Source organism: Micromonospora sp. NPDC005979, assembly GCF_040614415.1.
In the GTDB taxonomy this organism is placed as follows: domain Bacteria; phylum Actinomycetota; class Actinomycetes; order Mycobacteriales; family Micromonosporaceae; genus Micromonospora.
In genome coordinates this window covers 113,660-170,769 of the sequence record NZ_JBEXUR010000003.1, presented here as the reverse complement: position 1 = coordinate 170,769, position 57,110 = coordinate 113,660, and the positions used below count along the sequence as shown (strand labels likewise).

Genomic DNA, 57,110 nt, shown 5'->3' with positions numbered 1-57,110 from the left:
CGCAGCACCTCCCGGGCCCGGGCCGCCTCGGCGCCCAACCCCGTCTGGCGGCGCAGCACCTCGGGTTCGGCCCGCAGCAGGGCCACGCCGCGCCGGACCAGCACCCGGGGCGCCTTGCGCTGCTCGGACAGGTCCCGGGCCAGCCGGCGCAGGAACGTAGCTCCGCGCGGGCGGCGCAGCGCGTACGCCCCGGCGAGCAGCCCGCGACGCCGGCACTCCTCGACGATCTCGGCGGCGAAAATCCCTTCGGCCACGAAAAGTGGCGATCCGTCGACATCAAATGGCCGGGTGGCTACCCGTCGATCCGCGCCGATCGCATAAACCGGCACATCGGCACGTCCCTCGCGGGCCAGTCGCGCAATCGTTTCGACGGCCGTCGAGGCGTCCCAGGACTGCGGCGATTCCCAATCGACCTGGCCGTTTCGTCGCGGCAACGTAGGGTCATCGCCGTCTTTGTAGAAGTCGTCAAGGCACAGCACAGGTAAGCCGGTTTGCTGCGCTATGTACGACTTTCCGGAGCCTGAGGGGCCGGCGAGCAGGACAACGCGGTGGGGAAGATCCATTACCTTCAGTTACTCCGGCCAGACGGACTGCTATCAAATCGCATCAACATCTCATCACACTCTCGGCCGGTGACAACCTGGGCTTTCTTCTTGTCGAGCGGCGTGATGGAATCTCGGGGGTCCGACCCGCCGGGTCGGTCGCTGGGCGTTGCCCGGGGCAACGCGTTTCAAGCTGTAATCGCGAGGGCGGTGACGTGAGCAAACGGCCAAAGACGGCGGGCTCCTTCCTGTCGCGACTGCGCCGGCCGGCCAGTCGACTCCGGGACATGCCGATCTGGTCCAAGCTCGGTCTCATCATGATCGTGCCGACCATCGCCACGGTCGTTGTGGGCACCAGTGGTCTCGTCGACCACCTGGAGACGCTCAACAATGCCAACCGGGCCGGCGACCTGGCCAATCTGTCGAGCTACTCGGGTGACCTGGTCGACAAGCTCCAGGACGAGCGGACCTCCGCCGTCCTGCTGCTTCAGGCGACCGGGACGCAGCCGAAGGCGCAGTACCAGGAGGCCTACAACCGGGCGAACAGCCGGGTCGACCAGGCCATGTCCCCCTACCGGCAGCAGCGGGGTGACGTCGAGGACCTGCCGGGCAGCCTCGAGGGCGTGCTGGGCGGCATCGACCAGAGCCTCAAGGACCTGCCGGGCGTCCGCAGCCAGGTGTTCAACGGCAAGCTCAAGCTCGCCGAGGCCGTCCAGGCGTACGAGGGTCTGATCAACGACCTGCTCGCCATCCGGGACTCGGCCACCCAGCTCGCCGGCAACAACGAGCTGAGCGACCGGATGCGGGCCGCGGCGGCGGTCGCCCGGGAGAAGGAGTTCCTCTCGCTCCGGCGGGTCGTCGTGCACCGCGCGCTCGGCGTGCAGGGTGGTCAGCGACTGACCCCGGCGCTGCGCACCGACTACATCGCCAGCGGCACCGGTCAGCAGCAGGCGTTGCAGAGCTTCAAGGCGGTGGCCAGCCCCGACGAGGCGAAGTTCCACGACCAGACCGTCGCCGGCGGTGACCGGCGCGAGGCGCAGAACTACATCGGCTGGATCGACGGCAACACGACCGGCGACATGCGCGGCGCTCCGTTCGGCCCGGACCAGTGGGAATCGGCCATGACGGCCAACGCCAAGCTGATCCGCGCCGTCGAGACGAAGCTCGACGGTGACGTGGTCGCCGAGGCCGACAACATCCGGTCGGACGTCCAGCGCCAGGTGTTCCTGGAGACCGGCCTGCTGCTCAGCATGCTGCTGCTGGCCATCCTCTTCGCGTACCTGGTCGCCCGCTCGATGGCCCGGTCCCTGCGCGAGCTGCGCCAGGGTGCCCTCTCGGTCGCCCAGTACGGCCTGCCGCAGGCGGTGGCCCGACTGCGCGACCCGCAGGTCGTCGGGCAGCTCTCCCCGGTGCAGCTGGCCAACCAGATCGCCGAGCCGCTGCCGGTCCGGAGCAAGGACGAGTTCGGTCAGGTGACCGAGGCGTTCAACGCCGTCCACCTCGAAGCCGTCCGCACGGCCGCCGAGCAGGCGGCGCTGCGCGCCTCCGTCGCGACCATGTTCGTCAACCTGGCCCGCCGTTCGCAGATCCTGGTCGACCGCCTCATCGGGCACCTCGACCGGCTGGAGCGCGGCGAGGAGGACCCGGACCGGCTGGCCGAGCTGTTCCAGCTCGACCACCTGGCCACCCGGATGCGGCGCAACGACGAGAACCTGCTCGTACTCGCCGGCGCCGACTCCACCCGCGTGCAGCGCGAGCCGGCGGCGCTCATCGACGTGCTGCGCGCCGCGCAGTCCGAGGTCGAGCACTACACCCGCATCGAGTTCGGCGTCATCGACCGGGACATCGAGGTCGCGGCGCACGCGGTCAACGACCTCGTGCACCTCGTCGCCGAGCTGTTCGACAACGCCACCGCGTTCTCTCCTCCGGACTCGCAGGTCATGGTCGAGGCCCGCCGGGTCGGTGACCGCGCCTCGCTCTACGTGGAGGACCGCGGCATCGGCATCAGCCGCGAGCAGCTGCACGAGCTCAACGACAAGCTCGCGACGCCGCCCCAGGTGGACGTGGCCGTCTCCCGCATGATGGGCCTGGTCGTGGTCGCCCGCCTGGCGTCGCGGCACGCCGTGCGCGTCGAGCTGCGTCCCGGGTCCGACCGTGGCACGGTCGCCGACGTGACCATGCCCACCTCGGTGCTGGTGCCCCGGGCGCTCTCCGGCCGGGTCCAGCAGCCGCCGGCCCTGCCCGCCGCCGGCCCGCAGTCCACCCCGCCGTCGCCGGTCCTCGGCGCGCTGCCCGCGCTGGGCAACGGGTCGCGCCCCGGCGAGTCCGGCAACCAGGTCACCCTCGGCGGTCGGCCATTCGACCCGGCAACGCGCAACGGTGCCGGTACGCCCGCCAACACCGGCGCGTACCGCTCGATGCCCGCCTGGTCGGACCTGACCGGCGCGAGCGCGACGAACGGCGTCAACGGCGGCGACGGGTTCACCCCGCGCTCGGCCAACGGGCAGTCCATCGACCCACTGCCGCAGCGTCGGGCCGGCGACGAGCCGAACGGCGGCCAGCAGCCGACCATCCCCCGGCAGCTGCCCAGCAGCCCGGAGGCCCGGCCGTACTCCGCGCCGCCGGTCTCCGCCCAGCCCTACTCCGGCGCGCCGGTCTCCGCCTCGCCCGCGTCCGGCCAGCCGTACTCCGGCCAGCCCTACTCGGGTGCGCCGTACGGCGGTCCGCCGGTGTCCGCCGCGCCCGTCTCGGCCTCTCCGGCCTCCGGTCAGCCGTACTCGGCGCCCCCGGTCTCCGGCCAGTCGTTCAGCGGCTTCACCCCCCGGTCCGCCCCGCCCGCACCGGCGCCCAGCACCCCGGCGCCGCCGGCCTGGCCGCCGGTTCCCGGCGGCGAGCGGGACACGCAGACTCCGCCGGTGCCCGAGCGGCTCGCCGCCGCCCTGGACATGACGACGGAGCTGCCCCGGGTGCCGCGCCCCGGCGAGCAGCCGACCACCGCGGCCCAGCCGCCGGCTCCCGCGCCGCAGGCGTCGCCGCGCGCTCCGCAGGCGCCGTCGATGCCGGCCGCGCCGGCCCAGACGTCGTCGGCCCGCCCGGCACCGCAGCAGCCGCAGGCCCAGAACCGCCAGCGGTACGCGGACGAGACCATGGAGCTGCCGATCTTCCGGGAGCTCGAGTCCGCCTGGTTCCGTACCCGCCGGCCGGGTTCGGAGGAGACCGGCCCCACGCCGTCGACCAACGGCGGCGACGCGACCCAGCAGTTCGCCACGGTCGATGCCACCGGTCGGGCAGTCAAGACACCACCCGGAACGACAGGTAACACACCGATGGCAGACACTCCGACGGCCGGAGGAGCGCCGCGGGACAACGGGTCGACAGCGAACGGTGGCGCACGCCCCGACCTCGCCGAGGGCCTACCGAACCGCCGGCCCCAATCGCCGAGCAACGGCTGGCAGACCGCCGCCGACGACGGCTGGCGTGCCGCCTCGGCAGCGGCCAGCGCGGCGCCGGTGAACGAGACCACCACGACCGGCCTGCCCAAGCGCAAGCCGATGGCGCAGCTGGTGCCGGGCGCGGTGGAGAAGCCCGTCACCTCGGTCCAGCGGCGCTCCCCGGAGGCGGTCCGTGGCCTGCTCTCCGCCTACCATCGGGGCGTGCAGCGAGGGCGTAGCACCTCGGACAACCCGACCAGCCCGGAGGAGACTCCGGGAGGGCAGCAATCCTCGCAGTCTGGCTCAGGCTCAGCGGCCGGGAGCGGGCAGAAGGAGCAAGAAGGATGACAACTACGCAGGATCTTGGTTGGCTGCTGGCCAACTTCGCCGATCGGGTGCCGGGTGTCGCGCACGCGGTCGCCGTCTCGGCGGACGGCCTGCTCCTCGCGTCGTCACGGGACCTGCCGCGGGACCGGGCAGACCAGCTCGCCGCGATCGCGTCCGGTCTGGTCAGCCTGACCCAGGGAGCGGCCCGCTGCTTCGAGGGAGGCGCGGTGCTGCAGACCGTCGTGGAGATGGACAATGGCTTCCTGTTCCTGATGTCCATCTCGGATGGTTCGTCCTTCGCCGTGCTGGCGGCCCGCAGCTCCGACGTCGGGCAGGTCGGCTACGAGATGGCGCTACTGGTCGACCGGGTGGGCGACGCCCTGACCCCGCAGCCGCGCGCGGCCGCGGGCATGCTGGGCTGACGTCTCGCCGATCGTGCGGTCGGCGCAACTGATACGAGAAGAACGACGAGTTCCACCGGTGGGAGCCGGTACGGGGTGCGAAGGAGGTGAGCGGCGACATGTCCGATCGTGACGAACCGACCGGAGCGTTGGTCCGTCCATACGCCGTGACCCGTGGTCGAACCCGTCCCCGGCTCGACATCGCGCTGGAGGCGCTCGTCGAGACGACGGTGCGCGGCCGGGCCACTGCCAATGGCAGCGGCGGCCAGGGCCGCGAACACCAGTACATCGCCGCGCTGTGTGACGGACGCGTGCAATCGCTCGCGGAGATCGCGGCGCGGATGCAGCTGCCGCTCGGTGTGGCCCGGGTGCTCATCGCCGACATGGCGACGGACGGCCTGGTCGCGGTCCACGAGCCGACCATCCTGGACGACTCCGACGACGCGGTGGGCACTGAACTGCTGGAGAGGGTGCTGAGTGGACTTCGCAGGCTCTGACATGTCGCACCGCCCACCGACCCCGAGTGGGCGCGTGACGTCGGCGAAGATCGTTATCGCCGGTGGATTCGGCGTCGGTAAGACGACGCTGGTCGGCTCGGTCTCGGAGATCACGCCGCTGACCACCGAGGCCATCATGACCTCGGCCGGCGTGGGCGTCGACGACACCCGGCAGGTGCCGGGCAAGACGACGACCACGGTGGCCATGGACTTCGGCCGGATCTCGATCGACCGTGACCTGATCCTGTACCTGTTCGGTACGCCGGGTCAGACCCGATTCTGGTTCATGTGGGACGAACTGGTGCGGGGTGCGATCGGTGCGGTCGTGCTGGTGGATACCCGCCGGTTGGCCGACTGCTTCGCGGCGATCGACTTCTTCGAGCACCGGCGGCTGCCGTACCTGGTGGCCATCAACTGCTTCGACGGGATGCAGTACCACGACCCGCAGGACGTCCGGGACGCCTTGGCGATCTCGAGCGACGTGCCGGTGGTGGCCTGCGACGCCCGTAACCGGGAGTCGACCAAGCACGTGCTGATCTCGCTCGTCGAGTACGTGCTCACCATGCGTCGTACCCGCGCCGTCGCCCCGGCCTGACCGGGAGGCTTCCGCGCCCGGTGGTGGCCCTGGCCGCCACCGGGCGTCGAGTGCGCCCTGAGGCGGGGGCCACCTGCTACCTCGCGCCCTTTGCTCTGCTTCAGCGGAGGAAACACCGAGTGTCCGACTACCGGACGTCAGGTGTTTCCTGGGTTGAAGCAGAGCAAAGGGCTATTCGCATACCCCCGTCCGCCCGCTGAGGTGGCCCATGAGCGGTTGCGTCGCTACCGACCTACCGCTTGCGCCAGCCCTCGCGGTTCCAGCCCGCACAGCGGCGTTGAGCACTGGGCCGCCCCGGGTGACGCGTGGGGCGTGCTGGCAGACGTCTTCCGCCCTCCGTCTGACGGCGGAGGGCGGAGGGCGGAACGCGACTCAGATGTCAGTGACGCTCAGGACTGGTAGCCGGCCGAACGGTACTCGTACTCGCGGTCGTCGTCGCGGTCCCCGTGGTCGCGGCTGAAGTCCCAGCCACCGGCGGCCTCGCGGCCGGGACGACCGCCCACCGCGAACCCGCCGATCTCCTGACCGCGACGCCAGCCACGGAAGTAGCCGGTGGTGTTCTCCGCGAGGCTCGCCGCGTCCCGCACGATCCGGAGTGGACGCTCCTCGCGCAGCGGGGAACCCGGGACCAGGTTGGCCTGCGGAACGCGCTTCGGCAGGCCGGCGTTGGTCTCGGCGCCGACCGCGGGGCGGGCGGCCTGCTCGGCGGCCTGCCATCCGGTGTCGGCGGTGGTCGACCAGTCCAGGTCGGACTCGTCCTCGCCGTGGCCCACGAACCAGGCGGACTTGGCCTGCGCGAAGATCAGCAGGTCGCCGTCACCCTCGTCGGCGACCGGCGGCGGCCGGTGCTCGACCGGGGGCGGCGGGCGGTGCTCGGTGGCCCGCTCGACGAGCGGTGCCGGACGGCTGTTGCGGTTGGCCTGCTCACGGTCGACCAGCCGCAACGGCGGAGTGTCCAGGCGAGGCTCGCCCGAGGGCGGGTTGAGCCCCTCGCGCAGCGCCCGGTCGGCCAGCGGCGGCGGCTCGACCAGCCGCAGCATGGGAGGCTCCTGGGGCAGGTCGTCGGCCAGCCAGGGCGGAGTGACCCGCCCGTCGGCCCGACCCGGGTCCGTCGGGGCTTCGACGCCACGGCTGTTGCCGTACGGGTAGGCGACCGGGTTGTTCGGCGAGCTGTCGGCCGGGTCCTCCGGGTTGTTGACCAGAGGCCAGTTCGCCCGGGAGCCCGGCGGCGCGGACAACTCCTGCTCCGGCCGGGGAGCGGGCACCGGGATGCTGAGGTCGGTGACGCTGAACCCACCGGTGGGTGGGTCCTGGACCGACGGCCGCTGCGGGTGGCTCTGCCGTTCGCCGTTGGTCTTCGGGCGGGGCGGGATGACCGTGCGCTGCCGCTCGGCCCGAGCGCTGTTGATGGCGGCGGTGGTCAGCGTGGGCCGGAACGGCTCGCCCGCCTCAGCCGGTGGCACCGCGCCGCGCTGGGCCGGCGCGATCGGGGTGATTCCCGGTGGCGGGGGCGGGGGCGACGAAACCGGCCGGTTGGTCGGGCCGTCGATCCGGCTCGGGAGTGGTTCGGCACGACCGGGTGGCGCGGACACCGGCGGGCCGGCCACGGCGGCCGGTGCGACCGGGGCGGGCGCGACCGGTGGCGGGGTGACCGGAGCGGGTGCGACCGGCGGCGGCCCGAGGGGTCGAGGCGAGGCCAGGGGGGAGTTCCCCGGGGCGGGCTCCGGCCGGCTGCGTCGGCCACCGACGGGCGTGGGCTCGGCGGGGGTGGGGGTCGGTCGGACGGGACGCAGGCCGGTGCCCGCGCCCGTGCCGGCGAGACCGGTCAGCTCGCCGACGGTCTCGCCGCGTCGGGCGGCGGCCCGGCGGCCGGGCGCCGGCGCGGGGGTGCTGACGCGGGCGCTGAGCGCGCTCACCAGCGCCTCGCAGCCCGCGTCGCAGGCCCGTACGGAGGCGACGGCCTGCCGGACCGTCTCGGCCACGGCGGAGGTGAGCGCCCGGTTGACGGCGGCGCGACGTGGCGTCTCCGAGATGGCGACCCGCAGCGCGGTGACCGCTTCGTTGATCTCCTCGGCGTCGGCGACCCCGTCCGCCGCGAGGTGAGCGGCGATGGCGTCCGCGGCGACGGAGACCTCGCGGCCACGGGCGATGGTGCCGCCGAGCATGCCGGGCTCGGGCAGTGCGTCCAGCACGGCCAGCGACACCGGTTCGGCCGGGTCCGGGTACGCGCGCAGCGCCGCCGGATAAAGCTCCCGCAGCACCTCGCGCAGCGCTACGGCGGCGGAGTGCCGCCCACTGGCCAGGGCGGCGTGGGCGGCGAGTACCTGCTTGTAGCCGGCGAGGTCCCGGGGAGCCGGCAGTGTGACGGCGGAGAGAGCGCCGGCCTGCAACGCGCGGGCCAGGCCGACGGCCCGGCGCTCGGCCGGGGGTGACTGCATCTCCTCCAGGGAGTCGTCGTCGGCGAAGCGCTCGGCGAAGTCGTCCACCGAGTCGTCGTCGGCGATCGCCAGGGGCCGACCCGCCGCGCTCAACAGCGAGGTGACCGTGTGGTCGTCGCTGTCGGCGGCGATGGCCGCACCGCTCGGCCCGCCCGACCGCTCCACGAGCAGCGCGACGAGCTGGGCGTAGCCAGCCGCGTCGTCGCCGATCTCGCAGACATGCAGCAGACGGCCTGCGTCGTCGACCACAGCGGACGTCAGCGTCGAGCCGGCCGAGGCCGGTCGGTCAGCCGGATCCGCCGAGGCCAGACCGCAGTACACGCGCACGAGCGCCACGGCGTCGTCCTCCCTCCGGGACAGGTCTTCCTACTGCCAGCAACTGATGCTCCCCGGTACGGGTCAGTCGCGCCAGTCCACCACCGCAGAGATCTTGCCGACAATGGTGCGCCAACCCAAACTCGCGGTTTGTGCCCCGATCTTCTTCAGCCGTCGCCGGCCCATGAAGGCGCCGATGCCGCCGTTGGCCGTGGCGCGGAGCGCCTCGTCCAGGTCGTCGAGGCTGGAGCCGGCGGAGAGCATGTCCAGGACCGCAGGCAGGCGCAACGCGTACGACAGGTCGCGGGCGACCTCGCCGGCCTCGATCAGCAGGGTCGAGTCCCAGGTGTCGTGGCCGCCCCGCAGGTTCTCCACGACGAGGTCGAGTTCGTAGGTGTCCTCGTCGAGCGGCACGATGTCGGCCGGCTCCACCCGTTCGGCCAATTCATTCCAGCTGTCCAGTTGGGACAGATCGTTGGGCGCGCCGGATCGGACGAAACTGACCAGCGACTCGGGGGTCTTGAACAGCAGCAGCTTGCCCCGGTGACTGAGGAAGACGGGCACCTCCTCGTCGTCCGCCTCGTCGGTGGCGTCCTCGTCCTCGTCGACGGTCGCGTCGGTGTCCGCGTCGGCGTCGCCGTCGCGGCGACGACGCGAGGACTTCTCTTCCTCGTCGGCGTCGGCGAACTCCTCGGCCAGCTCCTCGTCGAGGATGACGACCGTCTCGTCGTCCTCGTCCTCGATGACCTGGCGGCGGGCGAGGAACGGGTCGTCCTGGTCGCGCTCGGTCACGTCGGTCGGGGTCAGCGAGCCGGCCGTCCGGTAGGCGCGCAGCGTGAAGCCGGTACCCGCCGGTAGCGCGATCTCCACCGGGTCGATCCGCAGCTCTTCCCAGAGCGACCTGTCGACCGCCGCGCGGGGGGTGTCGTCGGCCTCGTCGGCCTCGTCTGGCTCGGCCGGGCCGGTGGTGTCGTCGAGCTCGGGCTCGTCGGCGTCGGGCCGTTGGGGCGACTGGCGGGCCACGCTGACCTCCGTGTGCTTCGGGTTGCCCACCCACCGGGGTCTCCGACCGGCGAGTGACTCTGGGCACATACCCTAGTCGGCGACTCGGGAAGCCCGGAGCCCGCACCCCGGTGCCCGGCCGAGGAACGTCTCGTACCTGCGGGTGCGCGATGGTGGCGGACCGGCCGCCGGACAAGTAGCGTAGCTACGCATGAAGGCCCAGTCGCTGCACGGTCACCTCGACGCCCTTCTGCTCGCCGTCCTCGAACAGGGGGCGCTGCACGGCTACGCCATCATCGAGTCCCTGCGGGCGCGCAGCGACGGCAGCCTCGACCTGCCCACCGGCACGATCTATCCGGCGCTGCGCAGGCTGGAGCGGGCCGGGCACGTGGCGAGCACCTGGAGCACCGTCAACGGTCGGGAGCGGCGGACGTACCAGCTCACCGACTCCGGCCGCCGCGCACTGGCCGGGGAGCGGGCCGGATGGCAGGAGTTCCGGGTGACGGTCGGCCGGTTCCTCGACCCCGGCGGCCCGCCCGTCACCCCCGCCTGAACGGCGACCGGGTCAGCGGGCGGTGGCCCGCACCCAGCCGCGCGCCGCGCGGCTCAGCGAGAAGTTCGCCGCACCCACCACCACCATGCCGACGATCATCGGCGGCCAGGTCAGCGCCGCGTCCCACAGGTCGATCGACCACACGAAGAGGGCGCCACCGGCCGCCATACCGAGGGCCAGCGTGCCGGTCAGGCCGATGCCCACCGCTCGCTGCGCCACCGCCAGGTGAGGTCGTGACGACCGTGCGCTCGCCCAGATCACCAGCAGGCCGGTCACCGCGAGCAGCAGCCCGCCGACCCAGATCCAGTCGACCGAGGCGGACAGCAGCCGGTAGGCCGCGGGCGGTTGCGGACCGGCGCTCCAGCTCGACCCGCGCCACGTGAGGTCGCCGGCGGCCACCAGGACCCCGGCCACGGCCAGCATCCGCAGGGAGAGGCCGCGCAGGGCGGCCACCGCCAGCTCCGCCTGCCAGGAGGGCAACACCTGCGCCGGCGCGCCGAACTCGGCCACCGCCCGGCGCTGCGCCTCCGTGGGCGGCACGCCCCTTTCGCGGTACGCGTCGACGGCGTCCAGCAGGTCGGAACGCGCCTCGGTCAACAGCTCGGACTTCAACCGCGCCGGGCCCTGCAACCGGGAGCCCAGGTCCCGCAGGTGCTCCTCGACCAGGAAGTCGTCCGCATGCCGCATGCCACCACCCTGCCACGGGGGCGCGAGCGTCCACGTCGGGGAGAACCCTGGTCCGTCCCCGAGACAGCTCAGGGCGCGAACGCCAGGTACCCGCGCTCCGCCGCTGCCTGGAGAAGCCACTGGTCCCGGTACCAGCCGGGGACGGCGACCAACTCGGCGTGCTGGCCCCGCTGGATCACCCGACCGCCGTCGAGGACGACGATCTCGTCGAGGCCGGCCAGCCCGCTGAGCCGGTGACTGATCAGCAGGACCGAGTGCCCGGCGGGCGTGGCGGCGAGGGCGGAGGCGAGCACCGCGTCGGCGGCGGCCGGGTCCAGCCCCTCGGTGGGCTCGTCGAGCACCAGCACCGGCGGCGTGGCGAGCAGGGCCCGGGCGAGCGCGAGCCGCTGCCGCTGACCACCGGAGAGCTGACCGCCCTCCTCGCCGACCAGGGTGTCCCAGCCGGCCGGCTGGGCGTGGACCCAGTCCAGCAGGCCGGCGGCCCTCATCGCCCCGGTCAGCTCGGCCTCGCTCGCGCCGGCCCGGCCGAGCAGCAGGTTCTCCCGGACGGTGGCGTGGAAGACGTACGCCTCGGCGAGCAGCCCGCCCGCGACCCGGGGCAACTCCTCCTCGCCGTACGCGGACAGGTCGCGGTCGGCCAGGGTGACGTGGCCGGCGGTGGGGCGGACCGCACCGGTCAGCACCGCGGCCAGGGTGCTCTTGCCGGCGCCGCTCGGGCCGACGACAGCGATGCGCCGGCCGGCGGGCAGGTCCAGGCTGACCCGGTCCAACGCCGGCGCGGCGCCGGTCCGGTACCGCACGCTCACCTCGGCGAAGCGCAGGTCGTGCGGGCCGGACGGTTCCACCCCGGCGGCGGAGGGCGAGTGGGCGGGCGGGGCGGCGTCGAGGAGGGCGGCGACCCGGGCCAGGCCGGGCCGCAACTGGGTCCACTGCCGGGCCGCCGAGACAAGGGCCAGCGCCACCTCCACGGCGGCGAGGGTGCCGACGGCCAGCACCCCGACGAGGACACCCCGTACGTCGGCGGCCAACGCGACCAGCACCACGGCGGCGGCGGTCAGCCCGGCGACCAGCACCCCGACCGCGTCCACCGCGAAGCCGGTGGCCGCCAACCGGCGTTCCAGGCGAGCCAGGTGGGCGGCCCGCTGCTCGGCGGCGCGCAGCGCGGCGTCGGTCGCTCCGAACGCGGCCAGGTCGGCGGCGCCGTGGGTGAGGTCGACGGCGTCGGTGGCCAACGCGCCACGCAGTGGCGCCACCTCGGCCGCGCTGCGTCGGGTGACCACGGTGGCCAGCGCCGGCAGCGCCACACCGGCGACGACCAAGCCGACGGCGAGCACACCGGCGGCCGGTGGGGAGATCAGTACCGCCCCGAACACCGCCAGCACCCCGACCAGGGCCGCCGCCGCGCCGGGCACCAGGACCCGCAGCAGCAGGTCCTGGACCGCCTCGACGTCGGAGACCAGCCGGCTCAGGACGTCCCCCGAGCGGTGCCCGGTCTGGCGACGGGCCGCGAGGGTGGCGAAGACCCGGGCCCGCACGTCGGTGATCATGCGGAGGACCGCGTCGTGCCCGGCGAGCCGTTCGGCGTACCGGAAGACACCCCGGCTGATGGCGAGGGCCCGGACCGCGACGATCGCCACCGTGAGGCGGTCCAGTGGGGGCCGGCCGGCGGCGCTCATCAGCAGCCACGTGGCGGTGGCCATCAGGGCGAGACCCGCGAACTCGGTGGCGGCGGCGAGCAGCCCGGCGCCGGCCAGGCGACCCAGGTACGGGCGGGCCAGCCGCAGTACGGCACGCTCGGCGGCGACCCGCCCGGTCGGTACGGCGTCGGCCTCCGGCGCGGGGTCCACCGGCTCTGGCACGGTGTTCATCGGGCCACCTTCGGAGTCGGCTCGGGCGTCAACTCGGTGACCCGCCCGTCCTCGACGCGCAGGACGCGGTCGGCGTCGGCCAGCAGCGCCGGTCGGTGCGCGACCAGCAGCGCGGTCCGGCCCGCGACCAGCCGGCGGGTGGCGTCGAGCACCACCGCCTCACTGGCCGTGTCCAGCCGCGCGGTGGGCTCGTCGAGCAGCACCACCGGCGCGTCCCGCAGGAACGCACGGGCCAGCGCCACCCGCTGCCGCTGCCCGCTGGAGAGTCCGTGGCCGCGCTCGCCGAGCAGCGTGTCGAGGCCGTCGGGCAGGCCGGCGACCACGTCGTCCAGGGCCGCGTCCCGCACCGCGGTGGCGACCGCCTCTGCTCGGGTGTCCGGAGCGCCGAGCCGGATGTTGTCGGTCAGCGAGGCGGCGAACAGGTGGGCGCGCTGCGGTACCCAGGCGAGCTGTCGACGCCAGGCGTCCACGTCGGCGGTGGCGAGGTCGATACCGTCCACGGTGACCCGGCCGTCGGTCGGCGTCACGAAGCCGAGCAGCAGACCGAGCAGGGTGCTCTTGCCGGCGCCGCTGGGCCCGATGACGGCGATCCGTTCGCCGGGCCGGATGGTCAGGGTCACGTCGCGCAGCGCGGTGGTCCGTTCGTACGCCACGGTCACGGCCTCGAGGTGGATCTCACCGCGCCCGTCGGGGACGGCCGCGCCCTCGGCGGCGCGGGGGGTGGCCGGCGCGGCGGAGACGGTGAGCGCCTCGTCCAGCGCCGTCAGCCCCTCCATGCTGGCGTGGAAACGGCTGCCGGCCGCCCGCAGGGGCAGGTACGCCTCCGGGGTGAGCAGCAGCACCAGCAGCGCGGTGTGCAGGGCCAGCCCGCCGCCGAGCAGCCGGATGCCGACCGGCACCGCGACCAGCGCCACCGAGAGGGTGGCGACGAGTTCCAGCACCAGCGCGGAGAGGAACGCGATCCGCAGCGTCTTCATGGTGGCGACCCGGTGCCCGTCGGCCATCCGGCGCACCACCTCGGTCTGTGCCCGGGCCCGACCGAACGCCCGCAGGGTCGGCAGCCCGGCGACCATGTCCAGGAAGTGCCCGCCCAGCAGGGCGAGCCGCCGCCACTGCCGCTCGGTGGCGGCCTGCGCCTGCCAGCCCAGCAGCGCGCCGAAGACCGGGATCAGCGGCAGCGTCAACGCGATGATCAGCGCCGAGCTCCAGTCGGCGAGGACGATCCGCGCCAGCACCGCCACCGGCACCGTCACGCTGAGCACCAGCTGCGGCAGGTATCCGGTGAAGTACGCGTCCAGCGCGTCCAACCCGCGCCCGGTGAGGGTGGCCAGCTCGCCGGCCCGCTGCCCCGCCACCCAGCCCGGCCCGTGCCGGCCCACCGCGCCGAGCAGGTCGGCCCGCAGGGTGGCCTTGACCGTGGCGGCGACCCGCGCGGACACCGTGCCCTGCGCCCAGACCAGCGCCGAACGGGCGGCGACGGCGAGCACGAAACCCGCCAGCGCCGGCCGGTTCAGGCGCCCGTCGAAGGCGGTGGCCAGCACCGCCGCCAGGGCGGTGGCCTGCGCGACGATCAACGCGGCGGCGGCCACGCCGAGGAGCGCGAGCACGACGAGATCGCGCCGGGCCGCGGGGACCCGGCGCAGCAGACGCGGGTCGAACGGGCGGCGGTTCACCAGTACACCGGTGCCCTACCGTCGGTCCGTCCCCGGAAAACCCACCAGCACATCGCCTGGAAGCCTAGTAGGGCCGGCAGCAGCGGCAGCGCCACCCAGCCGAGTAGGCGCAACGTCGGCGCGCTCGCGGCGGCGTCGGCCACCGTCAGCGAGGCGCCCGGGTCGGCCGTGGACACCAGCACGTAGGGCCACAGGGCCGCGCCGACCAGCGCCACCGGCAGCGCCAGCGCCGCGCCGGTGGCGACCAGGGCCCACCCCGGCCGCCGCCGCGCCAGCGCCGTCCGGGCCGCCAGCAGCGCCCCCACCAGCAACACCGGCAGGAGTACGGCCACCGCCGGTCGCTGAACGGCGTCGCGTACCCGGTCGGAGAGCAGGGCGACGACGGTGGCGAGGCCGACCGCGGCGAGTGCCACCGGCACCAGCCGGCGGGCCGTGCGTCCGGCCGCGGCGGCGGCGTCGGATGGCAGGCGCAGCGTGAGGAACGTCGCACCGTGCACCGCGACGAGGGCGAGCATGGCCAGCCCGGCGGCGGCGGCGAACGGGGTGGCCAGGTGAGACACACCGGCGACGTGCCCGTCGGCCTGGCGGGGTACGCCCTGCAGCAGCGCGGCCAGCACCACGCCCCAACCCAGCGCGGCGAGGGCGCTCCCGACGACGATCACGCGGTCCCAGCGGGCGCGGATCCGCTCGTCGCCCGGTCGGCTGCGCAGTTGCACCCCGGCGGTGACCAGGACGACCCCGACCAGCGCGCCGGCGACCGCCGGATAGCAGCCGGCGAGCAGTTCGCCCTCCAGCACCGGGAAGGCGCCGAACAGGATGCCCACGGCGGCGACCAGCCAGACCTCGTTGCCGAGGAAGAACGGCCCGAGTGCGGTGAGCGCGGCCCGCCGTCCGGCCGGGGTGCCTCCCCGGGCGAGCAGCAGTCCGACGCCGTAGTCGTAGCCGGCGAGCACGAGGTAGCTGGCGAAGAAGAGGCCGAGCAGGGCGTACCAGGCGAGGTCCACGGGTGATCTCCTCAGGCGAGCACGGGTTCCGGCTGGGCCGGTTCGGTGGGTGGGGCCGGCGGGCGGCCGAGAGCCGGGTCGGCGGCGCCGCGGCCCGCGTGCCGGGCGAGCAGCACCCAGTTGGTGACGGCGAGGGTGCCCAGCAGCAGGCTGAAGCCGATCAGCGAGGTGAGCATCACCGGTGCCCCGACCCCGGAGACGGCCTGTTCGGTGGGGAGCAGCCCGTACGCCACCCAGGGCTGGCGGCCGACCTCCCGGGCGATCCAGCCGAGGATCACCGCGACGAACGGCAGCGGCGCGCCGAGCAGGATCAGCCAGAGCGGGAAGCGCAGCCGGATGATCCAGTCCCGGAAGAGCAGCGGCAGCAGGAACCAGACACAGCCGAGCGTGAAGCCGATCAGGATCATGAAGCCCAGCCCGACGCTGGCCAGGGTCGGCGGGGTGTAGTCGCCGGGGCCGAACCGCGTCGTCCACTCGCCGATCAGCGCCTGCGCCTCAGGACTGTTCCCGCCGAACTTCGTCGGCTGTACGGCGCCGACCGGCCCGAACTGCGCGAACCCGAAGCCCTGCACGAGGCTGATCGCCAGCGCCGCGGTGACCAGGCCGATCCGCAGTGAGGTGCGGAAGAGCGCGAAGTCGGGCGTACGTCGGATCAGGTGCCACGCGCTGACCGCCGCCATCAGCATCCCGCCGACCAGGAGCGCGGCGGACACCACGTGCCCGAACGCCATGCCGAGACTGGGATTGGTGACCAGCGCGCCGAAGTCGGTGAGGTGGGCGATGCCGTCGCGGACCTCGTACCCGACGGGGTGTTGCAGCCAGGAGTTCGCCACCATGATCCAGAAGGCCGAGGCGTACGCGGTGAGCGCCACCCCCCAGAGCAGCGCCAGGTGGACGCCCTTGCCGAGTCGGTGCCAGCCGAAGATCCACATGCCGAGGAACGTGGACTCCAGGAAGAACGCCACGAGTGTCTCGATCGCCAGCGGGGCGCCGAAGACGTTGCCGACGTAGCGCGACAGGCCGCTCCAGTTCAGCCCGAACTGGAACTCCATCACGATGCCGGTGGCGATGCCGAGCACGTAGTTGATCACGTAGAGCTGGCCCCAGAACCGGGTCAGTCGCTCCCACTTCGGATTGCCGGTGAGCACCCAGGCGGTCTGCATCCCGACCAGCAGGGTGACCAGCCCGAGCGTGACGACCACGAACAGGAAGTGGATCGACGTGGTGGTGGCGAACTGCAGGCGAGCGAGGAGCAGCGTGTCCATGGCCGGCTCTTTCGTAGCTGTTGGCTCCCTTGTCGTAGTAACCCTACACGTAGCTTGCCTACACGTCAGATCTACTACGCCGCGTCGTAGGTAATGGTGCGACGCGGCGTAGTAGCTGTGGGGTTCGGGGCGGTGGAACTGTCCGCTGGGCGAGTGCCCGTGCACCGGATGCCCGGCGGGGGCGGAGTGGTCGCATGGCCTCCTTTGCTCTGCTTCAACCGACGCAACACCTGCGGGCCGTGGGTGTTGCCTCGGTTGAAGCAGAGCAAAGGAGGCGAGGCGTAATTGCCCGCCCGCCTCGTCCGACACTCGGATCGGGCCGCCGACTCAGTGATCGGCCTTCAGCCGGCCGTGGGGCGATGCCGGGCCAGGGCGCGGCGTCGGGCGGGTGGGCGCGTCAGCTCAGGAAGAGCGTCACCGGGAGAGCGACCAGGGTGGTGGCAACGGCGAGGGCCGCAGCGCCGAGCACCCGGGGCGGCCGGTCGCTGACCAGCAGGCGCTGCACCCGTACGTCCAGGTCCCGGTCGCCCAGGCCCAGCGCGCCGGCCGGAGTGACCCGGTGCCCGGCGGCCGCGAAGCGACGCAGCGCACCCGCCAGCGGGGCCTCGGCGTGCAGCTCGCGGGCCTTGTCGTCGGCGCGCATCTCGACCAGCAGGGCGACCCGCTCGTGCGCGTCACGCACCCAGCCGAACCACGGCAGCGCCCGGCAGAGCGCGGTGAACGGCAGCAGCACCAGGTCGTGCCGTTCGTGGGCGTGGGCGCGTTCGTGCGAGAGCACGGCGGCCAGCTCGGCCCGGTCCAGCAGGCTCAGCGTGCCCGCGCTGACCACCACCTGCGGCTTCACCCCGGGCAGGCAGTACGCGGCGGCGCTCGGATGGTCCAGGACGAGCGCCCCCGGGGCGGCCGGGTCGTCCCGGGCCACCAGGGTGAGCAGGTCCCGGTGCCGGCGCTGGGCGCGGATCGTGCCGTGGATGCTGCGGACGGTCGTGGTGACCAGCACCGCGCCGATGCCGAAGCCCACCCCGACGCCGGCGAGGTGCAGCGCCGTCACACCGATCGGCAGGGTGCCGTGGGCGAGATCGCTGGTCAGGGCGAGCAGGGCGCTCCCGGTGGGCCGGTCGTACGCGGCCAGCCCGAGCGCCATCGGCAGCCCCATCGCGGAGAGGCCCAACGCCAACCCGACAGCCTGCCAGCAGACGATCGCCACCCGCGGGCTGCGCCACGTCCAGGTGGAACGGGCCAGCACCTGCGCGCTCAGATAGCAGGCCAGCATGGTGGCGGCGAAGTGCACGGCGTAGGCCATGGCGGGCCTACCGCTCCGCTGTCTCGTCGGCCGGCCGTCGGCCCGCCGGCGGATCAACGCGGTCCATCAGCCCGGCCTCGCCGCCCGTCGCACCCGGCCCGGCCAGCCCGGCCTCGCTACCGAGGGCCGCCCGCAGCACCTCGGCCTCGGTGCCGGTCACCGATCGGGCGAAGCGCACCAGCGCCGCGTCCCGGCTGCCGCCCAGATCGAGGGCATCGAGCATGAGCTGGGCGATGTGCGCCTCGCGGCTGGCCGCCGGCCGGTACCGCCAGGCGCGACCCTCCCGCTCACGCTGCACCATGCCTTTGCCGGCGAGCCGGTCGAGGACGGTCATCACCGTCGTGTACGCCAGTTCGCGGCCATCGAGCGCGTCGGCGACCTCGCGCACGGTCACACCGTCTGACGTGCCCGGGACCACGTCCCACAGCACGTCCATCACCGCACGCTCAAGATCGCCCAACCGAGTCACAACCCAATCCTACCCCCGGTAGTAGATCCCCTGGACCCCCGCCCGTCCCAGCCAGCGGAGGCCCCCAAGATCCGCACAAGAACAGGGATGTCGCTGCCTCCAGCGTGTCGGAGGCAGCAACATCCCGGAAGTTGCGCGGATCATGATCGCCCCGACCACGCGGAGCGACACGGGCACACCGCTGACCGGCAACTGAACGTCGGGCGGGACCCGCAAGGTGCCCCACCCGACGGGCCGGGCCCACGTCAGGTTTTCCGGGGGAGTCCGCCCACGCAGGGATCAAGCCTGACCGCCCGGAGTGGGCGGGCTCCCCCGGAAAACCAAGAGGCCGAACCGATCACACCCCCTTGGGGTGCCACACCGTCTTCGTCTCCAGCAGCGTCGTCATCCGGGTCACGCCCGGATCGGCGGTCCAGTCGTGGTCGGCCGGGGCCGGCCGGAGCACCCGCTTCAGGTTCTCGGCCGCCTTGACCTCCAGCTCGGTGGCGAACGACGCGTCGGTCACCCCGGTCAGGTCGATCGCGTTGACGTCCAGGTGCGAGGCCAACGTGGGCGCGGTCTCGGTGATCGCGCCGGTCAGGATGTTGACCACGCCGCCGGGCAGGTCGGACGTCGCCAGCACCTCGGCCAGCGTCACCGCCGCCAGCGGTTCGGACGGCGACGCCGCCACGACCACCGTGTTACCGGTGACGATCGCCGGGGCGATCACGCTGACCAGGCCGAGCAGCGCCGGACGTTCCGGGGCGATTACCGCGACCACGCCGGTCGGCTCGGGCGCGGAGAGGTTGAAGTACGGGCCGGCGACCGGGTTCGCGCCGCCGTACACCTGGGCGAGCTTGTCGGCCCAGCCGGCGTACCAGACCCAGCGGTCCACGGCCGCGTCCACCTCGTCGCCTCCGATGCCCAGCGCGACGAACTGTTCGCGGCGACCCTCCAGCATCTCGGCGGCCCGGTAGAGGATCTGACCCCGGTTGTACGCGGTCGCGCCGGCCCAGCCCTTCACGGCGGCGCGGGCGGCGACCACCGCGTCCCGGGCGTCCTTGCGGGAGGCCAGTGACACATTCGAGGACTGCACGAGATACGACCGTCCCGACTCGCTGCGCGGGAACTTCCCGCCGATGAAGAGCTTGTACGTCTTGCGTACCGCGACCCGCTCAGACATTGAGGTACCCCTCCAGCCCGTGCCGGCCGCCCTCGCGACCGTAGCCCGACTCCTTGTAGCCGCCGAACGGCGAGGTGGGGTCGAACTTGTTGAACGTGTTGGCCCAGACCACGCCGGCGCGCAGCCGGTCGGCCATCCACAGGATGCGGGAGCCCTTGTCGGTCCAGATCCCGGCCGACAGCCCGTACGGCGTGTTGTTGGCCTTCTCCACGGCCTCGGCCGGCGTGCGGAAGGTGAGCACCGACAGCACCGGCCCGAAGATCTCCTCGCGGGCGATGCGGTGTGCCTGGGTGACCCCGGTGAAGATGGTGGGCGCGAACCAGAAGCCCCGGTCGGGCAGCTCGCACGGTGCCGACCAGCGCTCGGCGCCCTCGGCGGAGCCGGCGTCGGACAGCTCGCGGATCCGCTCCAACTGGGCGGCGGAGTTGATGGCCCCGACGTCGGTGTTCTTGTCCAGCGGGTCGCCGACGCGGAGCTGGGCCATCCGCCGCTTGAGCGACTCCAGCACGCGGTCGGCGACGTTCTCCTGGACGAGGAGGCGCGAGCCAGCACAGCAGACGTGCCCCTGGTTGAAGAAGATGCCGTTGACGATGCCCTCGACGGCCTGGTCGATGGGCGCGTCGTCGAAGACGATGTTGGCGGCCTTGCCGCCCAGCTCCAGGGTCAGCTTCTTGCGGGTGCCGGCGACCGACCGGGCGATGGCCCGGCCGACCTCGGTCGAGCCGGTGAAGGCGACCTTGTCCACGCCGGGGTGCTCGACCAGCGCGCGGCCGGTGTCGCCGGCGCCGGTGACGATGTTGACCACGCCGGCCGGCAGGTCGGCCTGCTGGCAGATCTCGGCGAACAGCAGCGCGGTCAGCGGGGTGGTCTCGGCGGGCTTGAGCACCACCGTGTTGCCCGCGGCCAGCGCCGGGGCGATCTTCCACGCCAGCATGAGCAGGGGGAAGTTCCAGGGAATGACCTGCGCGGCCACGCCGATCGGCCGGGGGTCGGGGCCGAAGCCGGCGTGCTCCAGCTTGTCGGCCCAGCCGGCGTAGTAGAAGAAGTGCGCGGCGACCAGCGGCAGGTCGACGTCGCGGGACTCCTTGATCGGCTTGCCGTTGTCCAGCGACTCCAGGACGGCCAGCTCGCGGGAGCGCTCCTGGATGAGCCGGGCGATCCGGAACAGGTACTTCGCCCGGTCGCGGCCGGACATCGGACCCCAGACCTTGTCGTACGCCTTGCGGGCGGCCTTGACCGCACGCTCCACGTCCTCGGCGTCGGCCTCGGCGACCTCGGCCAGCACCTCCTCGGAGGCGGGGTTGATCGACTTGAAGCTGCCGCCGCTGGTCGGGTCGACGAACGTGCCGTCGATGAACAGCCCGTACGCGGGCTTGAGGTCCACCACCGAGCGGGACTCGGGGGCGGGGGCGTATTCGAACATCGGCTATCAGTCCAGGGTGAAGTAGTCGGGACCGGAGTAGGTGCCGGTCGTCAGCTTGGTGCGCTGCATCAGCAGGTCGTTGAGCAGGCTGGACGCGCCAAAGCGGAACCAGTCCGGGTCGAGCCAGTCCGGGCCGACGGTCTCGTTGACCATCACCAGGTACTTGATCGCGTCCTTGGTGGTCTTGATGCCGCCGGCGGGCTTCACGCCCACCTGCCGTCCGGTCGCCTCGCGGAAGTCGCGGACGGCCTCCAGCATGACCAGGGTCACCGGCAGCGTCGCCGCGACCGGGACCTTGCCGGTGGACGTCTTGATGAAGTCGCCGCCGGCCAGCATGGCCAGCCAGGACGCCCGGCGGACGTTGTCGTAGGTGGCCAGCTCGCCGGTCTCCAGGATCACCTTCAGGTGGGCGTCCCCGCACGCCTCCTTGGTGGCCACGATCTCGTCGTAGACCTCCTGGTACCGGCCGGCCAGGAACGCGCCGCGGTTGATCACCATGTCGATCTCGTCGGCGCCGGCCTCGACTGCGGCCCGGACGTCGGCGAGCTTGATCTCCAACGGCGCCTGACCGGACGGGAAGGCCGTCGCCACGCTGGCCAGGTGCACGCCAGAGCCGCGCAGCACCTCCGCGACGTACGGGACCATCGCCGGGTAGACGCAGACCGCGCCGACGTGCGGGCACGTCAGGTCGGCCGGGTCCGGGCGCAGCGCCTTCGCGGCCAGCGCGCGCACCTTGCCGGGGGTGTCCGCGCCCTCCAGGGTGGTCAGGTCGACCATGCGGATCGCCAGGTCGATCGCCTGGGCCTTGGCGGTGGTCTTGATGGAGCGGGTGCCGAGCTGTGCCGCCCGCTGCTCCGCGCCGACCTGGTCCACGCCGGGCAGGCCGTGCAGGAAGGTCCGCAGAGCGGTCTCGGATCGTCCCAGCTCGGAGAGGTCCGACCGGGCCGACGTCGTTGTCGCCGTCATGCCGAGAAGTCTACGCACGGAACCGCTGAGTGATCTTGGTCACGGCGGCTGCGGGCGTGAGCGAGGTCGCCGGTCCGCCCGCACCCCCACCGGCACGCCGACCGGACGGGTAGGTTGAGCGATCGTGGACGTACACGTCATTGACCACCCGCTGGCCCAGTCCCGGCTGACCGCCATGCGGGACGCGCGCACCGACTCCTCGACGTTCCGGGCGGCGCTGCACGAACTGACCACCATGCTGGTGTACGAGGCGGCGCGCACCTTCCCCGTCGAGCGGTACCCGGTGCAGACGCCGGTCACCGGCACCGAGGGCACCCGGCTGGCGAACCCGCCGTTGCTGGTGCCGGTGCTGCGGGCCGGCCTGGGCATGGCGGATGCCGCGCTCGGCCTGCTGCCCGAGTCCTCGATGGGCTTCGTCGGCCTGGCCCGCGACGAGGAGACCTACGAGCCGCGCGCCTACATGGAGTCGCTGCCCCGGGAACTCGCCGGCCTGCCGGTGCTGGTCCTCGACCCGATGCTGGCCACCGGCGGCTCGCTGGAGCACTCCTGCCGGCTGCTGGCCGACCGGGGCTGCACCGACATCACCGTGCTCTGCGTGCTCGCCGCGCCGGTCGGCATCGAGCGGCTGGAGCGGTCCGGCCTGCCGCTGCGCCTGGTCACCGCCTCGATCGACGAGGGCCTCAACGACAAGATGTTCATCGTCCCCGGGCTCGGCGACGCCGGCGACCGCCAGTTCGGTGGCATGCCCCGGTTCTGAGCGTGCCACCCGGTCGGTGCCAGGTCCGGCGGGTCCGCGCGCGGTGGTGCGCGGACCCGCTACCGTCTCCGGCCATGACTGGTGTTGCGCTCGCCGAGGAGCTGCTGCTCCTCGCCTACGACGACTCGACCGGCAAGGCGACCATGCCGCGGATCAGCCTGGACCTGGGCATGGCTGCCGCGGTGCTGGTCGAGCTGGCACTGGCCGGCCGGATCGCGTATGCGGACGGGTCGTTGACCGTGGTCGACCCGACGCCCACCGGCGAGCCGGTGACCGACGAGGTGCTCGCCCGGATCGCCGCCGACACCCCGCACACCCCGGCGTCGTGGGTGCAGCGCCTGCGCCACGGCCTGCGCGACAAGATCCTCGGTGACCTGTGCGCCCAGGGTGTCGTCCGCGATGTCGACGAGACCGAACTGGGTTTCATCCACGTACACCGCTACCCGGTGGTGGACACCTCGGTCGAGGCGGACACCCGCCGGCGGCTCGCCGAGGCGCTGGCCGGCGCGGCGGCCCCGGACGAGCGGACCGCCGCCCTCGCCACCCTGGTCGTCGTGCTGCGGATGGAGTCCGCGCTGGGCGTCAGCGGCGAGGAGGCCGCCACCGCCCGGCGCCGGTTGGAGGAGATCGCCACCGGCGCGGGCTTCTCCGGTCAGGTGAGCACCGACGACTCGGTCGTCCGCCCGTCGGTCGGCCTGGTCGTCGCCGCCCTGGCCATCGCGGTCGACCAGGCACTCGGCAAGCGCGCCTGACCGTCGGGGCCAGCCACCTCCGCTGCTCCCTTTGCTCTGCTTCAACCCACGCAACACAAACGGCTGCCGGCTGTTGCCTCCGCTGAAGCAGAGCAAAGGGAGCGGGACAGGTGGGTGGGGCGGTCGCGGTCAGATGCCGAGCGCGGCGGCGACGTCGGCGCGCAGCCGCGCGACCGCCGCGCCGGCCCGGCTCCGGGCGGCGGCGACATCGCCGTCGGGCACCGGCTCCACAACTTCGAGGTACGCCTTGAGCTTGGGCTCGGTCCCCGAGGGGCGAATCACCACCCGGGCCGTCGCGGTACGCAGGATCACCACGTCCGACTCGGGCAGCAGGTCCCGGACACTGTCGACCGGTTGGTCCAGCAGCGTGCTCGGGGTGGCCGTCCGGATCCGGGCCATCGCGTCGGCGATCTCCCGCAGGTCGTCGACCCGGACGGAGAGCTGGTCGGTCTGGTGTACGCCGAACTCGGCGGCCAGCTCGTCCAGCCGGTCGGTCAGCGTCCGACCCTGCGCCTTGAGGCCGGCGGCCAGCTCGGCCACCGTCAGCGCGGCCGTGATGCCGTCCTTGTCCCGGACGTGCTCCGGGGCGACGCAGTAACCGAGCGCCTCCTCGTAACCGAAGACCAGCGGTGCGCTTCCGCCGCCCGCCCGCACGATCCACTTGAAGCCCGTCAGCGTCTCGTCGTAGGGCAGACCCCGCGCCGCGCACATCGCCCTAAGCAGCGACGACGAGACGATGGTGGTGGCGTAGAGCCCGGTCACGCCGCGCCGCATCAGGTGGTCGGCGAGCAGCACACCCACCTCGTCGCCGCGCAACATCCGCCAGCCCGGTCCGGCCCCGCCCTCGCGGACGACCACGGCGCAGCGGTCGGCGTCCGGGTCGTTGGCGATGGCGAGGTCCGCGCCGGTGGAGTCGGCCAGCGCGATCAGCCGGTCGACGGCCCCCGGTTCCTCCGGGTTCGGGAACGAGACGGTGGGGAACGCCGGGTCCGGCTCCGCCTGGTCGGGCACCACGCCGGGGACCGGGAAACCGGCCCTCGCGAACGCGGCGGTGAGCACCGCCGCGCCCACCCCGTGTAGAGGGGTGTACGCCACGGACAGGTCCCGTGGCCCGCCCGGGTCGATCACGGCGGTGGCCCGCTCGACGTACGCGGCGACGAGGTCGTCACCGAGCACCTCGCCGGCCCGCCCCAGCGGCACCTGGGTCAGCGGGCCGACCGCCCGGATGGCGGCCTCGATGCCGGCGTCGACCGGCGGCACGATCTGCGCACCGGCGCCCAGCTCTCCACCCAGCTCCGCGCCGAGGTAGACCTTGTAGCCGTTGTCCTGAGGTGGATTGTGGCTGGCGGTGACCATCACGCCGGCCACCGCGCCCAGTTGACGCACCGCGTACGCGAGGACCGGGGTGGGTAGCGGGCGGGGGAGCAGCAGCGCCGCCCGGCCGGCGCCGGTCGCCACCTGGGCGGTGCGTTCGGCGAACTGGCGGGAGCCGCGCCGGGCGTCGTACCCGATCACCAGCGGGCCGGTGCCACCCTGGGCCGCGAGCCACGTGACCAGGCCGGCGGCGGCCTGGGTGACCACGGCGAGGTTCATGCCGTTCGGGCCGGCGCGCAGCGGACCGCGCAGGCCGGCCGTGCCGAAGGTCAGCGGGCCGGCGAACCGGTCGGCCAGCTCCGGGGCGCTCGCCGGGAGCCCGTCGAGCACCGCCGTCAGCTCGTCCCGGCTGGCCGGGTCGGGATCGTCGGCCAGCCAGCGCCGAGCCTGCTCGCGAATGTCGTCGATGTCAATTGTGTCCGCCGCCATGCCCCTTGATAGCACGGCGGCGGATCACCGCTGTCGGTTCCCTCCGGCTCAGCCGTTTCCGGTGAGCTGGAACGTCTTCACCATCTCGTCGAAGATCGGCTTGCTCTCGGCGAACGCGTCCTCGGTGGCGGAGAGGTAGAACGAGTACGACTTGCCGTCCTTGACGACCGCGCGCCACACCCCGTGGCGCATCTCGCCACCGGAGCCGCAGGTGTACTCGAATTCGACGCCCGGGCTGCCCGCCAACTGCTGCTCGGCGATGGCCACCTGCTCGTACGGCTTCTTGCAGTTGGTGCTCTTGGTACGGAGGAAGTTCTGCGCGCTCTCCGCCCAGCGGGTGGGCGTCCCGGTCCACTTCTCGGTGAGGATCCGGATCTTGCGACCGTCGTCCTCCGGGTCGATGTAGTCGGTGTACGAGCCGCCGGTGGCCTTCTTCCAACCCTTCGGCACCATCACCTGGACGCCGCGGGCCGTGTGCTCCTGCATCTCGACGGCCGGGCCCGCCGGGGCGGACGGGGTCGGCTGCGCCTGCGGGGTGCTCGGTGGCGGGTCGTCCCCGCTGGACAGCGCCACGATGCTGATCAGCAGCAGCACGGCCAGGCCACCGGCTGCGGCGAGCTGGACCTTGCGCGGCCAGCCCTTCACCGTGGTGACGAGTTGACCACCGGTCGCGCGGACCTTGTCCAGGGCACCGCCGCCGCCGGCGGCCGGGGGTGGCGTCGTCGTCCAGGGCTGGCCGGTGCCCGGAACGGACCACTGGTTGCCGCCGCCGTAGGTGCCGCCGATGCGCTGGGTGGCCTCGGGTGCCCCGTAACCGACCTGCTGGGTGGCCTCGGGCCGGTTGCCGTAGGTGACCCGCTGGGTCGCGTCGGGGTGCGCTCCGGCGTCCACCCGCTGGGTGGCGTCCGCGCTACCGCCGTAGGTGCGCCCGGCGGCGGGGCGACCCGCGCCGGGCATCGCGCCGGTGGGCGTGTGCAGCGGGCCGGCGAGCGCGTCGGCGCTGGTCTCGTCGAGGGCCGCGGCGGCGGCCGCGCCGGCCGGCTGCGGGCGTTCGCCCCGGCGCAGCGCGGCCAACCGGTCGGTCAGCGACTCGTCCGGGGCGAGCATGGCCCGGCCACCGATCTGGTTGTCCGGCTTCGACTCCGGCTGGGCCGGCGCGTGGACGGGCGCCGGACGCTGCTGCACCGGCACCACGGCGTACGGGTCGGTGACCGAGTGCACGGCGGTGGCGGTGCTGCCCAGCGGGCCGGCGAGCAGCTCCCGCAGCATCCCCCGGGAGGTGTGCACGTCCAGCCGGCGGGCCGGGTCCTTCTCCAGCAGGCCCATCAGCACCCGGGTCAGCGGGCCGCTGCGCTGCGGCGGGGCCGGCGGGTCCTCGACGACGGCGTGCATCGTCTCGATCGGGTCGCCCTTGTCGAACGGCGGACGCCCCTCGACGGCCGTGTAGAGCGTCACACCCAGCGAGAAGAGGTCGCTCGGCGGACCGAACTCCTGGCCCATGGCCCGCTCGGGCGAGATGAAGTGCGGGGAGCCGAGCACCATGCCGGGCGTGGTGAGCTGCACGTCGGTGGGCATCCGGGCGACACCGAAGTCGGTCAGCACGCAGCGGCCGTCGGAGCAGATCAGCACGTTGGCCGGCTTGACGTCGCGGTGCAGGACGCCGATGGCGTGCGCGACCTCCAGCGCGCCGAGCAGCGCGATGCCGATCTTGGCGACCGCGCGGGGCGCGACCGGGCCGTCCTCGATGACCATGTCGGCGAGGCTGCGGGCGTCCAGCAGCTCCATCACGATCCACGGCCGACCGGCCTCGGTGACCACGTCGTACACCTGCACCACGGCGGGATGCTGGATGGCGGCGGCGGCGCGGGCCTCGCGCAGCGTCCGCTCGTACATGGCGTCGCGGTCGCTGGGCGCCAGGCCCGGGGGCAGGACAACCTCCTTCACCGCCACGTCGCGGCGCAACAGGGTGTCTGTGGCACGCCAGACCGTGCCCATGCCGCCGTTGCCCACCGCGGACCGCAGCGAGTACCGGTCACCGATGGTGGTGCCGGGCGCTGCTCGTCCGCTGGCGGGACTTACCTGTCCGCCGCTCCACGTCGGGATCTGAGTCACAGAAAAGCCACCGGGGGAAATCGAGGGGGGCTGGGACACAACCCCCCTATCTTGCTGGTTCCGACGCCCGATGCGAAAGCCGACGCGGCGGACGTTTACCGAAGTCGACAGATCGTGCCCGACCGTTCACCTCCCGTCGACCGGTCGGGACGCACTGTGCGGTATCCCTCACCCGACCTCGAGCCGGGGCGACCTACCATCCGAAGGATGAGCGAACGGCGGTCAAGCGAGTCCGGTTATCCGATCAAGGGCGTCTACACGGCGGCCGACCTTCCGGAGGACCTGGACTCCCGGCTGGGCGGCCCGGGCGAGTTCCCGTACACCCGGGGGGTGTACCCCACGATGTACACCTCCCGTCCGTGGACCATGCGCCAGTACGCCGGCTTCGGCACCGCCACCGAGTCCAACGCGCGGTACCACCAACTGTTGCGGGCGGGCACGACCGGTCTCTCCGTCGCCTTCGACCTGCCGACCCAGATGGGGTACGACTCCGACGACCCGATCGCCCACGGCGAGGTCGGCAAGGTCGGTGTGGCCATCGACTCCATCGAGGACATGCGGCTGCTCTTCGCCGACATCCCGTTGGACCGGGTCTCCACCTCGATGACCATCAACGCTCCCGGGTCGGTGCTGCTGCTGCTCTACCAGCTCGTCGCGGAGGAGAACGGGGTCGCCGGCTCGGCGCTCAACGGCACCATCCAGAACGACATCCTCAAGGAGTACATCGCCCGGGGGACGTACATCTTCCCGCCGAAGCCGTCGCTGCGCCTGGTGGCCGACACCTTCGCGTACTGCCGCAAGGAGGTGCCGAAGTGGAACACGATCTCCATCTCCGGCTACCACATGGCCGAGGCCGGCGCGACGCCCGCGCAGGAGATCGCGTTCACCCTGGCCAACGGCGTGGAGTACGTGCGGGCGGCGTTGGCCGCGGGTCTCGCTGTGGACGACTTCGCCCCCCGGCTCTCGTTCTTCTTCGTGGCCCGCACCACGCTGTTGGAGGAGGTGGCGAAGTTCCGCGCCGCCCGGCGGATCTGGGCCCGGCTCATGCGTGACGACTTCGGGGCCCGGGATCCGAAGTCGATGATGCTGCGTTTTCACACCCAGACCGCCGGTGTGCAACTCACCGCCCAGCAGCCGGAGGTGAACCTGGTCCGGGTCGCGGTGCAGGGCCTGGCCGCGGTCCTCGGCGGCACGCAGTCGCTGCACACCAACAGCTTCGACGAGGCGATCGCGCTGCCCACCGAGAAGGCGGCCCGGCTCGCGCTGCGCACCCAGCAGGTGCTGGCGTACGAGACGGACCTGACCGCCACCGTCGACCCGTTCGCCGGCTCGTACGTGGTGGAGGCGATGACCGCCGAGATCGAGGCCGCCGCCGTGGAGTTGATGGAGCGGGTGGCCGACCACGGCTCCGCGGTCGACGCGATCGAGGCCGGGTTCCAGAAGCGGGAGATCGAGCAGTCCGCGTACCGGATCGCCCAGGAGATCGACTCCAGCGAGCGGGTGGTGGTGGGGCTCAACCGGTTCACGGTCGACGAGGAGGAGCCGTACGAGCCGTTGCGGGTCGACCCGGCGATCGAGGCGACGCAGGCTGAGCGGTTGGCCCGGCTGCGCGCCGGGCGGGACGCCGAGGCGGTGACGCGGGCCCTCGCCGACCTACGGGCCGCCGCCGAGGGTTCGGACAACGTGCTGTACCCGATGCGGGAGGCGCTGCGGGCCCGGGCCACGGTGGGCGAGGTCTGCGGCACGCTGCGCGAGGTGTGGGGGCAGTACCGGCCCACCGACCGGTTCTGACGCGACCGGCCCGGTTCTGACGCGACCGCCCTCCGGGTGTGTCCGCCCGGCTCCGGGGGTACGCCGACAGGTGGGCCGGAACGCACACGGTGTGCGGTCGGCGTCGGCGAGATTATGTGAGCGTCCTTGTCCGGCCCGTTGCGGAGCGTGGTCGTCTTATTGTCGGAGTGTCAGTTCATCACCCCGACTAATGCGACAATTCGCAGCGTAGGTCCGGGGGTGGTATCGCGACTCCTGGCCGCCCGGGTCGGTTACGCGTTGTAGGAGGTGAGGGGGCGGATGGCAGCGTTCGAACGCGATCTACCTGCGGTCCCGCACCTCGACGAGCGCGCTCAGCAGGGCATACGTGACGCTACGCGGTCTGATCATCACCGTAACGAGGTTGCGCAGCGTCACCGTCGGAGGTCTAGGCTGTCTGCTGTCCCCGATGATCCATCCATCTCTAGTGATCGAGAATTCGACGTGACGAGTGCGTTGACGCTGCCCACCGGCGGCCAGCTGGCGTCGTCCTGGCTGGAGACTCCGCCCGGGTCCCAGCCCCTGCCCCGCGACCTGGACCACCTGCTCGCTCTTCGGGTACCCGGGCTCATCGCCACGCGCCGTCACCTCCACTCGCACCCCGAGTTGTCCGGTACGGAGTTCGAGACGGCGGCCCTGATCGCCCGGGAACTCTCCCTGGCGGGCCTGAACCCCCGGCTGCTGCCCAAGGGCAACGGCGTGATCTGTGACGTCAACGGTCGTCCGGACGGCCCGGTCATCGCGCTGCGCGCCGACATCGACGCCCTGCCGCTCGACGACCCGAAGGACGTGCCGTACCGCTCCACCGTCGAGGGCGTCTGCCACGCCTGCGGCCACGACGTGCACACCTCGATCCTGCTCGGCGTCGGCATGCTGCTGGCCCAGCTCGCCGACCTCGGCGAGCTGGACGGCCGGGTCCGGCTCATCTTCCAGCCCGCCGAGGAGATCCTGCCCTGCGGGTCGTTGGAGGTCATCGAGGCCGGCGGCCTGGACGACGTGGTGCAGATCTTCGCGCTGCACTGCGACCCGAACCTGCCGGTGGGCCAGGTGGGCCTGCGCGTCGGCCCGATCACGGCGGCCGCCGACAACGTCACCGTCCGGCTCTCCGGGCCGGGCGGGCACACCGCCCGTCCGCACCTGACCGTCGACCTGGTCGACGCGCTCGGCCGGCTGGTCACCGAGGTTCCGGCCCTGGTCAGCCGTCGGGTGCCGGCCAACAGCGGGCTGCTGCTGGTGTTCGGCCACGCCTCGGCCGGCACCCGTTACAACGTCATTCCCTCCGAGGCGTGCGCCTCGGGCACCCTGCGGGTGATGGACCGGGACACCTGGGAGCAGGCTCCCAAGATCGTGGCTCAGGTGGTGCGGGACGTGATCGCCCCCACCGGCGCGACGGTCGACCTGGAGTACCTGCGCGGCCGGCCGCCGGTCAGCAACGACTCGCGGGCCATCCAGGTGCTGACCGCCGCCACCAGCGCCGCGCTGGGACCGGACGGCGTCGCCGAGACGCCGCAGAGCATGGGCGGCGAGGACTTCTCCTGGTACCTGGAGTACGTCCCCGGCGCCCTCGCCCGACTCGGCGTGGGCCGGATCGGCCCCAACGTCGACCTGCACCGCGCGTCCTTCGACGTGGACGAGCGGGCCATCCCGGCCGGCGTACGCGTCATGGTGCAGACCGCGCTGCGGGCACTTGCGGCGGCGCGCTGACCTCGGCGACCTGCGCCGGCGACCGGCGTCGCCGGCGCAGCGCCAGCAGCAGGACCGCCAGGGGTACGCCGACCGCCACCAGCCATGGCAGCAGCGCGCCCAGGACGGTGAGCAGGATGGCCATCGAGGTGACGAACGCCCCCCAGCCGCCCCTGAGCCCGACCAGGAAGCCGGTCTCGGCCTTCTCCTCGCTGGCCTCCGCCGCCGGCCCGGCCAGCGACACCGTGATCGTGGACAGCGCGGTCAGGTCGGCCAGCCGACGCTTCTTGGCCTCCAGCGAGGCCAGGTCCGCCTCCCGGCGACCCAGCTCGTTCTCCAGGGACACCAGGTCGGAGATCGAGTTGGCGCGGGCGAGCAACCGTCGCGCGCTCTCCACGCGCGCCCGCTGCGTGACGATCCGGGCCTCCAGGTCGACGGTCTCCTCCGTGACGTCCTGGGTGTTGATCTCGCGGCTCTGCTGTCGACCGAGCTTCGCGACCTCCTCCACCACCGCGCCGAACTTGGCCGCCGGCACCCGCAACTCCAGCTCGGCCACCGCGTCGGCCTCGGCGCTGCGCCGCTGGTCCCCGCCGACGAAACCACCCGCCCGGGTGACCATCGCGCTGACCTCGCGGGCCGCCGCGTCCACATCGGTCACCTGCACCCGCATCGTTCCGGTGTAGATGATCGCCCGCTGGTCGACCCGCAGATCGGGAGCGCCGGCCCCGGCGGTCCCCGCCGCTTCCGCGCCGCTGCCCTTGTCGAGCGCGCCCTGGGGGGCCTGGGCCGCCGGAGCCGCCGAATCCGCTGATCCGCTGTCGCCGGCGCTGCACCCCGCGAGGGCCAGCGCCGCCGCAAGTGTTCCCGCCGCCAGGAGTGCCCACCGGCGTCGTCCTCTCCGTCCGTCCATCCCCGCTCCCATCGTCGTCAGCTTCAGTGGCGATAGTTCGGACGCGACGCGCCCACCGCCTGGTTCCGGCAGACTGCGCTGAGGACATCACGATTCGATAAGCCGAGGAGTCACGATGCGACTCACCAAGTACGCCCACTCCTGTGTGCGGGTGGAACACGACGGCGGAGTGCTCGTGGTCGATCCCGGAGTGTTCAGCGATCCCGCGACGGCGCTCGACGGCGCGGACGCGGTGCTCGTCACCCACGAGCACCCCGACCACCTCGACCCGGCCGCGGTGCGCCTCCAGCTCGACCGGAGGCCGTTCCCGATCTACGGGCCCGCCGCGCTCGCCGATGCCCTGGGCGACGCGGCCGAGGCGCTGTGCCCCGTCGAGCCCGGTGAGTCGTTCACCGCAGCCGGGGTCGCGGTCGGCGCGTACGGGGGACGCCACGCGGTCATCCACCCCGACATCCCGGTGATCGACAACATCGGTTACCTCATCAACGACGTGGTCTACCACCCCGGCGACTCGCTCGTCGTACCGCAGGAGACGCCTGTCGACACGCTCCTCGCGCCGATCCACGCCCCCTGGTCGAAGTTCTCCGAGGTGCTCGACTTCATCCGGGCGGTCGCCCCCCGCCGCGCGTACGCCGTGCACGACGCCCTGCTCAACCACAACGGGCTGGGCGTGCTCAACCGGCAGTTCGCGGCGATGTCCGGCACCGAGTACCAGCGTCTGGAGCCCGGCACCCGGGTGGACGTCTGACGCGATGCCCGGCCCCTCCACGGAGCTGGTGCGGCAGCTCTACCGCACCCCACCGGACCGGTTCGTGGCCGCCCGGGACGCCGCGGTGGCCGAGGCCCGGCGAGCTGGGGACCCGACCACCGCCCGGCAACTGGCCCGGCTGCGCCGCCCCACCGTCGCCGCCTGGCTGGTCAACCTGCTCGCCATCGAACGACCCGACCTGGTGGCCGACCTGGTCGGTCTCGCCGACGCGCTACGGGCAGCCCAGCGGGAGCTGCGCGGCCCCCGACTGCGGGAGTTGTCGGCCCAGCGCCGTGCGGTGGTCGCGGCCCTGGTCGCCGAGGTCCGCACGCTCGCCGCGGCGGAGCCCGAGGCGCCACCGGCCGGCCGGCTGCCGCTGGCCGAGGTGGAGGCGACCCTGAACGCCGCGCTCTCCGACGCCGATGTCGCCGAGCAGGTACGCGCGGGGCGTCTGCTCCGCTCGGCCACCTACGCCGGTTTCGGCGAGGTGCCCCGACCGCAGTTGCGACTGGTCACCGGCGACGAAGAGGAGCCACCGGCTCGACAGCCGGGTGCCCAGCGCGAGAGCCCGGAGCCGCATCGCCGTACCGACCGGGCCGGGGAACGTGCGGCGCAGGCCGAGCGGGCGGCGCAGCGAGTGGCCCGGGCCGAGCGGGCCCGCCGCCGTCGGGCACTCGACCGCGAGTTGGACCGTTCCCGCGCCGACCAGCAGCGGGCCGAGGACGAGCTGGCCGAGGCGGTCGGGCAGGAGCGCGACGGGGTCGCCGTACTCGATGGGATCGAGACGGAGCTGGCCGAGTTGGAACGTCGGCGCGCGGTGGCGGAACAGGACCTGAGCCGGGCCAAGCTGGCCCGGCGGGCGGCCGAACGGGCGGTGACCGTGGCCCGCCGCCGGGCGGGCGAGGTCGAGGCGGCCGTCGAGGCGTTGGTGGCCGAAGAGGGGGATGCGGACGCGGGCGGTGGGGCGGCAGACTGACATCGATGGACGACGACGAGTGGGTGGGCCGCCTGCGGGCGGCCGTCCCCGAGCCGCGAGCGCGGATGGCGTCCGGATGACGCCGGAGCAGCTCGCCGCCGCCAGCAAACCCGCCGTCCTCGACCTCGGCGACGGGTTCAGCAGGTGTCCGAGCACGCTGCGCCGGGCCCGGCTGCTCGGCATCTCCGGCTGGGCCTTCTACATCAGCGGTCGGGCCGGGGCGCTCGGCGACGTACGCGCGGAGACGGCCGCCGCGGCGATCGGCTTCGTCGCGCCGGACGCCGTCGCGGACGGCTGGGACGCTGCCGCCCGGGTCCTGCCGCCGGTCGAGGTGGCCGCCGCGAGTCTCGCCGAGTGCTGCCGGTGGGGGACGGAGATGCTGGGCGTGCTACCCGGGATCGAGCGCCTGGCCGACCTCGTCGAGCGGGCGGTCGCCGCCGCCGACACCAGCGGCATGCCGCTCTTCGCCGCGTGGCGGGCCATGCCGCTGCCGGACCACTCTCCGGGCGCCCGGAGCGCGGCCGGGCTGCGACTGCTGCGGGAACACTTCACGGGCGCCTACCTGCTGGCGGTACGGGCCGCCGGTATGACCCCGCTGGAGGCGGTGTTGGCCGGGCCCGAGGGCGAGGCCGGCGCGGTGGCGTGCGGCTGGCCGCCGCCGTACCCCGCGGTCGGGCCGTTGGTGCGTCGGCGGCTGTGGGCGGAGGCGGTGACCGACCGGTTGGCCGCGCCCGCGTTCGCGGCGCTCGGCCCCGCCGACGGCACCGAGCTGGTGGAGCTGCTGCACCACACCCGTGCCGGCCTCACCTGAACGGCCCGAGTAGCGGATGCGAAGAGGTGGAAGTGTAGAACATCTCGTTCTACACTTTGTTCATGGAACGCATCGGAGTCCGGGAGCTCAACCAGAACACCAGTCAGGTACTGGCGCGGGTGAGCGGTGGCGAGACGGTCGAGATCACCGACCGTGGTCACCCGATCGCCCGACTCGTCCCGGTGAGCGACGACAGGTCGATGCTCGCCAAACTGGTGGCGTCCGGCCGTGCCGTCGCCCCCACCGGCGGAGGGCCGGTACCCCTTCCACCAAAGCTGGGCGACGGGGAAGTCGACGTGGCGGCCACGCTCACCGCGATGCGGGACGAGGAACGCTGGTGATCTATCTCGATTCGGCCGCCGTCGTGAAGTTGGTCAGGCAGGAGGCGTGCAGTGCCGACCTCGTCTCCTGGCTCAACACCCACCCCGACGTGCCGCTGGTCTCCTCCGCCCTTGTCGAGGTGGAGGTGCCCCGAGCCCTGCGCCGATCCGCTCCGCAGGCGTTGGTCGGGGTGCCCGCAGCCGTCGGACGGCTCTTTCGACTGGAGATCGACGGCACGATCCGCGCCACCGCGGCCGCGTTCGCCGAACCGATGCTCCGCAGTCTCGATGCCATCCACCTGGCCACCGCCCAGGTCCTGACCAACGAGTCCGGCACCGCACTCGTCGCCTTCGTCACCTACGATCGCCGGCTGCTCGAATGCGCCAAGGAAGCAGGATTGCCCGTGGCGAGCCCCGGCCAGAACTGATTCACGGTTCCGTACACCGGCCCGGCGGAAAATGGGCGGCGCGCTCGGTCGTCGGCTGCCAGGATCTCCTGCCGTGACCCTTCCCGCCGGCTGGACCACGCGCCGGCCCACCCTCGACGACGTCCCGGCGATCCTCGCGGTAGTGCACGCCGCCGACACCTTCGCCGTCGGCCATCCCGACTTCGACGCCGAGGATGTCGAGCAGGCGCTGACCGCGCCCTACTTCGACCCGAGCCGGGACTCCTGGCTCGCGCTCGACCCGGACGACACCGTCGTCGCCTGGGCGACGGTGGACAACCCGACCGGGGTCGGCCGGGAGTTCGTGGAGGTCTACGTCGACCCCGAGCGGGCCGCCACCCTTCGTGCGCCGCTGCTTGCCCGGCAGCTCGACCGGGTCGCCGAGCGCGCCGCGGAGCGGGGGTTGTCGACGCTCACCGTCCGCTGCGCGGTGTTCGCCCCGGAGCGCGACTGGGACCGGGACCTGCGGGCCGCGGGCTTCACCCTGGCCAAGCGGTACGTGCGGATGCGCCGCCCGCTGGCCGACCTGCCCGCCGAGCCGGCGATGCCGCCGGGCGTGACGGTACGGCCGGTCCACTCCGACGACGAGGCCGAGCTGCGGGAGTTCCACCGGATCCACGACGCCGCCTTCGGCGACACCCCGGACCACGAGCCGCTGTCGTACGAGCGGTGGCGGGCCCGCATCGGTGACGTGACCGCCTGGGACGAGTGGTTCGTCGCCGAGGTCGACGGGGTGCTCGCCGGCGCGTTGCAGTCCTCGGACCAGGCGCTCGACCGGCAGGAGGGCTGGGTGAAGAGTCTGTCGGTGCTGCCCGCGTACCGCCGCAGGGGTGTCGGTGCGGCGCTGCTGCGCCGCGCGTTCGCCCGCTACGCCGACAAGGGCCGGCAGTTCGCCGGCCTCGGCGTGGACCTCACCAACCCGATGGCCCCGGTGTCGCTCTACCGATCGGTGGGCCTGCGGGAGACCGGGTGGACCGACATGTACGAGCGGGTCGTCCCGGCCGCCGGTGTGTGATTGACGACCCCGGCCGGGCCCGACGGGCGTCCGGATCGGCGCCGGTTGCAGACTGGGGGCGTGGGATACGCGCTACGGGGACGCGGTGCCGGTGGGGCGGGACCGCAGCTCGGTGACGTAGTCGTCCGGCGCGCCCGCCTTCTCGGCGGCGTTCGCGATCTCGGACAGGTACCACGACGTCGGCAGGCCGCCCTCGTACCCGTCGAACACGTAGATCCACGCCGTGACGTCGCCGTCGAGGGTGGAGATCCGTACGTGCAGCTTGCGGTAGGTGCCGGCGGTCACGCCCTCGATCTCGTCGAGCTGCGCCGCGTCGTACGGGTGGATGTCGTAGATCGCCACGAACACCCGGTCGCCGGGGGACTCGACGACGGTGCTGACCGCACCCTCCCAGCCGATCACGTCCTCCCCGGCGAAGGTCAGCCGCCACCCCTCCAGCCAGCCGGTGCCGACCATCGGGGAGTGCGGGCAGTAGGCCCGCATCCGGGACGGATCGAGGTTTGAGCCGTAGGCGGCGTGATGACCCACGGCGATGACGATAGCCCGGCGGATGGGTGGGGGAGAATACGACTGTGCGTGTCGGATGCGCTCGGGAGAAGAAAGTCACTGTGAGCACAAGCGAAGGGCGAACGTGGTGAGCGCGAGGAGTGCAGCGCAGCGGAGCCCCGCAGTCGCGAGCGAGAGGATGGCGCTGTGAGCCGGATCGTGATCATCGGCGGGGGGCCGGCCGGGTACGAGGCGGCACTGGTCGCCGCCCAACTGGATGCCGATGTCACCGTGGTCGAGGCCGACGGCGCGGGCGGGGCCTGCGTGCTCTCCGACTGCGTGCCGTCGAAGACCTTCATCGCCAGCTCCCAGGTGGTCACCGGCTACCGGGACACCGAGGAGTTCGGGGTGCACTCGGACGGCCTGGAGGCAGTGACCGTCGACGCGCAGGCCGTGCACGCGAGGGTGAAGCGGCTGGCGTTGGCGCAGTCCGCCGACATCCACGCCAAGCTGCTCAAGGCGGGTGTCACCTTCGTGGCCGGCACCGCCCGCCTCGGCGAGGACGCGCTCGGGCACACCCACCGCGTCATCGTCACGCCCGCCGACGGCGGCGAGGAGTACCCGATCGACGCGTCCACCGTGCTGGTCGCCACCGGCTCGACGCCCCGGCAGTTGCCCACCGCCGTACCGGACGGCGAGCGCATCCTGACCTGGCGTCAGGTGTACGACCTGGCGGAGCTGCCGGAGCACCTGATCGTGGTCGGCTCGGGCGTGACCGGCGCCGAGTTCGCCAGCGCGTACCTCGCGATGGGGGTGGAGGTCACCCTGGTCTCCAGCCGCGACCGGGTGATGCCGCACGAGGACGCCGACGCGGCGTCGGCCATCGAGCGGGTCTTCCGTAACCGGGGCATGAACATCCTCAACAACTCCCGGGCCGACGCGGTGCGGCGAACCGCCGACGGGGTCGAGGTGGAGCTGTCCGACGGGCGCCGGGTCACGGGTTCGCACGCTCTCATCGCGGTCGGCTCGATCCCGAACACCGCCGACCTCGGCCTGGCCGAGTACGGCGTGGAGCTGGGCCGGGGCGGTTACGTCACGGTCGACCGGGTCTCCCGGACGAACGTGCCCGGCATCTACGCCGCCGGTGATTGCACCGGCGTGCTGCTGCTGGCGAGTGTGGCCGCCATGCAGGGTCGGATCGCCATGTGGCACGCCCTCGGCGAGGCCGTCCGCCCGCTGCGGCTGCGGACCGTGGCCGCGAACGTCTTCACCGACCCGGAGCTGGCCACGGTCGGCGTCTCACAGGACGAGGTCGACGCGGGCCGGGTGCCGGCCCGGCAGGTGATGCTGCCGCTGTCCGGCAACGCCCGGGCCAAGATGGACGACCTGTCCGACGGCTTCGTGAAGTTGTTCTGCCGCCCGGCGAGCGGTCAGGTGATCGGCGGCGTGGTGGTCGCCCCGAAGGCCAGCGAGCTGATCTTGCCCATCACGATGGCCGTGGAGAACAATCTGACGGTCAACGAGCTGGCCCAGACGATCACCATCTACCCGAGCCTCTCCGGCTCCATCACCGAGTCCGCCCGCCAGCTCATGCTCCACGAGCTGGAGTAACCCCCTCCCATCCTCGTCGATCATGGACTTGTGGTGGCCGTCCTGCGGTGTTACACCCCTTTTGTGGGGCACCACAACTCCATGATCGACAGGTGTACGCCGGACCTGGGTCACCGCGACCGTCGCCAGGACGGCTACCTCGGTGAGGATCAGGAGGCGTTCGGCCAGGCCGATGAGGAGGCGGTCGCCGGGGTAGGCGGACCAGACCATCGCCGCCGACAGGGCCAGGCTCAGCACGACCAGCGCGCGTAGCGTCCTGGCGGTGGGCGTCAAATCGGGGCGACGCGCGAGCAGCCAACCGCCGATCGGCAGGGCCAGGAAGGCGACCACCGACGCGTACCGGTGCACGTAGGCGGATGCGGTCATGGCGGTGCCCGGCTCGTTAGTCGGCACCACGGCGGCCAGCAGCAGCCCCACCACCCACGCGCCGAGCAGCAACTCCACCGCCCGTCCGGCGCGGCGCAGCCCGTACATCAGTGCCGCGGTGGCGAGCGCCAGCACCACCATGGCGACGTCGATGACACCGCCCCGGTCGGAGACGGCGAAGTCGCTGATGGTCAGCGCCCACGGGTTGAGGTCGTCGTTGACTTCCAGGTGGCCGATCACGGTGAGCAGCGCCGCCACGGCGATCCCGCCGAGCGCCAGCAGGCCGGTACTCCGGGTTAGAGGCATGCCTCAGCCTGTCGCCGCGAACACCCCAGCCAGATCCGGGAAGCCCACCGACCCGGCCCCCAAAACCCACCCCTAGAGGCCGGTTCCCACGAGATCCGGGGGTCAGTCGACGGGGACTTCGGCGGCGGTACGGGCGTGGCGGGCGCTGACCAGGGTCATCGCCCAGCCGGCCGCCGCGAAACCGGCCGCCGCGGCGGCGGCGATGACGGCCAACCGCCAGGCCGACTCGGTGAGCGCGGTGCCGCCCAGGTGCCCGATCAGCGCGCCGTAGCTGGCCCAGCCCAACGCGGCGATCATCTCGTAGAGCGCGAAGAGCCGGTACGGGTAGCGGCTGCGCCCGGCCGAGAAGCAGGCCGCCATCCGTCCGCCCGGCACGAACCGGCAGAGCAGGATGACCATCGGGCCGGGTTGTCGGAGACCCTGGGTGACCCGGCTGGCGACGCGGCGGGCGCGGCTGAGCTCCGCGTGCCGGGGTGCCCGCCGGTCCGGGGCGAGACGGCCGAGCAGGTAGCAGGCCAGGTCGCCGGCGAAGACGCCGAGCGCGCCGACGGCGATGGTGACCGGCAGGCTGAGGCCGCCGTACACGGTCAGCGCGCCACTGGTGATCATGACGATCTGGGTGGGGATGACGGGTACGAAGGCGTCGGCGACGAGGAGCCCGAGCAGCACCAGGTACGCCCACGTCGGCGACGCGACGTCAGTCAGTAGTTCGGGCACGCCTGCCACCTCGCCGGATGCGGCCGATTGGGTGTCTTGAGCCTGACGGCATGGCCGGCGTCACGGTGGACGGGCCCGGGGCGTCGTGACCGCCGACACCACAGGGCCACCCTGTTCCAACGAGGCAGGCGTCCCGCTGGTGACGGTTTCAGCGTGGCCCGAGGTGGTCGCCGGATCGGTGTACGTCGGCGTACCGTGGTCGGCGCGGCCCAGCACGTCGGGTCCCCCGTTCCTGACGATGCGGGCCGCTCAGGGCCGCCGGCGGGTCCCGCGCCGGCGGCCCGCCACTCTTCCCGCCGCCGCAAATCCGGGTGCGTCCACGATCGCCCGACGGGTAGCGTCGCGGCATGCGCAGCGCGGTAGTGATGACGACGACGCCGGGTGTCCCCGGCGTGCCGCGCTGACGTAACCACCGTCGACCAGGCCCGGGGCGATCCGCCCCCGAGGGCCGTTCGGCGTTCGGTGTCCAGGTCGCCTCCGGGTCGTACCCGATCCAGGAGCCCGACATGATCGACCACCGTAGGCTCGGCCGTGAGCTGGACCTGTTCGTCTCCGACCCGCTGGCCGGCGCCGGCCTGCCAATCTGGTTGCCGGCCGGCGCCGCCGCCCGGCACGCCGTCGAGGAGTACGTCCGGGAGTTGGAGCGCCGCTCCGGCCACCAGCACGTCTACTCGCCGCCGCTGGGTAAGCGGGAACTCTTCGAGCTCTCCGGCCATCTCGGCTACTTCGCCGACGACATGTTCCCGCCGCTGCGGCTGAGCGCCGACGACGAGTTCGTGCTCCGGCCGGCGCTCTGCCCGCACCACGCGTTGGTGTTCCGCGCCCGGGGCCGCTCCTACCGGGAGCTGCCGCTGCGCGTCGCGGAGCTGGGCGGGATGTACCGCTCGGAGCGTTCCGGGGTGCTCGGCGGCTTGTCCCGGGTACGCGCCATCTCCCTCAACGACGCGCACATCTTCTGCGCTCCGGAGCAGGTCGGCGCGGAGGTCGTCGAGATCCTCGGGCTGATCCGCGCCGCGCACGCCGCGCTCGGCGTACGCCCGGCGGGGTTCCGGCTGTCGCTGCGCGGACCGGGCGGGAAGTACGTCGGCGACGACGCCCAGTGGATCCGCGCCGAGGACCTGCTGCGGGGCGCGCTGGCCGGGGTGGAGTACGTCGAGGCGCCGGGCGAGGCCGCCTTCTACGGCCCGAAGATCGACATCCAGATCGTCGACGCGGCCGGCCGGGAGTCGACCATCTCCACCATCCAGGTGGACTTCGACAAGCCGGAGCGGTTCGACCTGTCGTACACCGACTCCGACGGCAGCCGGCGTCGGCCGGTGATGCTGCACCGCAGCCTGGTCGGCAGCATGGAACGGCTGTTCGCGTACCTCATCGAGGCGCACGAGGGCGCGTTCCCGGCCTGGTACGCGCCCGTCCAGTTGGTGGTGCTGCCGGTGGACGACGGGCAGGCCGACGCGGCTGCCGACCTGGCCCGGCGGGCCGTCGACGCCGGGCTGCGGGTCGAGGTTGACGCCGCCGGCTCGCTGGGCGCCCGGGTCCGGGACGCGGCCCGCCGCCGCGTCCCGTACCTCGGGGTCCTGGGTGCCCGGGAGGCCGCAGCCGGCGCGCTCGCCCTCCGGCTGCGCGACGGCCGTGCCCTGGCTCCGATGCCGGCCGCCGCCGCGCTCGCCCTGATCGGCGGGCAGGTCGCCGCCCGCTCGGCGGATCTGCTCCCGGACTGACACGCTAGACCGACGCCGGTTGAGCGTTGGCGTCCGACTCCTCGTCGATCACCGCGCCGGTGAACTGCGAGCGGTAGAGCCGGTGGTACGCGCCGTGGGCGGCGAGCAACTGCTCGTGGGTGCCCTGCTCGACGATGCGACCCTCCTCCATCATCAGGATCAGGTCGGCGTCCCGGATGGTGGAGAGCCGGTGCGCGATGACGAAGCTCGTCCGGTCGGAGCGCAGCGCCGCCATCGCCCGTTGGAGCAGCACCTCGGTGCGGGTGTCCACCGAGCTGGTGGCCTCGTCGAGGATGAGCAGGGACGGCTCGGCGAGGAACGCCCGGGCGATGGTGATGAGCTGCTTCTCGCCGGCGCTGACGTTGCTGCCCTCCTCGTCGATGACCGTGTCGTAGCCGTCGGGCAGGCTGCGCACGAACCGGTCCACGAAGGTGGCCTGGGCCGCGGCGAGGATCTCCTCCTCGGTGGCGTCGGGTCGGCCGTAGGCGATGTTGTCGCGGATGGTCCCGCCGAACAGCCAGGTGTCCTGGAGCACCATGCCGATCCGGCCACGCAGGTCGTCGCGGCGCATCGTGGTGATGTCCACCCCGTCGAGCGTGATCCGTCCGGCGTCCAGCTCGTAGAAGCGCATGATCAGGTTGACCAGGGTGGTCTTGCCGGCACCGGTCGGCCCGACGATCGCGACCGTGTGCCCCGGCTCGGCGACCAGCGACAGGTCGTCGATCAGGGGCTTGTCCGGCGTGTACCGGAAGGAGACGTGCTCGAACTCGACCCGGCCGTGCGGGTCGACGACCCGGGCCGGCTGCACCGGGTCGGGGCTCTGCTCGTCGGCGTCGAGCACCGCGAAGACCCGCTCGGCCGACGCCACCCCGGACTGGAGCAGGTTCGCCATCGACGCGAGCTGGGTGAGCGGCTGGGTGAACTGGCGGGAGTACTGGATGAACGCCTGCACGTCACCCAGGCTCATCGCCCCGGAGGCCACCCGCAGCCCGCCGACCACGGCGATGGCCACGTAGCTCAGGTTCCCGATGAACATCATCGACGGCATGATGATCCCGGAGATGAACTGCGCGCCGAAGCTCGCCCGGAACAGTTCCTCGTTCTTGGCGTGGAAGGCGGCCTCCACCTCGCGCTGCCGGCCGAAGACCTTCACCAGCTCGTGCCCGGTGTACGCCTCCTCGATCTGGCCGTTCAACGCGCCGGTGTGCGTCCACTGCGCGATGAACTGCTTCTGCGACCGCTTGGCGATGCGTTGGGTGACCAGCACCGACAGGGGCACCGCGACGAGCGCCACCAGGGCCAGCAACGGCGAGATCCAGAACATCACGGCCAGCACGCCGATCACGGTCAGCAGCGAGGTGAGCAGCTGGCTGAGGGTCTGCTGGAGGCTGGTGGAGATGTTGTCGATGTCGTTCGTGACCCGGCTGAGCAGCTCACCGCGGGGCTGCCGGTCGAAGTAGGGCAGTGGCAGTCGGTTGAGCTTCTCCTCCACCTCGGCGCGCAGCCGCAGAACCGTGCGCTGGACCACCCCGTTGAGCAGCCAGCCCTGCCACCACGACAGCACGCTCGACGCCAGGTAGAGCCCGAGCGCCAACAGCAGCACCCGGCGCAGCGCGTCGAAGTCGATGCCCACCCCGGGCGCCACGTCCATCCGGGCCAGCATGTCGGCGAAGCTCTCGTTGCCGCTGGCCCGCGCCGCGGCGACGGCCTGGTCGGCGGTGGTGCCCGCCGGCAGTTGCCGACCGATCACCCCGCTGAAGATGAGATCGGTGGCGTGGCCCAGGATCTTCGGACCGGCCACGCTGAAACCGACGCTCACCACGGCGAGGGTGATGATCGCGCCCAGGTGCAGTCGGTGCGGGCGCAGCCGGCCGAGCAACCGTCGGGCCGACGGTCCGAAGTTCATCGACTTCTCGGCGGGCATCCCCGCGCTCATCCAGGGCGGGCCGCCGCCCGGTCGGCCCGCCGGCAGGCGCTTCGGCGTCTGCCCGCCGCCGCCGGGCTGCTGCGCGGCTCCGCCGCCGGGCTGCTGCGCGGCTCCGCCGCCGGGCTGCGCGGCCTCGCCGGTCGGCGTCCGCGGGTCGCCGGCCGGCTTCTGACTGGGTACGGCCGCGGCGCGCGGCTCGTTCTGCTCGCTCACGCCGCCACCTCCGCCGTCTGCTGGGAGGCCACGATCTCGGCGTACGTCGGGCAGGTCTCCAACAACTCCGCGTGTCGTCCCACTCCGACGACCCCTCCGTTCTCGAGCACGATGATCTGGTCGGCGTCGACGATCGTGGACACCCGCTGGGCCACGATCACCACTGCGGACTGCGCGGTGACCGGCCGCAGCGCCGCCCGCAGCCGGGCGTCGGTGCCGAGGTCCAGCGCGGAGAACGAGTCGTCGAACAGGTAGATCTCCGGCCGCCGGACCAGTGCCCGGGCGATGGCCAGGCGTTGCCGCTGCCCGCCGGAGACGGTGCTGCCGCCCTGCGCGATCGGCGCGTCCAGCCCGCCGGGCATCTGGGCCACGAAGTCCCGGGCCTGGGCGATCTCCAACGCCGCCCACAGCTCCTCGTCGGTGGCGTCCGGGTTGCCGTAGCGCAGGTTGCTGGCGACCGTGCCGGTAAACAGGTACGGCCGCTGCGGCACCAACCCGATCCGTCGCCACAGCTCGTCGGGTTCCAACTCGCGTACGTCGACCCCGTCGACAAGCACCGCGCCGTCGGTCACGTCAACCAGGCGCGGGACGAGCGACAGCAGAGTCGTCTTGCCGGCGCCGGTGCTGCCGATGATCGCCGTCGTGGTGCCGGCGGCGGCGCGGAAGGAGATGTCCCGCAGCACCGGCTCGACCGCGCCCGGGTACTGGAACCGCACCCCGCGCAGCTCCAGCTCGGCCCGGCTGGTCAGCTCGGTGACCGGCGTGGCGGCGGGGACCACCGAGGAGTCGGTGTCCAGCACCTCGACGATGCGTTCGGCGCACACGGCTGCCCGGGGCACCATCATCAGCATGAAGGTGGCCATCATGACGGCCATCAGGATCTGCATCAGGTACGCCAGGAAGGCGGTGAGCGCGCCGATCTGGATCGCGCCGGAGTCGACCCGCTGCGCGCCGAACCAGAGCACCGCCACGCTGGACACGTTGAGCACCAACATGACCACTGGGAAGATCAACGCCAACAACCGTCCGGTACGCAGGGCGGTGGCGGTCAGGTCGGCGTTGGCGACACCGAAGCGTTCCGTCTCGTACGGCTCGCGGACGAACGCGCGGACCACCCGGATACCGGTGATCTGCTCGCGCAGCACCCGGTTGACCGTGTCGATCCGGGTCTGCATGAGCCGGAAGCCCGGCACCATCCGGCGGATGATCGCGCTCAGCGCGACGGCCAGCACCGGCACGCTGACCAGCATCAGCCAGGAGAGCCCGATGTCCTCGCGCAGTGCCATGACCACCCCACCGACGCTCATGATCGGTGCGGCGACCAGCATGGTGCAGCTCATCAGTACGAGCATCTGCACCTGTTGGACGTCGTTGGTGTTGCGGGTGATGAGCGACGGCGCCCCGAACCGGGCCACCTCGCGGGCGGAGAAGCTGTTGACGTGCGAGAACAGCCGGGCGCGGACGTCCCGGCCGAAGCCCATGGCGACCTGCGCGCCCAGGTAGACGGCCGCGATCGAGCAGACGATCTGAATCAGACTGACCAGCAGCATCCAGCCACCGATGTGCACGATGTAGCCGGTGTCGCCCCGGGCCACACCCTTGTCGATGATGTCCGCGTTGAGGCTGGGCAGGTAGAGCGAGGCCATGGTGCCCACGAACTGGAGCAGCACCACCGCCAACAGCGGTCTGGAGTACGGGCGCAGTTGGCCGCGTAACAGTCGGGTCAGCACGACGTTTCCTCCGCGTCGGTGGGTCGTCCGGTCATCTGCGGGTCGTGGCCGCTGCCGATGACTTCGAGTAGGAACTCCCGGATCACCTGGGCCTTCGCCGGGTCGGCGTCGACAGAGGTGAGCGGGCGTCCGGAGTGCATGAGAGCGCCGAGTGCGGCCACCCGCTCCCGGCCGGCGGGGGTGATGACGAGTCGGATGCTGCGCCGGTCGCTGTCGTCGCGCTGGCGCTCGACCAGGCCGTCGCGTTCGAGGGTGTCGACGATGCCGGTCAGGGTCGCCGGGCGGACGAACCCCTTCTCGGCGACCTGGCGGTGGGGCAGCTCGCCGTGTCGGGCGAGCGTCATCAGGGTGATCATGCCGGCCTGGGTGAGGCCGTGCTCCTCGGCGAGGAAGCGGTTCCAGCGCTGTCCGACGAGGTGCCCGGCCACGACCAGTAGTCGTCCCAGCGGCACATCCTGGAGGGTGATGAGTTCCACGAGAGCAGATTAGCCCCCTGATAGTCAGGGGCCAAACGAAATAGCCGCAGCGGTGGTGACGAACACGAGTTGCAGGATCGTGCGCTGACCCAGCGGGGTGACCGGGCGTCCGGCGAGGGCCAGCCTCCGGCGTGCGGCCGAGACGTTCGCCGGGAACATCGCGAGCATGAGCAGGCCGAGCCCGGCCGCGGCGAGGCGGGCGGTCGTCGGGATCAGCAGCCCGGCCGCCCCGACCAGCTCCAGTGCGCCGGTGAGAGTGACCAGCAGGTCCGAGCGGGGTAGTCGGGGCGGGACCATCGCGATCAGGTCGGCGCGGCGTCGGCCCACGAAGTGCGCCATGCCGGTCAGCACGAACATCAGGGCCAGTCCGACCCGCAGCGCGGGATGCCAGCCGTCGAGCGCGGAGACGCCGGCCAGGCCGGCCAGGCGAGCCAGTGCGCTGCCGACGATCAGGGTGATCAGGGGTGCCATCGGAATCCTCCTCGCGGAAACTTGTCGGTGACAAGATTGCGGTGGTCGGTGGCATCTTGTCAATGACAAGATTAGGATTCGGGCGTGACCGAGACGCGCGCGTACCACCACGGCGACCTTCGCCGCGCCCTGCTCACCGCGGCGCTGGAGGCGATCGAGGAGGTCGGACCAACCGCGCTGAGCCTGCGCGACCTGGCTCGTCGGGCCGGTGTCTCGCACGCCGCGCCCACCCACCACTTCGGTGACAAGGCGGGGCTGCTCACCGTCCTCGCCACGGAGGGCTTCGACCGGCTGGCGCAGGCGCTGGTCGCCGCCGGCGACGACCTACTGACGGCCGGCGTCGCGTACGTGGACTTCGCCGTGGCGCACCGCGCCTACTTCGAGGTGATGTTCCGGCCCGAGCTGCACCGGGTCGACGACCCCGAGCTGACCGCCGCACGCGAGCGCGCCGGCGTGGCACTCCGCTCAGGGGTGGCCGCCCGTGGCGCATCCGACGACACCGACCGGGACTCGCTCGCCGCCTGGTCCATCGCCCACGGCTTCGCCACCCTCTGGCTGGCCGGCGCACTGCCAGAACGGGTAGGCGAAGACCCCCGCAAGGCAGCCCGAGAAGTCCTCGCCCGCCTAACCCCTAACCCCAGCCCCACCCCACCTCGACCCCGTTGATCATGAAGTTATTGCCATGACACGCCGCCGACGTGGGTGGCAATAACTTCATGATCAACGCGGGAAGGCGGGAGGGCGGGAGGGGCGGGGCGGGTCGGTGTTGGTTACCAGCTGGTGGGGAGGGGCATTCCTTCGGTGTAGCCGGCGGCGCTCTGGACACCGACTATCGCCCGCTCGTGGAACTGCGTCAGGTTGCGGGCGCCGGCGTAGGTGAAGGCGCTCCGTACGCCGGCGATGATCTCGTCGATCAGGTCCTCGACGCCGGGGCGGTGCGGGTCCAGGTACATCCGGGCCGAGGAGATGCCCTCCTCGAACACGGCCTTGCGAGCGCGGTCGTACGGGCTGTCGTCGGCCGTACGGGCGCTGACCGCCCGCGCCGAGGCCATCCCGAAGCTCTCCTTGTACCGCCGCCCGTCCGGTTCGGTGTAGAGGTCACCGGGGGACTCGTAGGTGCCGGCGAACCAGGAGCCGATCATCACGTTCGACGCGCCGGCGGCGAGCGCGAGCGCCACGTCGCGGGGGTGGCGCACGCCGCCGTCGGCCCAGACGTGCCGGCCCAGCTGCCGGGCGGCCGTCGAGCAGTCGAGGACGGCGGAGAACTGCGGCCGGCCCACGCCGGTCATCATCCGGGTGGTGCACATCGCGCCCGGGCCGACACCGACCTTGATGATGTCCGCGCCGGCCTCGACCAGGTCGCGTACGCCTTCGGCGGTGACCACGTTGCCGGCCGCCACCGGTACGCCCGGGTCCAGCTTGCGGACCGCCTGCAACGCCGAGATCATCCGTGCCTGGTGGCCGTGCGCGGTGTCCACGACCAGCGTGTCCACCCCGGCTTCGAGCAGCGCGGCGGCCTTGCCGGTGACGTCGCCGTTGATGCCGACCGCCGCCGCGACGCGGAGCCGACCCCGGTCGTCCACGGCCGGCGTGTAGAGGGTGGCCCGCAGTGCGCCCTGCCGGGTGAGCACCCCGACCAGCCGACCGTCGGCGTCCACCACCGGAGCGAGTCGACGTCGGCCGGCGGAGAGCCGGTCGAAGCCGGTACGCGGGTCCGCGTCCGCCGGCACGGTGTGCAGCTCGGTCGACATGACGTGTCGCAGCTGGGCGAACCGGTCCACGCCCACGGTGTCCGCCTCGGTGACCACGCCCATCGGCCGGCCTGCCTCGTCGACCACGATCACCGCGCCGTGTGACCGCTTGGGCAGCAGGTGGATCGCGTCGCCGACGGTCTCGGTCGGGCCCAGGGTGATGGGCGTGTCGTAGACCAGGTGCCGCTGCTTGACCCAGGAGACGACGTTCGCCACGACCTCGATGGGGATGTCCTGCGGGATCACCGTGATCGCGCCCCGCCGGGCCACCGTCTCGGCCATCCGCCGGCCGGCGACCGCCGTCATGTTCGACACCACCAGCGGGATGGTGGTGCCCGTGCCGTCGCCGGTGGACAGGTCCACGTCGAGGCGGGAGCCGAGGTCGGAGCGGGCCGGCGCCATGAAGACGTCGGTGTAGGTCAGGTCGTGCGCGGGAGCCGCGCCGGAAAGGAACCGCACCCGGCCATCATTCCCGCCCACGGCCGCCCGCGCCCACCTCGGTGCGGCAAACCACTCCCACCGAGCCCCGCCCGCCCGGACAAACGAAAGGAAGGGCCCCCTCTTATGCACCAGGCGTTAACAAGGTGCCCTTCCTTTCAGGAGATGGTGCAGATGGGCGCACCTGCCGTGATCACGGCTCCGACCTCGGCGGCGAGTCCGCTGACCGTGCCCGCCTTGTGGGCGTGCAGCGGCTGCTCCATCTTCATCGCCTCGAGCACCACCACCAGGTCGCCCTCGGCCACCGTGTCGCCGTCGGCGACCGCGATCTTGACGATGGTGCCCTGCATCGGGGAGGTGAGCGCGTCGCCGCCGACCGGTACGCCGGCCTTTGCGCCGCCCCCGCGCCGGGTCGGCTTGCGGGAGGCGGTGGAGGCTGTGGTCGTACTCCCGCCGAAGCCGGCGGGGAGGCTGACCTCGATGCGCTTGCCGCCGACCTCGACCACGACGGTGTCGCGTTCGGCCGGCGCGTCGGCGGCGCCGGCGGCGGCGGCGAACGGCGGCACGGTGTTGTGGAACTCGGTCTCGATCCACCGGGTGTGCACGGTGAACGGCTCGGCGGTGAACGCCTCGTCCCGTACGACGAGCCGATGGAACGGCAGCGCGGTGGCCATGCCGTCGACGACCATCTCGTCGAGGGCGCGGCGGGCGCGCTCCAGCGCCTCGGTGCGCGTCTCACCGATGATGATCACCTTGGCGAGCAGCGAGTCGAAGTTGCCGCCGATCACGTCGCCGGCCGAGATGCCGGTGTCGACCCGCACGCCCGGGCCGCTGGGCAGGCGCAGGGCCGTGACGGTGCCGGGCGCGGGGAGGAAGTTGCGGCCCGGGTCCTCGCCGTTGATCCGGAACTCGATGGCGTGCCCGCGCGGTGTCGGGTCCTCGGTGATCCGCAGCTTCTCGCCGTCGGCGATCCGGAACTGCTCGCGGACCAGGTCGATGCCGGCGGTCTCCTCGGTGACCGGGTGCTCGACCTGGAGTCGCGTGTTGACTTCCAGGAAGGAGATCGTGCCGTCCTTGCCAACCAGGTACTCCACCGTGCCGGCGCCGTGGTAGCCGGCCTCGCGGCAGATCGCCTTGGCGCTGTCGTGGATCTGGGCGCGCTGGGCGTCGGTGAGGAACGGCGCGGGAGCCTCCTCCACGAGCTTCTGGTGCCGGCGCTGCAACGAGCAGTCCCGGGTGCCCACCACGATCACGTTGCCGTGCTGGTCGGCGAGGACCTGCGCCTCGACGTGGCGGGGCTGGTCCAGGTAGCGCTCGACGAAGCACTCGCCCCGACCGAACGCCGCGACGGCCTCGCGGGTGGCCGACTCGAAGAGCTGGGGGATCTCCTCCATGGTGCGGGCGACCTTCAGGCCCCGACCGCCGCCGCCGAAGGCCGCCTTGATGGCGACCGGCAGGCCGTGGTCGACGGCGAACGCCATCACCTCGTCCGGGCTGCCCACCGGGTCCGGGGTGCCGGGGACGAGCGGCGCGCCGGCGCGCTGGGCGATGTGCCGGGCGGTCACCTTGTCGCCCAGGTCGCGGATCGCCTGCGGGGTCGGGCCGATCCAGGTCAGCCCGGCGTCGATGACGGCCTGGGCGAAGTCGGCGTTCTCGCTGAGAAACCCATAACCCGGGTGTACGGCGTCCGCGCCGGCCCGGGCGGCCACGTCGAGCAACTTGTCGATGCGCAGGTACGTGTCGGTCGCGCTGTCCCCGCCGAGCGCGTACGCCTCGTCCGCGAGCGTGGCGTGCAGGGCGTCGCGGTCGGAGTCCGCGTACACGGCGACGCTGCCCAGGCCGGCGTCACGACAGGCGCGGATGACCCGGACGGCGATTTCGCCGCGGTTGGCGATCAGTACCTTGCGCACCTTCGTGGCTCCTCCCGGCAGGTTACTGACGGGGAGTGTATCGGCCGGCCCGGGCGGCCCCTAACGATCGCTCAGTGTGGGATGGGGCACTGGTTTAGTCAAACTTGGCTATTACGCTTGTCTGGTGTCTGCGACTCGGATGATGATCCTCGGCCTGGTGCGGTGGATGCAGCCCGTACACGGCTACGACGTGCGCCGCGAGCTGCTGAGCTGGAGCGCCGACAAGTGGGCGAACGTGCAGCCCGGCTCGATCTACCACGCGCTGCGCAAACTCACCGAGGAGGGGCTGCTGCGGGCCGTCGCCACCGAGCAGGTCGGCGCCCGTCCGGCCCGTACGACCTACGAGGTCACGCCGAAGGGGGACGACGAGTTCGAGACCCTGCTGCGCAACTTCTGGTGGAACTTCACCGAGCCCGTCGACCCCTTCACCGCGGCCTTCTCGTTCCTGCCCGCGATGCCCCGCTCCGAGGCGGCGGCGGCGCTGCGCAACCGGGCCAACCTGCTGCGGGCCGGCATGGAGTCGATGCGTGCCTCGCTTCAGTCGGACTGGGTGCGTAACACCAAGCCGGTGCACGTCAGTTGGATGTTCGAGTTGTGGTCGGCGCGGGCGGAGGCGGAGCTGGGCTGGTGTGAGCGGATCGCCGACCGGATCGAGTCCGGAGTGTCGTACCTGCCTGCTGAACTGCGGGACGCCGAGGGTTGGTCGGGCCCGCGGGAGGGCGAGGAGCGGTTCGACCGCGACGCGAAATAATCAACGTTGACTACAAACGCTATATCGCGTTAGCCTGCTGTCGGCACAGCGGGGGAGTGCGCCGTCCGGCGTCGTCCCACTCGACGGCCGGCCCATTGGGCCGACCGCCACACGACGGCCGGCGCGGCCGGCCCGACCGACCAGGAGCAGAAATGATCGAGACCAGGGGGCTGCGGAAGTCGTTCCGCTCCCGCGCGGGTCGAGAGACGAAGACGGTGGACGCCGTGCGCGGCGTCAACCTCGAGGTCGCCGAGGGCGAGATCTTCGGCTTCCTCGGCCCGAACGGCGCCGGCAAGACCACCACGCTGCGGATGCTCGCCACGCTGATCGAGCCTGACGGTGGCGAGGCCACCATCGCGGGGGCCGACCTGCGCAAGGACCCGGCGGAGGTTCGCCGCCGCATCGGGTACGTGCCGCAGGGCGGCAGCACCTGGGACGAGTCGACCGCCCGCGAGGAGCTGGTCCTGCACGCCCGGATGTACGGCATCGGCAAGGCCGACGCGCAGCAGCGCGCCGTCCGCGCCCTGGAGGCTTTCCAGCTCACCGAGTACGCCGACCGCAAGTGCAAGACCTACTCCGGTGGCCAGCGTCGACGGGTCGAGATCGCGCTCGGCATCATCCACGAGCCGAAGATCGTCTTCCTGGACGAGCCGACCACCGGCCTCGACCCGCAGAGCCGCGCCCACATGTGGGACGAGATCCGGCGACTGCGCAGCGACGGGATGACCGTCTTCATCACCACGCACTACCTCGACGAGGCTGACGCCCTCTGCGACCGCATCGCGATCATGGACAACGGCGAGGTCGTCGCCGAGGGCACGCCGGCCGAACTCAAGCGGGAGATCTCCGGCGACGTGGTGCTCGTCGGCCTCGACGTGGCCGCCACCCCGCAGGCCGCGAAGGCGCTCGACGGCGAGGCGTACGTCAACAAGCTGGAGACCGCCGACGAGGGCGGCCTGCGGCTCTACGTCGACGAGGGCGCGACCGCCATTCCCCAGGTGCTACGCCGCCTCGACCACGCCGGGCTCGAGCTGCGCTCGATCGAGCTGCACCGGCCCAGCCTGGACGACGTCTTCCTGACCAAGACCGGCCGCTCGCTGCGCGAGTCCTGACCCCCGGAGAGACGACTCATGAAATTCGCCCGCGACACGTGGCTGATCTTCCAGCGGCAGATCCAACTACTGCTGCGCAACCCGGTCTGGGTCTTCGTCGGCGTGTTCCAGCCGGTGATGTACCTGCTGCTCTTCGCCCCCCTGCTCAAGCCGGCCCTGAACGCGCCCACCCAGGCCGCCGCCTACAAGATCTTCGTACCCGGTCTGCTGGTGCTGCTCGCCATCTTCGGCGGCCTCTTCCAGGGCTTCGGCCTGATCGCCGAACTGCGCGCCGGCGTCATCGAACGCTCCCGGGTCACCCCGATCAGCCGCCTGGCACTGCTGCTCGGCCGCTCCCTGCGCGACGTGGTCTCACTCGTCGTGCAGGCCGTCATCATCACCCTGCTGGCGCTCCTTTTCGACCTGCGGGTGTTCATCGGTGACCTGCTGCTGGCGTACCTGATGCTCGCCCTCATCGCGCTGATGACCTCGGCCGTCTCCTACGGCGTCGCACTCAAGGTCAAGAGCGAGGACGCGCTGGCCCCGCTGATGAACACCGTGGCGCAGCCGGTGCTGCTGCTCTCCGGCATCCTGCTGCCGCTGACCTTCGCGCCCGGCTGGCTGCAGGGCATCGCCGACTGGAACCCGTTCTCCTGGGCGGTCGACGGCACCCGGGCGCTGTTCGCCGGTGACCTGGGCAGCGACAAGGTCTGGCAGGGCCTGACCATCACCGCGGTCCTCGCCGCGCTGGGCGTCTTCTGGGCCGCCCGCCAGTTCGCCCGCAGCGTCCGCTGACGCTCGCCCCGGGGCGCGGGCTTCGGCTCGCCCCGGGGCGCGGGCTTCGGCTTGATCGACTCGGGTTCCTGGAAGTTGGGGTGTCCTACGGCGTGGGATGCCGCGACTTCCAGGAACCCGAGTCGATCACAGCGCCGCTCAGCGCACCCGGGCGAGGGTGAGGCCGTCGGCGATGGGCAGCATCACCGGGTCCACCCGTACGTCGGCCAGCACCTCGTCGTTGAACGCCGCGATCGCCCGGTCGTTGACGTCCTGCGGCGCGACCACCCGCCCGCCGCGCAGCACGTTGTCGACGGCGATCACCCCGCCCGGCCGCATTCGCGGCACCAGCTCGGCCCAGTAGACCGGGTACCCGGTCTTGTCGGCGTCGATGAACGCGAAGTCCAGGTGGCGCTCCTGCGGCAACTCCCGCAACGTGTCGCCGGCCGGGCCGATACGCAGGTCGATACGGTCCTGCACCCCGGCGCGGGACCAGTAGCGCCGGGCGATCCCGGTGTACTCCTCGGAGATGTCGAAGCAGGTCAGCCGCCCTCCCTCGGGCAAGCCCCGGGCGATGGCCAGCGCCGACAGGCCGGTGAACGTGCCGACCTCAACGGCCTGCCGTACGTCGAGCAGCCGGGTCAGGAACGTCAGGAACGCGGCCTGCTCCGGTGCCACCTGCATGCTGGCGTGCTCCGGCAGCACCGACCGGGTCTCCTCGGCCAGATCTCGAATGATCGCGTCCGGCGGCGCGCCGTGCGCGACCAGGTAGGCGTGCAACTCGTCGGTCAGCGGGATCGACTTCGTGGTCATGAATGGACGTTACCGAGCGGCTCGACCGATTGGCCGCCCGGCGCGACCTTTGTCCACAGGTCCGTGATCTGCAGCCCCAGTTCCGCCAGTAGCCGACGCAGCAACGGCATCGACAACCCGACGACGGTCCCCGGGTCACCCTCGATGCGCTCCACGAACGGCCCGCCCAACCCGTCGATGGTGAACGCGCCCGCCACCGCCAACGGCTCGCCGGTGGCGACGTACGCGGCGATCTCGTCGTCACTGATGTCGGCAAAGTGGACGACCGTCGAGGCGACCGCCTCCGCCCGCCGCCCGGCGTCACCGTCGATCAGGCAGTGTCCGCTGTGCAGGACCCCACTGCGCCCCCGCATCCGCAACCAACGACGGGTGGCGTCCGCCGCGTCGGTCGGCTTGCCGAGAATCTCCCCGTCGAACGCGAGCACCGAGTCACACCCGATGACCAGGGTCCGCTGGTCCTTGTCCGTGCTGGTGCTGTGCGGCGTGGTGGCGAGGTTCAGCCGGGCGAGCACCGCTTCTGCCTTGAGCCGTGCCAACTCCAGGCACAGATCCTCGGCCCGATCGGTCACGACCAGAGATTCGTCCACCCCGCTCACCAGCACGTCCGGCTCGATGCCGGCGGCTCGGAGTAACTTCCGACGAGCAGGGCTGGCAGAGGCGAGCACGAGGCGCAGCGGCAGAGTGTCAGACACCAGCCCGACGTTACCGGCCCGCCACGCCCGACACCCATTTCCGCCCCTCGGCACCCTGCCCGCGCCCTTGATCCACTCCACATCGCCGATATCGCGCTATCAACGCACAGGAACACCCCCACATCGCCGACGTGGAGTCGATCGAGGGCCGCTCGCTGCCGTGATCCACTCGGGTTCCTTGAAACTGGGGCATCCCACGCCACCGGACCCCCCGATTTCAAGGAACCCGAGTCGATCGAGGCGCCCGGCCCGCCTAGCGGCTGATTCTGGGCGGCGGATCGTCGCCGCGCCGCCGACGCCGTGCCACCAAGGCCCACCCAGCCCCGACGGCGACGATGACGCCAAGGGTGGCAAAGCCACGAACCGTCGAGCCGGCATTGTCGTCCGGCCGAGCATCGGCCGTGCCGGCTGGCGCGCTCACCGATTCAAACCCCAGCGGAGGTACGTCCGCCGTCAGTGCCGCCACAAGATCAATCACGCCGTACCCGTACTCGTCGTCCCGGCCGGGCGGCCCTTTGTCAACGGCTGTGGCCGTAAGCCGGTGGGCCACTTCCTGCGCCGGCAGGTAGGGATACTTTGACCTGATCAACGCCGCCGCCCCGGCCACAATCGCCGTTGCATCAGAGGTGCCAGTACCCTTGCGGTACTTGCCGTCAATGCTCGTGCTGTAAATGTCAACTGCAGGTGCTACCACATCAATTTCGGGACCGGTTACAGAGATGTCTGCATGATTCCCATCGCGACCTACCCCTCCGACCGCGATGACTGCGTCCTCTGATGCCGGATAACCAACGACAGCATCCTCTGGCTTGTTGCCGGCGGCCGCGACCAGAACGACGTCAGCAGCAAGTGCTGCTTTGATCGATCGCTGCAATGGGATCCCGGCGCCACCGACCGAAGAGATGCAAATCACGTCTGCCCCGTTGCGAACAGCATAATCAACGCCGGCTGCTAGGGCGTCGGGTTCCCCCTGGCCGTCACTGGAGGTGTCGCGTATCGGTAAAATCTTTGCGTCTGGTGCCATGCCTAGGGCGCCCAGAGCGTCTCCTCGTCCGTGGGCGGCGATTAATCCGGCCATGCCAGTGCCGTGGCTGTTCTGGTCATTCTTGCCGTCGCCGTCTCCGGATATTAAATCGATGCCATCCAGCAAATTTCTGTCTAGATCGGGATGAGGTTGAACGCCCGTGTCCGGAACTGCGACAACAATCCCCGCCCCTCGGGTAATCCGTTGGGCGTCGCGGACTTTGAGGTAATTCAGGTGCCACTGATCTGCCCGGACTAGTTCCGCCTCGGTGGGTTCTAAGGTTAGCTGGTTGGCTGCCCGGTGCGCGAACGGGGACGTCGGCGCGATTAGGGTCACAGAGACAGCCAAAACTGCCAATCTCTGCCGAATAAAGTACGTCACCGATCGAGGCCGATGGCAGGTCCTGGGTCAGATGGCCCGGGCTCGTCCGGCGAGCGGACGACTGGGCTTACACCCTTCTCGGTCTCCCAAGGATGGTCGGGGTCCCAAGTTACCCCATTCCTGTCGCCCTCTCTTTCGGTTGTACGGCCGGGGGGAGAGTGGGCGCCGAAATTGCTCCCCAAGCCGGGGGTGCCGCCACCGATGGGCGGCAAGCCTTGTGCTCCGGCAACGCCTCGGCCGCTGCCCGGTCGCGTACCGGCACCGCCGGTCGGCGTGGTCCCGGCGCCGCCGCCGCCGATTACGCCGCCGATTGGATTTACCTTGCGGGCGGAATTGCCTCCAGGCGAAGGTGAGTTAGCCCAGAAGCCAGGCGCGGCGCCAATTATGCCGTTAGTTGGCGTAGGTCTAGGCGGTGGAACGTGTGGAACCCCGCTGTTAGATCCCCTAGTGGGCCGTTCCATGCTGTTCGCTTGCCCTTGCGGCGGCAGGAGTGGGCGGGCGAGCGAGCTGGGCGATATTTGAGCCGGGCCGTAGCCGGTGGTTGGGCTATTCGATGTGACGCCCTGCACTCCTGTGTTTATCGAAGTTGGCGCGGTGCCGGGCCCAGCGCTGCCGAGTACTGGTCCAACTCCACCGGCGGATTGAGTAGTATTCGTCTTGGTCGCAACATTCGGCGAGAGCTGCGGCGCGGTGGTATCCGGCGTAACGGGGAAGGGAACAATCGGCGGAATCGTTGGGACCGGAGCAGAGTCGTAGGCGTCTGTGGTGGACGGATCTCGTCGTAACCGTGGCGGTGGGGGTGGGGGTTTTTGGAGGGTGGCTTGGGCTTGTTGTAGTTCGCCACTCAGGCTGAACATCATTGCCCGCGCCTGCACGTTCAGCCGTTCGAGGTCGCCGTCCGTCACGGGTGACTCGACGACCCGGTTGCCCATGACCGCCTTGGGGTCGGCGGCGGTGGCCTCGTACGCCCGCTTCTGTTGGAGCTTTGTCGCGTACTCCTCGTGGAGCTTGCGGAGCTCGGCACGGGTGGTGCCGATGGCCTGGGTGGCGGCGGACAGCGCGGTGTAGTTGGCGGCGGCGGCGTCGTGGGTGTGTCGCACCTTGGCGATGAGGTCGTCGAGTTGGGCGAGGTACGTGCCGGAGGCGGCGCTGGTTTCCGGGGGCCAGGCTTCGGCGAGGCCCCGCCGGTACTCCTGAAGTCGGCCGAGGTGGATCTGGGCGAGGTCGCAGACCTTGCGCCAGCCGGCGACCTGTTTCCAGTGGTTGGTGGTGTCGTGGTCCTGGAGGCACGCCCACATGCTGTTGAGGTCCATCAGGTGCCAGTCGGTCTGGCTTGAGGTGCGGCCGCCACCACGCTCGATCATGGGAGGACCACCGGCCTTTCGCTGTCGGGGCCGG

The 57,110-nt window shown here is 72.1% G+C and carries 52 protein-coding genes and 1 pseudogene (2 of these 53 running past the window's edge); 23 read left to right on the top strand and 30 right to left on the bottom strand.

Going from position 1 to position 57,110, the window contains the following annotated elements; translation table 11 throughout:
- Positions 1–254, bottom strand: the 5' portion of a protein-coding gene (locus ABZ272_RS06905) for a hypothetical protein (protein WP_355048938.1). It extends 64 nt beyond the left edge of the window; only the first 254 of its 318 coding nucleotides appear in the window; it begins with the start codon at positions 252–254; its stop codon lies beyond the left edge, outside the window.
- 503 nt (positions 255–757) lie between these two features.
- Between ABZ272_RS06905 and ABZ272_RS06900 the strand changes: the two genes are divergently transcribed.
- From ABZ272_RS06900 to ABZ272_RS06885, 4 genes are all read left to right on the top strand, one after another.
- Positions 758–4,321, top strand: a complete 3,564-nt coding sequence (locus tag ABZ272_RS06900; protein ID WP_355048937.1) for a nitrate- and nitrite sensing domain-containing protein — start codon at positions 758–760, stop codon at positions 4,319–4,321.
- On the top strand, positions 4,318–4,722 hold the full coding sequence (locus ABZ272_RS06895; RefSeq protein ID WP_007455462.1) for a roadblock/LC7 domain-containing protein: 405 nt from the start codon (positions 4,318–4,320) through the stop codon (positions 4,720–4,722). The genes ABZ272_RS06900 and ABZ272_RS06895 overlap by 4 nt, the downstream gene beginning before the upstream one ends.
- Before the next feature lie 98 nt (positions 4,723–4,820).
- On the top strand, positions 4,821–5,198 hold the full coding sequence (locus ABZ272_RS06890; RefSeq protein WP_355049313.1) for a DUF742 domain-containing protein: 378 nt from the start codon (positions 4,821–4,823) through the stop codon (positions 5,196–5,198).
- A 1-nt stretch (position 5,199) separates the two neighbouring features.
- Positions 5,200–5,793, top strand: coding sequence for an ATP/GTP-binding protein (locus ABZ272_RS06885; protein ID WP_334628720.1), 594 nt, complete (start codon positions 5,200–5,202; stop codon positions 5,791–5,793).
- A 389-nt stretch (positions 5,794–6,182) separates the two neighbouring features.
- Here the strand turns inward: ABZ272_RS06885 and ABZ272_RS06880 are convergent, their stop codons facing one another.
- The gene (locus ABZ272_RS06880) at positions 6,183–8,591 is read right to left on the bottom strand and encodes a transposase (RefSeq protein ID WP_355049312.1); all 2,409 of its coding nucleotides are present in this window, start codon (positions 8,589–8,591) and stop codon (positions 6,183–6,185) included.
- Between the two features lie 39 nt (positions 8,592–8,630).
- Positions 8,631–9,599 carry a DNA primase gene (locus tag ABZ272_RS06875; RefSeq protein WP_355048936.1) on the bottom strand — a complete coding sequence of 323 codons (969 nt, stop codon included), beginning with the start codon at positions 9,597–9,599 and terminating at the stop codon, positions 8,631–8,633.
- Positions 9,600–9,759: 160 nt separating this feature from the next.
- On the opposite strand from ABZ272_RS06875, the gene ABZ272_RS06870 reads away from it, so the two are divergent.
- A complete protein-coding gene (locus ABZ272_RS06870) occupies positions 9,760–10,101 on the top strand; it encodes a helix-turn-helix transcriptional regulator (protein WP_355048935.1) in 342 nt (113 codons plus the stop codon).
- Between the two features lie 12 nt (positions 10,102–10,113).
- Here the strand turns inward: ABZ272_RS06870 and ABZ272_RS06865 are convergent, their stop codons facing one another.
- The 10 genes from ABZ272_RS06865 to deoC all read right to left on the bottom strand — a co-directional run bounded on the left by ABZ272_RS06865 (position 10,114) and on the right by deoC (position 21,921).
- Positions 10,114–10,788, bottom strand: a complete 675-nt coding sequence (locus ABZ272_RS06865; RefSeq protein ID WP_355048934.1) for a permease prefix domain 1-containing protein — start codon at positions 10,786–10,788, stop codon at positions 10,114–10,116.
- A gap of 68 nt (positions 10,789–10,856) precedes the next feature.
- Entirely contained in the window at positions 10,857–12,656 is a 1,800-nt protein-coding gene (cydC, locus tag ABZ272_RS06860; protein ID WP_355048933.1) for a thiol reductant ABC exporter subunit CydC, read from the bottom strand.
- Positions 12,653–14,329, bottom strand: a complete 1,677-nt coding sequence (cydD, locus tag ABZ272_RS06855; RefSeq protein WP_355048932.1) for a thiol reductant ABC exporter subunit CydD — start codon at positions 14,327–14,329, stop codon at positions 12,653–12,655. The genes cydC and cydD overlap by 4 nt, the downstream gene beginning before the upstream one ends.
- A complete protein-coding gene (locus ABZ272_RS06850) occupies positions 14,326–15,333 on the bottom strand; it encodes a cytochrome d ubiquinol oxidase subunit II (RefSeq protein ID WP_355048931.1) in 1,008 nt (335 codons plus the stop codon). Before ABZ272_RS06850 ends, cydD begins: the two co-directional genes overlap by 4 nt.
- Before the next feature lie 11 nt (positions 15,334–15,344).
- Positions 15,345–16,598, bottom strand: a complete 1,254-nt coding sequence (locus ABZ272_RS06845; protein WP_355048930.1) for a cytochrome ubiquinol oxidase subunit I — start codon at positions 16,596–16,598, stop codon at positions 15,345–15,347.
- A gap of 397 nt (positions 16,599–16,995) precedes the next feature.
- On the bottom strand, positions 16,996–17,901 hold the full coding sequence (locus ABZ272_RS06840) for a M56 family metallopeptidase (protein ID WP_355048929.1): 906 nt from the start codon (positions 17,899–17,901) through the stop codon (positions 16,996–16,998).
- Between the two features lie 7 nt (positions 17,902–17,908).
- Positions 17,909–18,370 (bottom strand): BlaI/MecI/CopY family transcriptional regulator, encoded by a 462-nt coding sequence (locus ABZ272_RS06835; protein WP_355048928.1) that lies wholly within the window; start codon positions 18,368–18,370, stop codon positions 17,909–17,911.
- 337 nt (positions 18,371–18,707) lie between these two features.
- Positions 18,708–19,532, bottom strand: a complete 825-nt coding sequence (locus ABZ272_RS06830) for an aldehyde dehydrogenase family protein (RefSeq protein ID WP_355048927.1) — start codon at positions 19,530–19,532, stop codon at positions 18,708–18,710.
- On the bottom strand, positions 19,525–20,955 hold the full coding sequence (locus ABZ272_RS06825) for an aldehyde dehydrogenase family protein (RefSeq protein WP_355048926.1): 1,431 nt from the start codon (positions 20,953–20,955) through the stop codon (positions 19,525–19,527). Before ABZ272_RS06825 ends, ABZ272_RS06830 begins: the two co-directional genes overlap by 8 nt.
- 6 nt (positions 20,956–20,961) lie before the next feature.
- Positions 20,962–21,921, bottom strand: coding sequence for a deoxyribose-phosphate aldolase (deoC, locus tag ABZ272_RS06820; protein ID WP_355048925.1), 960 nt, complete (start codon positions 21,919–21,921; stop codon positions 20,962–20,964).
- A 124-nt stretch (positions 21,922–22,045) separates the two neighbouring features.
- Here deoC and upp point away from each other — a divergent pair, with 124 nt between their 5' ends.
- From upp to ABZ272_RS06805, 3 genes are all read left to right on the top strand, one after another.
- Positions 22,046–22,678: a uracil phosphoribosyltransferase gene (gene upp / locus ABZ272_RS06815; protein ID WP_355048924.1), complete on the top strand. Its 633-nt coding sequence runs from the start codon at positions 22,046–22,048 to the stop codon at positions 22,676–22,678.
- A 74-nt stretch (positions 22,679–22,752) separates the two neighbouring features.
- Entirely contained in the window at positions 22,753–23,430 is a 678-nt protein-coding gene (locus ABZ272_RS06810; RefSeq protein WP_355048923.1) for a GPP34 family phosphoprotein, read from the top strand.
- Entirely contained in the window at positions 23,427–23,516 is a 90-nt protein-coding gene (locus tag ABZ272_RS06805; protein WP_355049311.1) for a hypothetical protein, read from the top strand. Before ABZ272_RS06810 ends, ABZ272_RS06805 begins: the two co-directional genes overlap by 4 nt.
- A gap of 43 nt (positions 23,517–23,559) precedes the next feature.
- Here the strand turns inward: ABZ272_RS06805 and ABZ272_RS06800 are convergent, their stop codons facing one another.
- The gene (locus ABZ272_RS06800; RefSeq protein ID WP_355048922.1) at positions 23,560–25,233 is read right to left on the bottom strand and encodes a phospho-sugar mutase; all 1,674 of its coding nucleotides are present in this window, start codon (positions 25,231–25,233) and stop codon (positions 23,560–23,562) included.
- Between the two features lie 48 nt (positions 25,234–25,281).
- Positions 25,282–27,345 carry a serine/threonine-protein kinase gene (locus ABZ272_RS06795; RefSeq protein WP_355048921.1) on the bottom strand — a complete coding sequence of 688 codons (2,064 nt, stop codon included), beginning with the start codon at positions 27,343–27,345 and terminating at the stop codon, positions 25,282–25,284.
- A 207-nt stretch (positions 27,346–27,552) separates the two neighbouring features.
- Between ABZ272_RS06795 and ABZ272_RS06790 the strand changes: the two genes are divergently transcribed.
- Together ABZ272_RS06790 and ABZ272_RS06785 are read left to right on the top strand one after the other, a co-directional pair.
- Positions 27,553–29,136: a methylmalonyl-CoA mutase family protein gene (locus tag ABZ272_RS06790; RefSeq protein WP_355048920.1), complete on the top strand. Its 1,584-nt coding sequence runs from the start codon at positions 27,553–27,555 to the stop codon at positions 29,134–29,136.
- A gap of 462 nt (positions 29,137–29,598) precedes the next feature.
- The gene (locus tag ABZ272_RS06785; protein WP_355048919.1) at positions 29,599–30,858 is read left to right on the top strand and encodes an amidohydrolase; all 1,260 of its coding nucleotides are present in this window, start codon (positions 29,599–29,601) and stop codon (positions 30,856–30,858) included.
- On the opposite strand, the gene ABZ272_RS06780 is transcribed toward ABZ272_RS06785, so the two are convergent.
- A complete protein-coding gene (locus ABZ272_RS06780) occupies positions 30,815–31,768 on the bottom strand; it encodes a DUF4349 domain-containing protein (protein ID WP_355049310.1) in 954 nt (317 codons plus the stop codon). The genes ABZ272_RS06785 and ABZ272_RS06780 overlap by 44 nt on opposite strands.
- A gap of 94 nt (positions 31,769–31,862) precedes the next feature.
- Between ABZ272_RS06780 and ABZ272_RS06775 the strand changes: the two genes are divergently transcribed.
- The 6 genes from ABZ272_RS06775 to ABZ272_RS06750 all read left to right on the top strand — a co-directional run bounded on the left by ABZ272_RS06775 (position 31,863) and on the right by ABZ272_RS06750 (position 36,063).
- Positions 31,863–32,495, top strand: coding sequence for an MBL fold metallo-hydrolase (locus tag ABZ272_RS06775; protein ID WP_355048918.1), 633 nt, complete (start codon positions 31,863–31,865; stop codon positions 32,493–32,495).
- A gap of 4 nt (positions 32,496–32,499) precedes the next feature.
- Entirely contained in the window at positions 32,500–33,471 is a 972-nt protein-coding gene (locus tag ABZ272_RS06770) for a hypothetical protein (RefSeq protein WP_355048917.1), read from the top strand.
- Positions 33,472–33,547: 76 nt separating this feature from the next.
- Positions 33,548–34,282: a hypothetical protein gene (locus ABZ272_RS06765; RefSeq protein WP_355048916.1), complete on the top strand. Its 735-nt coding sequence runs from the start codon at positions 33,548–33,550 to the stop codon at positions 34,280–34,282.
- 62 nt (positions 34,283–34,344) lie between these two features.
- A complete protein-coding gene (locus ABZ272_RS06760; RefSeq protein WP_355048915.1) occupies positions 34,345–34,623 on the top strand; it encodes a type II toxin-antitoxin system prevent-host-death family antitoxin in 279 nt (92 codons plus the stop codon).
- A complete protein-coding gene (locus ABZ272_RS06755) occupies positions 34,620–35,030 on the top strand; it encodes a type II toxin-antitoxin system VapC family toxin (RefSeq protein ID WP_355048914.1) in 411 nt (136 codons plus the stop codon). Before ABZ272_RS06760 ends, ABZ272_RS06755 begins: the two co-directional genes overlap by 4 nt.
- 73 nt (positions 35,031–35,103) lie before the next feature.
- The gene (locus ABZ272_RS06750; RefSeq protein ID WP_355048913.1) at positions 35,104–36,063 is read left to right on the top strand and encodes a GNAT family N-acetyltransferase; all 960 of its coding nucleotides are present in this window, start codon (positions 35,104–35,106) and stop codon (positions 36,061–36,063) included.
- 72 nt (positions 36,064–36,135) lie between these two features.
- Here ABZ272_RS06750 and ABZ272_RS06745 read toward each other — a convergent pair whose 3' ends face one another.
- Entirely contained in the window at positions 36,136–36,591 is a 456-nt protein-coding gene (locus tag ABZ272_RS06745; RefSeq protein WP_355048912.1) for a gamma-glutamylcyclotransferase, read from the bottom strand.
- Between the two features lie 165 nt (positions 36,592–36,756).
- Between ABZ272_RS06745 and ABZ272_RS06740 the strand changes: the two genes are divergently transcribed.
- Both ABZ272_RS06740 and ABZ272_RS06735 read left to right on the top strand, forming a co-directional pair.
- A complete protein-coding gene (locus tag ABZ272_RS06740) occupies positions 36,757–38,160 on the top strand; it encodes an NAD(P)H-quinone dehydrogenase (RefSeq protein ID WP_355048911.1) in 1,404 nt (467 codons plus the stop codon).
- An 81-nt stretch (positions 38,161–38,241) separates the two neighbouring features.
- A complete protein-coding gene (locus ABZ272_RS06735; RefSeq protein ID WP_355049335.1) occupies positions 38,242–38,412 on the top strand; it encodes a hypothetical protein in 171 nt (56 codons plus the stop codon).
- Here the strand turns inward: ABZ272_RS06735 and ABZ272_RS06730 are convergent.
- Positions 38,332–38,832 (bottom strand): annotated as a pseudogene (locus ABZ272_RS06730) (DUF998 domain-containing protein); the annotation flags it as partial. The gene ABZ272_RS06735 and the pseudogene ABZ272_RS06730 overlap by 81 nt on opposite strands.
- A 102-nt stretch (positions 38,833–38,934) precedes the next feature.
- Complete coding sequence (locus tag ABZ272_RS06725) at positions 38,935–39,549, bottom strand: DedA family protein (protein WP_355048910.1); 615 nt, start codon at positions 39,547–39,549, stop codon at positions 38,935–38,937.
- A gap of 506 nt (positions 39,550–40,055) precedes the next feature.
- Here ABZ272_RS06725 and thrS point away from each other — a divergent pair.
- Positions 40,056–41,270 (top strand): threonine--tRNA ligase, encoded by a 1,215-nt coding sequence (gene thrS, locus ABZ272_RS06720; RefSeq protein WP_355048909.1) that lies wholly within the window; start codon positions 40,056–40,058, stop codon positions 41,268–41,270.
- Between the two features lie 4 nt (positions 41,271–41,274).
- Here the strand turns inward: thrS and ABZ272_RS06715 are convergent, their stop codons facing one another.
- The 4 genes from ABZ272_RS06715 to ABZ272_RS06700 all read right to left on the bottom strand — a co-directional run bounded on the left by ABZ272_RS06715 (position 41,275) and on the right by ABZ272_RS06700 (position 46,087).
- The gene (locus ABZ272_RS06715; RefSeq protein ID WP_355049309.1) at positions 41,275–43,194 is read right to left on the bottom strand and encodes an ABC transporter ATP-binding protein; all 1,920 of its coding nucleotides are present in this window, start codon (positions 43,192–43,194) and stop codon (positions 41,275–41,277) included.
- 212 nt (positions 43,195–43,406) lie between these two features.
- On the bottom strand, positions 43,407–45,140 hold the full coding sequence (locus ABZ272_RS06710) for an ABC transporter ATP-binding protein (RefSeq protein WP_355048908.1): 1,734 nt from the start codon (positions 45,138–45,140) through the stop codon (positions 43,407–43,409).
- Positions 45,134–45,616: a MarR family transcriptional regulator gene (locus ABZ272_RS06705; protein ID WP_355048907.1), complete on the bottom strand. Its 483-nt coding sequence runs from the start codon at positions 45,614–45,616 to the stop codon at positions 45,134–45,136. The genes ABZ272_RS06710 and ABZ272_RS06705 overlap by 7 nt, the downstream gene beginning before the upstream one ends.
- 24 nt (positions 45,617–45,640) lie before the next feature.
- Positions 45,641–46,087, bottom strand: coding sequence for a DoxX family membrane protein (locus ABZ272_RS06700; protein WP_355048906.1), 447 nt, complete (start codon positions 46,085–46,087; stop codon positions 45,641–45,643).
- A gap of 84 nt (positions 46,088–46,171) precedes the next feature.
- Between ABZ272_RS06700 and ABZ272_RS06695 the strand changes: the two genes are divergently transcribed.
- A complete protein-coding gene (locus ABZ272_RS06695; RefSeq protein WP_355048905.1) occupies positions 46,172–46,753 on the top strand; it encodes a TetR/AcrR family transcriptional regulator in 582 nt (193 codons plus the stop codon).
- A gap of 104 nt (positions 46,754–46,857) precedes the next feature.
- Here the strand turns inward: ABZ272_RS06695 and ABZ272_RS06690 are convergent, their stop codons facing one another.
- Positions 46,858–48,297 carry a GuaB1 family IMP dehydrogenase-related protein gene (locus ABZ272_RS06690; protein ID WP_355048904.1) on the bottom strand — a complete coding sequence of 480 codons (1,440 nt, stop codon included), beginning with the start codon at positions 48,295–48,297 and terminating at the stop codon, positions 46,858–46,860.
- Positions 48,298–48,434: 137 nt separating this feature from the next.
- Positions 48,435–50,186 carry a biotin carboxylase N-terminal domain-containing protein gene (locus tag ABZ272_RS06685; protein WP_355048903.1) on the bottom strand — a complete coding sequence of 584 codons (1,752 nt, stop codon included), beginning with the start codon at positions 50,184–50,186 and terminating at the stop codon, positions 48,435–48,437.
- A 139-nt stretch (positions 50,187–50,325) separates the two neighbouring features.
- Between ABZ272_RS06685 and ABZ272_RS06680 the strand changes: the two genes are divergently transcribed.
- From ABZ272_RS06680 to ABZ272_RS06670, 3 genes are all read left to right on the top strand, one after another.
- Positions 50,326–50,937, top strand: a complete 612-nt coding sequence (locus ABZ272_RS06680; protein WP_355049308.1) for a PadR family transcriptional regulator — start codon at positions 50,326–50,328, stop codon at positions 50,935–50,937.
- A gap of 152 nt (positions 50,938–51,089) precedes the next feature.
- Entirely contained in the window at positions 51,090–52,049 is a 960-nt protein-coding gene (locus ABZ272_RS06675; RefSeq protein ID WP_355048902.1) for an ATP-binding cassette domain-containing protein, read from the top strand.
- An 18-nt stretch (positions 52,050–52,067) separates the two neighbouring features.
- Entirely contained in the window at positions 52,068–52,823 is a 756-nt protein-coding gene (locus ABZ272_RS06670) for an ABC transporter permease (protein WP_355048901.1), read from the top strand.
- Positions 52,824–52,961: 138 nt separating this feature from the next.
- Here the strand turns inward: ABZ272_RS06670 and ABZ272_RS06665 are convergent, their stop codons facing one another.
- The 5 genes from ABZ272_RS06665 to ABZ272_RS06645 form a co-directional block, all read right to left on the bottom strand.
- Complete coding sequence (locus tag ABZ272_RS06665; RefSeq protein ID WP_355048900.1) at positions 52,962–53,615, bottom strand: O-methyltransferase; 654 nt, start codon at positions 53,613–53,615, stop codon at positions 52,962–52,964.
- Positions 53,612–54,307, bottom strand: coding sequence for a Maf family protein (locus ABZ272_RS06660; RefSeq protein ID WP_355048899.1), 696 nt, complete (start codon positions 54,305–54,307; stop codon positions 53,612–53,614). The genes ABZ272_RS06665 and ABZ272_RS06660 overlap by 4 nt, the downstream gene beginning before the upstream one ends.
- A 253-nt stretch (positions 54,308–54,560) precedes the next feature.
- Complete coding sequence (locus tag ABZ272_RS06655) at positions 54,561–55,565, bottom strand: S8 family serine peptidase (protein ID WP_355049307.1); 1,005 nt, start codon at positions 55,563–55,565, stop codon at positions 54,561–54,563.
- A gap of 143 nt (positions 55,566–55,708) precedes the next feature.
- A complete protein-coding gene (locus ABZ272_RS06650; protein ID WP_355048898.1) occupies positions 55,709–57,076 on the bottom strand; it encodes a hypothetical protein in 1,368 nt (455 codons plus the stop codon).
- Positions 57,073–57,110, bottom strand: the final stretch of a protein-coding gene (locus ABZ272_RS06645) for a hypothetical protein (RefSeq protein ID WP_355048897.1). The gene runs 421 nt beyond the window's last position; only the last 38 of its 459 coding nucleotides appear in the window; its start codon lies beyond the right edge, outside the window; its stop codon occupies positions 57,073–57,075. Before ABZ272_RS06645 ends, ABZ272_RS06650 begins: the two co-directional genes overlap by 4 nt.

Excerpts from the sequence above, each read along its gene's own strand:
- ABZ272_RS06650 (WP_355048898.1), bottom strand. The coding sequence starts at position 57,076 with ATGATCGAGCGTGGTGGCGGCCGCACCTCAAGCCAGACCGACTGGCAC.
- cydC (WP_355048933.1), bottom strand. The coding sequence starts at position 12,656 with ATGAACACCGTGCCAGAGCCGGTGGACCCCGCGCCGGAGGCCGACGCC.
- ABZ272_RS06890 (WP_355049313.1), top strand. The coding sequence starts at position 4,821 with ATGTCCGATCGTGACGAACCGACCGGAGCGTTGGTCCGTCCATACGCC.
- ABZ272_RS06680 (WP_355049308.1), top strand. The coding sequence starts at position 50,326 with ATGATGATCCTCGGCCTGGTGCGGTGGATGCAGCCCGTACACGGCTAC.
- deoC (WP_355048925.1), bottom strand. The coding sequence starts at position 21,921 with ATGACGGCGACAACGACGTCGGCCCGGTCGGACCTCTCCGAGCTGGGA.
- ABZ272_RS06895 (WP_007455462.1), top strand. The coding sequence starts at position 4,318 with ATGACAACTACGCAGGATCTTGGTTGGCTGCTGGCCAACTTCGCCGAT.
- ABZ272_RS06700 (WP_355048906.1), bottom strand. The coding sequence starts at position 46,087 with ATGGCACCCCTGATCACCCTGATCGTCGGCAGCGCACTGGCTCGCCTG.
- ABZ272_RS06765 (WP_355048916.1), top strand. The coding sequence starts at position 33,548 with ATGACGCCGGAGCAGCTCGCCGCCGCCAGCAAACCCGCCGTCCTCGAC.
- ABZ272_RS06760 (WP_355048915.1), top strand. The coding sequence starts at position 34,345 with ATGGAACGCATCGGAGTCCGGGAGCTCAACCAGAACACCAGTCAGGTA.
- ABZ272_RS06715 (WP_355049309.1), bottom strand. The coding sequence starts at position 43,194 with ATGCCCGCCGAGAAGTCGATGAACTTCGGACCGTCGGCCCGACGGTTG.
- ABZ272_RS06800 (WP_355048922.1), bottom strand. The coding sequence starts at position 25,233 with ATGGCGGCGGACACAATTGACATCGACGACATTCGCGAGCAGGCTCGG.
- ABZ272_RS06870 (WP_355048935.1), top strand. The coding sequence starts at position 9,760 with ATGAAGGCCCAGTCGCTGCACGGTCACCTCGACGCCCTTCTGCTCGCC.
- ABZ272_RS06735 (WP_355049335.1), top strand. The coding sequence starts at position 38,242 with ATGATCGACAGGTGTACGCCGGACCTGGGTCACCGCGACCGTCGCCAG.
- ABZ272_RS06885 (WP_334628720.1), top strand. The coding sequence starts at position 5,200 with ATGTCGCACCGCCCACCGACCCCGAGTGGGCGCGTGACGTCGGCGAAG.
- ABZ272_RS06830 (WP_355048927.1), bottom strand. The coding sequence starts at position 19,532 with ATGTCTGAGCGGGTCGCGGTACGCAAGACGTACAAGCTCTTCATCGGC.
- ABZ272_RS06825 (WP_355048926.1), bottom strand. The coding sequence starts at position 20,955 with ATGTTCGAATACGCCCCCGCCCCCGAGTCCCGCTCGGTGGTGGACCTC.
- ABZ272_RS06675 (WP_355048902.1), top strand. The coding sequence starts at position 51,090 with ATGATCGAGACCAGGGGGCTGCGGAAGTCGTTCCGCTCCCGCGCGGGT.
- ABZ272_RS06670 (WP_355048901.1), top strand. The coding sequence starts at position 52,068 with ATGAAATTCGCCCGCGACACGTGGCTGATCTTCCAGCGGCAGATCCAA.
- ABZ272_RS06845 (WP_355048930.1), bottom strand. The coding sequence starts at position 16,598 with ATGGACACGCTGCTCCTCGCTCGCCTGCAGTTCGCCACCACCACGTCG.
- ABZ272_RS06775 (WP_355048918.1), top strand. The coding sequence starts at position 31,863 with ATGCGACTCACCAAGTACGCCCACTCCTGTGTGCGGGTGGAACACGAC.
- ABZ272_RS06840 (WP_355048929.1), bottom strand. The coding sequence starts at position 17,901 with ATGGCCTACGCCGTGCACTTCGCCGCCACCATGCTGGCCTGCTATCTG.
- ABZ272_RS06865 (WP_355048934.1), bottom strand. The coding sequence starts at position 10,788 with ATGCGGCATGCGGACGACTTCCTGGTCGAGGAGCACCTGCGGGACCTG.
- ABZ272_RS06790 (WP_355048920.1), top strand. The coding sequence starts at position 27,553 with ATGAGCGAACGGCGGTCAAGCGAGTCCGGTTATCCGATCAAGGGCGTC.
- thrS (WP_355048909.1), top strand. The coding sequence starts at position 40,056 with ATGATCGACCACCGTAGGCTCGGCCGTGAGCTGGACCTGTTCGTCTCC.
- ABZ272_RS06665 (WP_355048900.1), bottom strand. The coding sequence starts at position 53,615 with ATGACCACGAAGTCGATCCCGCTGACCGACGAGTTGCACGCCTACCTG.
- ABZ272_RS06770 (WP_355048917.1), top strand. The coding sequence starts at position 32,500 with ATGCCCGGCCCCTCCACGGAGCTGGTGCGGCAGCTCTACCGCACCCCA.
- ABZ272_RS06810 (WP_355048923.1), top strand. The coding sequence starts at position 22,753 with ATGACTGGTGTTGCGCTCGCCGAGGAGCTGCTGCTCCTCGCCTACGAC.